Origin of the sequence: Pseudomonas nitroreducens (assembly GCF_024170165.1) — a bacterium.
GTDB classification, from domain to species: domain Bacteria; phylum Pseudomonadota; class Gammaproteobacteria; order Pseudomonadales; family Pseudomonadaceae; genus Pseudomonas; species Pseudomonas nitroreducens_C.
The window spans coordinates 57,672-114,304 of the sequence record NZ_JALJXP010000015.1; the positions used below are offsets into that span (position 1 = coordinate 57,672).

At 65.9% G+C, this 56,633-nt stretch carries 50 protein-coding genes and 1 pseudogene (2 of these 51 cut by a window edge); 22 read left to right on the top strand and 29 right to left on the bottom strand.

Annotated elements, in window-relative coordinates:
• The 6 genes from J2T47_RS24905 to J2T47_RS24930 all read right to left on the bottom strand — a co-directional run.
• Nucleotides 1-860: the 5' portion of a M14 family metallopeptidase gene (locus J2T47_RS24905; RefSeq protein WP_253452813.1), read on the bottom strand. 250 nt of this gene lie to the left of the window's left edge; 860 of the gene's 1,110 nt are visible here — the first part of the coding sequence; the start codon lies at nt 858-860; its stop codon lies beyond the left edge, outside the window.
• A gap of 57 nt (nt 861-917) precedes the next feature.
• A complete protein-coding gene (locus J2T47_RS24910) occupies nt 918-2,192 on the bottom strand; it encodes an MFS transporter (RefSeq protein WP_253452815.1) in 1,275 nt (424 codons plus the stop codon).
• On the bottom strand, nt 2,189-3,397 hold the full coding sequence (locus tag J2T47_RS24915; RefSeq protein WP_253452817.1) for a M20 aminoacylase family protein: 1,209 nt from the start codon (nt 3,395-3,397) through the stop codon (nt 2,189-2,191). Before J2T47_RS24915 ends, J2T47_RS24910 begins: the two co-directional genes overlap by 4 nt.
• 108 nt (nt 3,398-3,505) lie before the next feature.
• A complete protein-coding gene (locus J2T47_RS24920; RefSeq protein WP_253452819.1) occupies nt 3,506-4,411 on the bottom strand; it encodes a LysR family transcriptional regulator in 906 nt (301 codons plus the stop codon).
• A 783-nt stretch (nt 4,412-5,194) separates the two neighbouring features.
• Complete coding sequence (locus J2T47_RS24925) at nt 5,195-6,553, bottom strand: DUF1329 domain-containing protein (protein ID WP_253452820.1); 1,359 nt, start codon at nt 6,551-6,553, stop codon at nt 5,195-5,197.
• Between the two features lie 37 nt (nt 6,554-6,590).
• Nucleotides 6,591-8,444 (bottom strand): DUF1302 domain-containing protein, encoded by a 1,854-nt coding sequence (locus J2T47_RS24930; protein ID WP_253452822.1) that lies wholly within the window; start codon nt 8,442-8,444, stop codon nt 6,591-6,593.
• Nucleotides 8,445-8,741: 297 nt separating this feature from the next.
• On the opposite strand from J2T47_RS24930, the gene J2T47_RS24935 reads away from it, so the two are divergent.
• The 5 genes from J2T47_RS24935 (at nt 8,742) to J2T47_RS24955 (ending at nt 12,777) form a co-directional block, all read left to right on the top strand.
• Entirely contained in the window at nt 8,742-10,064 is a 1,323-nt protein-coding gene (locus tag J2T47_RS24935; protein ID WP_253452824.1) for a CapA family protein, read from the top strand.
• A 53-nt stretch (nt 10,065-10,117) separates the two neighbouring features.
• Entirely contained in the window at nt 10,118-10,804 is a 687-nt protein-coding gene (locus J2T47_RS24940; protein WP_253452826.1) for a response regulator, read from the top strand.
• Nucleotides 10,805-10,991: 187 nt separating this feature from the next.
• Nucleotides 10,992-11,666: a polysaccharide lyase family 7 protein gene (locus tag J2T47_RS24945; protein WP_253452828.1), complete on the top strand. Its 675-nt coding sequence runs from the start codon at nt 10,992-10,994 to the stop codon at nt 11,664-11,666.
• A gap of 111 nt (nt 11,667-11,777) precedes the next feature.
• Nucleotides 11,778-12,371: a GNAT family N-acetyltransferase gene (locus J2T47_RS24950; RefSeq protein ID WP_253452829.1), complete on the top strand. Its 594-nt coding sequence runs from the start codon at nt 11,778-11,780 to the stop codon at nt 12,369-12,371.
• Nucleotides 12,372-12,387: 16 nt separating this feature from the next.
• The gene (locus J2T47_RS24955; RefSeq protein WP_253452832.1) at nt 12,388-12,777 is read left to right on the top strand and encodes a VOC family protein; all 390 of its coding nucleotides are present in this window, start codon (nt 12,388-12,390) and stop codon (nt 12,775-12,777) included.
• A gap of 3 nt (nt 12,778-12,780) precedes the next feature.
• On the opposite strand, the gene J2T47_RS24960 is transcribed toward J2T47_RS24955, so the two are convergent.
• The 9 genes from J2T47_RS24960 to J2T47_RS25000 all read right to left on the bottom strand — a co-directional run bounded on the left by J2T47_RS24960 (nt 12,781) and on the right by J2T47_RS25000 (nt 21,474).
• Nucleotides 12,781-14,283: an aldehyde dehydrogenase family protein gene (locus J2T47_RS24960; RefSeq protein ID WP_253452834.1), complete on the bottom strand. Its 1,503-nt coding sequence runs from the start codon at nt 14,281-14,283 to the stop codon at nt 12,781-12,783.
• Nucleotides 14,280-15,332, bottom strand: a complete 1,053-nt coding sequence (locus tag J2T47_RS24965; protein WP_253452836.1) for an aminoglycoside phosphotransferase family protein — start codon at nt 15,330-15,332, stop codon at nt 14,280-14,282. The genes J2T47_RS24960 and J2T47_RS24965 overlap by 4 nt, the downstream gene beginning before the upstream one ends.
• 4 nt (nt 15,333-15,336) lie before the next feature.
• The gene (locus J2T47_RS24970; RefSeq protein ID WP_253452838.1) at nt 15,337-15,681 is read right to left on the bottom strand and encodes a cupin domain-containing protein; all 345 of its coding nucleotides are present in this window, start codon (nt 15,679-15,681) and stop codon (nt 15,337-15,339) included.
• A gap of 117 nt (nt 15,682-15,798) precedes the next feature.
• Nucleotides 15,799-16,179, bottom strand: coding sequence for a cupin domain-containing protein (locus J2T47_RS24975; RefSeq protein ID WP_253452840.1), 381 nt, complete (start codon nt 16,177-16,179; stop codon nt 15,799-15,801).
• A complete protein-coding gene (locus J2T47_RS24980) occupies nt 16,172-17,476 on the bottom strand; it encodes a glycosyltransferase (protein WP_253452842.1) in 1,305 nt (434 codons plus the stop codon). The genes J2T47_RS24975 and J2T47_RS24980 overlap by 8 nt, the downstream gene beginning before the upstream one ends.
• Nucleotides 17,477-17,508: 32 nt before the next feature.
• Nucleotides 17,509-18,588: an ABC transporter ATP-binding protein gene (locus J2T47_RS24985; protein WP_253452844.1), complete on the bottom strand. Its 1,080-nt coding sequence runs from the start codon at nt 18,586-18,588 to the stop codon at nt 17,509-17,511.
• Nucleotides 18,581-19,387: an ABC transporter permease gene (locus J2T47_RS24990; RefSeq protein ID WP_138216992.1), complete on the bottom strand. Its 807-nt coding sequence runs from the start codon at nt 19,385-19,387 to the stop codon at nt 18,581-18,583. The genes J2T47_RS24985 and J2T47_RS24990 overlap by 8 nt, the downstream gene beginning before the upstream one ends.
• A complete protein-coding gene (locus tag J2T47_RS24995; protein ID WP_081518266.1) occupies nt 19,380-20,252 on the bottom strand; it encodes an ABC transporter permease in 873 nt (290 codons plus the stop codon). The genes J2T47_RS24990 and J2T47_RS24995 overlap by 8 nt, the downstream gene beginning before the upstream one ends.
• Before the next feature lie 172 nt (nt 20,253-20,424).
• On the bottom strand, nt 20,425-21,474 hold the full coding sequence (locus J2T47_RS25000; RefSeq protein ID WP_253452846.1) for a polyamine ABC transporter substrate-binding protein: 1,050 nt from the start codon (nt 21,472-21,474) through the stop codon (nt 20,425-20,427).
• Between the two features lie 198 nt (nt 21,475-21,672).
• Between J2T47_RS25000 and J2T47_RS25005 the strand changes: the two genes are divergently transcribed.
• From J2T47_RS25005 to J2T47_RS25015, 3 genes are all read left to right on the top strand, one after another.
• A complete protein-coding gene (locus tag J2T47_RS25005; protein WP_253452848.1) occupies nt 21,673-22,605 on the top strand; it encodes a GntR family transcriptional regulator in 933 nt (310 codons plus the stop codon).
• Nucleotides 22,606-22,691: 86 nt separating this feature from the next.
• Complete coding sequence (locus J2T47_RS25010) at nt 22,692-23,978, top strand: glycosyltransferase (RefSeq protein ID WP_253452849.1); 1,287 nt, start codon at nt 22,692-22,694, stop codon at nt 23,976-23,978.
• Nucleotides 23,979-24,071: 93 nt separating this feature from the next.
• Complete coding sequence (locus J2T47_RS25015; RefSeq protein ID WP_253452850.1) at nt 24,072-24,614, top strand: GNAT family N-acetyltransferase; 543 nt, start codon at nt 24,072-24,074, stop codon at nt 24,612-24,614.
• 6 nt (nt 24,615-24,620) lie between these two features.
• On the opposite strand, the gene J2T47_RS25020 is transcribed toward J2T47_RS25015, so the two are convergent.
• From J2T47_RS25020 to J2T47_RS25045, 5 genes and pseudogenes are all read right to left on the bottom strand, one after another.
• A complete protein-coding gene (locus tag J2T47_RS25020) occupies nt 24,621-26,027 on the bottom strand; it encodes a DUF1254 domain-containing protein (protein ID WP_253452851.1) in 1,407 nt (468 codons plus the stop codon).
• A gap of 3 nt (nt 26,028-26,030) precedes the next feature.
• Nucleotides 26,031-27,374, bottom strand: coding sequence for a DUF1254 domain-containing protein (locus J2T47_RS25025; protein WP_253452852.1), 1,344 nt, complete (start codon nt 27,372-27,374; stop codon nt 26,031-26,033).
• A gap of 224 nt (nt 27,375-27,598) precedes the next feature.
• A pseudogene (locus tag J2T47_RS29520) lies at nt 27,599-28,985 on the bottom strand (DUF1329 domain-containing protein).
• An 11-nt stretch (nt 28,986-28,996) separates the two neighbouring features.
• Entirely contained in the window at nt 28,997-30,826 is a 1,830-nt protein-coding gene (locus J2T47_RS25040) for a DUF1302 domain-containing protein (protein ID WP_253452855.1), read from the bottom strand.
• 110 nt (nt 30,827-30,936) lie between these two features.
• Nucleotides 30,937-31,776 (bottom strand): AraC family transcriptional regulator ligand-binding domain-containing protein, encoded by an 840-nt coding sequence (locus J2T47_RS25045; protein ID WP_253452856.1) that lies wholly within the window; start codon nt 31,774-31,776, stop codon nt 30,937-30,939.
• Nucleotides 31,777-31,872: 96 nt separating this feature from the next.
• Between J2T47_RS25045 and J2T47_RS25050 the strand changes: the two genes are divergently transcribed.
• Both J2T47_RS25050 and J2T47_RS25055 read left to right on the top strand, forming a co-directional pair.
• The gene (locus tag J2T47_RS25050; RefSeq protein ID WP_253452858.1) at nt 31,873-32,811 is read left to right on the top strand and encodes a LysR family transcriptional regulator; all 939 of its coding nucleotides are present in this window, start codon (nt 31,873-31,875) and stop codon (nt 32,809-32,811) included.
• Between the two features lie 43 nt (nt 32,812-32,854).
• Complete coding sequence (locus tag J2T47_RS25055) at nt 32,855-33,895, top strand: AraC family transcriptional regulator ligand-binding domain-containing protein (RefSeq protein WP_253452860.1); 1,041 nt, start codon at nt 32,855-32,857, stop codon at nt 33,893-33,895.
• A 39-nt stretch (nt 33,896-33,934) separates the two neighbouring features.
• Here J2T47_RS25055 and J2T47_RS25060 read toward each other — a convergent pair whose 3' ends face one another.
• Nucleotides 33,935-34,861, bottom strand: coding sequence for a cation diffusion facilitator family transporter (locus tag J2T47_RS25060; protein WP_253452861.1), 927 nt, complete (start codon nt 34,859-34,861; stop codon nt 33,935-33,937).
• A gap of 313 nt (nt 34,862-35,174) precedes the next feature.
• Here J2T47_RS25060 and J2T47_RS25065 point away from each other — a divergent pair, with 313 nt between their 5' ends.
• Nucleotides 35,175-35,600 (top strand): hypothetical protein, encoded by a 426-nt coding sequence (locus J2T47_RS25065; protein WP_253452862.1) that lies wholly within the window; start codon nt 35,175-35,177, stop codon nt 35,598-35,600.
• A 17-nt stretch (nt 35,601-35,617) separates the two neighbouring features.
• Here the strand turns inward: J2T47_RS25065 and J2T47_RS25070 are convergent, their stop codons facing one another.
• Nucleotides 35,618-37,138, bottom strand: a complete 1,521-nt coding sequence (locus tag J2T47_RS25070; RefSeq protein ID WP_253452864.1) for an MDR family MFS transporter — start codon at nt 37,136-37,138, stop codon at nt 35,618-35,620.
• Nucleotides 37,139-37,177: 39 nt separating this feature from the next.
• Nucleotides 37,178-37,843, bottom strand: coding sequence for a TetR/AcrR family transcriptional regulator (locus tag J2T47_RS25075; protein WP_253452866.1), 666 nt, complete (start codon nt 37,841-37,843; stop codon nt 37,178-37,180).
• Between the two features lie 275 nt (nt 37,844-38,118).
• Here J2T47_RS25075 and J2T47_RS25080 point away from each other — a divergent pair, with 275 nt between their 5' ends.
• Nucleotides 38,119-38,649, top strand: coding sequence for a ProQ/FinO family protein (locus J2T47_RS25080; RefSeq protein WP_253452868.1), 531 nt, complete (start codon nt 38,119-38,121; stop codon nt 38,647-38,649).
• An 88-nt stretch (nt 38,650-38,737) separates the two neighbouring features.
• Here J2T47_RS25080 and J2T47_RS25085 read toward each other — a convergent pair whose 3' ends face one another.
• Nucleotides 38,738-39,742 (bottom strand): GlxA family transcriptional regulator, encoded by a 1,005-nt coding sequence (locus J2T47_RS25085; RefSeq protein WP_253452869.1) that lies wholly within the window; start codon nt 39,740-39,742, stop codon nt 38,738-38,740.
• Between the two features lie 55 nt (nt 39,743-39,797).
• On the opposite strand from J2T47_RS25085, the gene J2T47_RS25090 reads away from it, so the two are divergent.
• Nucleotides 39,798-40,616: an MBL fold metallo-hydrolase gene (locus tag J2T47_RS25090; RefSeq protein WP_253452871.1), complete on the top strand. Its 819-nt coding sequence runs from the start codon at nt 39,798-39,800 to the stop codon at nt 40,614-40,616.
• 83 nt (nt 40,617-40,699) lie between these two features.
• Here the strand turns inward: J2T47_RS25090 and J2T47_RS25095 are convergent, their stop codons facing one another.
• The 3 genes from J2T47_RS25095 to J2T47_RS25105 are packed head-to-tail and all read right to left on the bottom strand — an operon-like array spanning nt 40,700 to nt 44,321.
• Nucleotides 40,700-41,638 carry a LysR substrate-binding domain-containing protein gene (locus J2T47_RS25095; RefSeq protein WP_253452872.1) on the bottom strand — a complete coding sequence of 313 codons (939 nt, stop codon included), beginning with the start codon at nt 41,636-41,638 and terminating at the stop codon, nt 40,700-40,702.
• Between the two features lie 5 nt (nt 41,639-41,643).
• Nucleotides 41,644-43,857: a xanthine dehydrogenase family protein molybdopterin-binding subunit gene (locus tag J2T47_RS25100; protein ID WP_253452874.1), complete on the bottom strand. Its 2,214-nt coding sequence runs from the start codon at nt 43,855-43,857 to the stop codon at nt 41,644-41,646.
• Nucleotides 43,857-44,321, bottom strand: coding sequence for a (2Fe-2S)-binding protein (locus J2T47_RS25105; RefSeq protein WP_253452875.1), 465 nt, complete (start codon nt 44,319-44,321; stop codon nt 43,857-43,859). The genes J2T47_RS25100 and J2T47_RS25105 overlap by 1 nt, the downstream gene beginning before the upstream one ends.
• A gap of 118 nt (nt 44,322-44,439) precedes the next feature.
• On the opposite strand from J2T47_RS25105, the gene J2T47_RS25110 reads away from it, so the two are divergent.
• The 9 genes from J2T47_RS25110 (at nt 44,440) to J2T47_RS25150 (ending at nt 54,468) form a co-directional block, all read left to right on the top strand.
• Nucleotides 44,440-45,330, top strand: coding sequence for a LysR substrate-binding domain-containing protein (locus tag J2T47_RS25110; protein ID WP_253452876.1), 891 nt, complete (start codon nt 44,440-44,442; stop codon nt 45,328-45,330).
• 263 nt (nt 45,331-45,593) lie between these two features.
• Entirely contained in the window at nt 45,594-46,523 is a 930-nt protein-coding gene (locus J2T47_RS25115; RefSeq protein ID WP_253452877.1) for an amidohydrolase family protein, read from the top strand.
• A gap of 4 nt (nt 46,524-46,527) precedes the next feature.
• Complete coding sequence (locus tag J2T47_RS25120) at nt 46,528-47,433, top strand: amidohydrolase family protein (RefSeq protein WP_253452879.1); 906 nt, start codon at nt 46,528-46,530, stop codon at nt 47,431-47,433.
• A 116-nt stretch (nt 47,434-47,549) separates the two neighbouring features.
• Nucleotides 47,550-48,935, top strand: coding sequence for a UbiD family decarboxylase (locus tag J2T47_RS25125; protein ID WP_253452881.1), 1,386 nt, complete (start codon nt 47,550-47,552; stop codon nt 48,933-48,935).
• Nucleotides 48,932-49,543, top strand: a complete 612-nt coding sequence (locus tag J2T47_RS25130; protein ID WP_253452883.1) for a UbiX family flavin prenyltransferase — start codon at nt 48,932-48,934, stop codon at nt 49,541-49,543. Before J2T47_RS25125 ends, J2T47_RS25130 begins: the two co-directional genes overlap by 4 nt.
• On the top strand, nt 49,540-50,598 hold the full coding sequence (locus J2T47_RS25135) for a CobW family GTP-binding protein (protein ID WP_253452885.1): 1,059 nt from the start codon (nt 49,540-49,542) through the stop codon (nt 50,596-50,598). The genes J2T47_RS25130 and J2T47_RS25135 overlap by 4 nt, the downstream gene beginning before the upstream one ends.
• Before the next feature lie 91 nt (nt 50,599-50,689).
• On the top strand, nt 50,690-52,045 hold the full coding sequence (locus J2T47_RS25140) for a nucleobase:cation symporter-2 family protein (RefSeq protein WP_253452887.1): 1,356 nt from the start codon (nt 50,690-50,692) through the stop codon (nt 52,043-52,045).
• Between the two features lie 12 nt (nt 52,046-52,057).
• Complete coding sequence (locus tag J2T47_RS25145) at nt 52,058-53,446, top strand: amidohydrolase family protein (RefSeq protein WP_253452889.1); 1,389 nt, start codon at nt 52,058-52,060, stop codon at nt 53,444-53,446.
• A 164-nt stretch (nt 53,447-53,610) separates the two neighbouring features.
• Nucleotides 53,611-54,468 carry an outer membrane protein OmpK gene (locus tag J2T47_RS25150; protein ID WP_253452891.1) on the top strand — a complete coding sequence of 286 codons (858 nt, stop codon included), beginning with the start codon at nt 53,611-53,613 and terminating at the stop codon, nt 54,466-54,468.
• Nucleotides 54,469-54,894: 426 nt separating this feature from the next.
• On the opposite strand, the gene J2T47_RS25155 is transcribed toward J2T47_RS25150, so the two are convergent.
• Nucleotides 54,895-55,971, bottom strand: coding sequence for a polyamine ABC transporter substrate-binding protein (locus J2T47_RS25155; RefSeq protein WP_253452894.1), 1,077 nt, complete (start codon nt 55,969-55,971; stop codon nt 54,895-54,897).
• 376 nt (nt 55,972-56,347) lie between these two features.
• On the bottom strand, nt 56,348-56,633 hold the 3' portion of the coding sequence (locus tag J2T47_RS25160) for an AraC family transcriptional regulator (protein WP_253452897.1). It continues 539 nt past the right edge of the window; only the last 286 of its 825 coding nucleotides appear in the window; the start codon falls outside the window, past its right edge; the stop codon is at nt 56,348-56,350.

Below are 56,633 nucleotides of genomic sequence, written 5' to 3' on the forward strand. Positions count from 1 at the left end.
ATGGCGGTCAGCTCGGCCTGCGGGCACTCGCTGGCAGCGCTGAGGATCATCTGCCCCTGCAGTTGTACCGACACCGATCCCCCTTCATGCGCCGAAGTCACCTCATCGCCCCACCAGCGGCGCGTGCGCGTGAGGGTCTGCGGATCGTTTCCGCCCACGTAGATGCGCTCGCCGTGCCCCTTGGGGCCAAGGCCGGTGTGCACGTCGATCCAGCCCAGTCGTGCGCAGTCGCGGGCGTGCTGACGCAGCACCTGGCGCACGGCCTGGTTGCTCCAGGTCGGCTTGGCGCCGATGTAGAACAGGCCATTGGGATGGCTGTCCTGGCCGCTGGAAATGGCCGCCTGCAACTGTTTGCGGCCGTGACGCAGGGCGTAGCGCAGCAGGCGCAGATGGCTGGCGAAGGACGGCCAGCGCCGCGGAATCAGGATCGGGTCCAGTGCGCCGTAAGCCTGGTTGCGCTGGCGCGGCTGGGGGAAGTCGATGAAGTTGCGGTTGAGGTCGACGTTCTCATGGGTCCAGCGCCGCCACCAGGAAAAACCGTAGGGGTTGGCCGCGTGCAGGTAGAGCACTGCGCAATCGGCCTTGGCGCAGAGCTCCAGCCAGTCGGGGTCGTTGAGCAGCGCCACCTGCACCGCCGAGCCGCAGAAACCTTCCACTCCATGACAGCCGCTGCTGATGATCAGCAGGTTCTGCGCATCGCGCGGACCACTGCGCGCCACGTCCAGTGCGAGCGGTTCGCCATCGCGCCCGGTCAGCGGGTGACGGTGGGATTCGACGACCAGGCCGGCGGACAGGCACGCGGCGAGAAACTTGCCACGCGCTTCGGCGTAGCTCTGGGAGAAACAGGCAGACGGGTTCATCACCGCTCCGGATGACTGGATGTTGCAGGGCCCGCTGGGCGGGCCCTGCGGGAAATATCAGGCGTGGCCGACCGCACCGGGCAGCGGCGCTTCGCTGTGCTCGCCCTGCAGCGACTGGCGGGTGCGCTCGGGGGAGATGATCCGGCAGCCGAGGATGGCGCCGACCACGGTGAGCACGCCGAACAGGCCGAGCGCCGTCTCGAAGCCATGGGCGATGTCGCCACCGCGCAGCTCGACCAGTTGGCCGACGATCCAGGGTGCGAGCATCCCGGCGCTGGTCATGCCGCCAATGTGAATGGCCAGCATCGAGCCGCGCTGCGAACTCGGGGCGATGTAGGCGACCAGGGTGTTGCAGAAGGTCGGCAGGACGTTCACCAGGATCGCACCCACGGCGTAGAGCACCAGGATCGCCATCCGATCGCCGTGCAGCAGGGTCAGCGCGCAGAAGGCGACACCGGCGACCGCCGCGAAAGCCATCGGTGGCAGCACCATGGCGCGCTGCACCGAGACGCCACGCTTCATCGCCCGCTGCGACAGCGTGGAGAGCAGCAGGTTGGCGAGGATCACCCCGACCGTCACCACCATCACCGTGTAGCCCGACTGCATGGGCGTCATGTCCTGGCCCTTCTGCAGGTACACCGGCACCCAGCTGTACACCAGCGCGGTGGGCAGGTAGCTGAGGAAGCCCATGAGGGTGATCCAGATGAAACTGCGGTTGAGCAGCAGGCGGCTGTACGGCAGGCGCAGCGACGAGCCCGTCCCCTCCTCCTCGGTCTGCTGGCCTTCGCGGCCGAAGATCAGCCAGACCACCAGCCAGACCAGCCCGAGCAGCGCCAGCAGGAAGTACGCGGTGCGCCAGCCGAAGTGCTGGATCGCCAGCGGCAGGCTCAGCGCGCCGAGCACGGCGCCGAGCATGATCGACACCTGGATCAGCGCCGAGGGCAGCACGCGCTCCCTGGGGCCGAACCACTTGAAGCAGGCGTGCTGGGTCACCGCCGTACCCGGCCCGGTGCCGGCACCCAGCAGCAGGCGCCCGGCGACCAGCGCGGCAAAGCCGCTGGACAGCGCCACCAGCAGTTGCGAGGCCATCCAGACCACCGACATGCCGGCGAGAATCCAGCGGGTCGGGAAGCGGTTGGCGAGGAAGCCCACCAGCACACCGGAGATGGAATAGAGGAAGAAGAACGCGCTGCCGATGAAGCCGAACTCGGTCGGCGAAAGCTTCAGCTCGTCGATGATCTGCGCGCCGGCGAAGGCGAAGATGGTCTTGTCCAGCACGCTGATGACCATCACCAGCATCAGCAGGACGAGGACTACGGTGCGCTGTTTCATGCCTGCTCCCCTTTCGACAGCGAAGTCTCCACCAGCCGCACCCAGAGCGCCGCACCGAAGGGAATGGCGCCATCGTTGAAGTCGTAGCCGGGGTTATGGACCATGCAGCCGCTGGGCCCGCTGTTGCCGTTGCCCAGGGCGATGTAGCAACCGGGGCGGCGCTCGAGCATCCAGGCGAAGTCCTCGCTGCCAAGGAAGCCCGAGGGAATCTCGGAGAGCAGACGCTGCGGGCCGACCAGTTCGGTCAGCACCTGGCGTGCGAGGCGGGTTTCCTCCGGCGTGTTGACCAGCACCGGGACCAGCTCCTCGTATTCGTAGTGCAGCTCCATGCCATGCACGGCGGCCACGCCACGGGTGATCTCGCCGATGCGCCGCTTGAGCAGCTCACGCACTTCCGGCCTGGTGGCGCGCACGCTCAGGCGCAGGTCGGCGTGGTCGGGAATGACGTTGGCCGCCTCCCCCGCCTTGAGCATGCCCACGGTGACCACGGCCACCTCGGTGGACGGCACGTTGCGCGCGACGATGCTCTGCAGCGCCAGTACCAGCTCGGCGGCAGCGACTATCGGGTCTTTGGTCAGATGCGGCATGGCGCCATGGCCACCGACACCGGTCAGACGGATCGACACGCGGTCCGAGGATGCCGTCAGGGCGCCTTCGCGGGTCAGGAAGCAACCCACCGGCAGGCCCGGCGCGTTGTGCAGCGCGTACACGGCATCGCACGGGAAGCGCTCGAACAGGCCATCGTCCATCATCGCCACGGCGCCGCCCAGGGTTTCCTCGGCGGGCTGGAAGATCAGGTTGAGCGTGCCGTCGAAGTGGCGCTGTTCGGCCAGGTCCCGGGCGGCGCAGAGCAGGATGGCGGTGTGTCCGTCGTGACCACAGGCGTGCATGCGGCCGGCGTGCTGGCTGGCGTAGGGCACGCCGCTGGCTTCGTCGATGGGCAGCGCGTCCATGTCGGCGCGGATGCCGATGCTACGTGCGCTGTTGCCCTGGCGCAGCACACCGACCACGCCGGTGCCGCCGATGCCCTCGTGGACTTCATAGCCCCACTCGCGCAGGTAGCCGGCGACGATGGAAGCGGTGCGTGCCTCCTCGAAGCCCAGCTCGGGATGCTGGTGAAGGTCCCGGCGAATCCGGGCGAAGGCTTCCTGGGAAGCGGCTAGACGTTCGACTGTCTCGTGCTGGGTAAGGGGCTGCTGACTCATGCCGCATCCTGCTCATTGTTCTGATGTGGCCGGCAGGATGCCCCACGCGCGAGGCGCTGAATAATGACCTTCGCGCATGCTTATCAAGGCTGGTTATCGACGGTGCACTTAATCGGCCTTGCGCAGGTGCGGGCCCTTGAAGGCGTAGACCAGCTCGTCCACCAGGGTCTGCGCCTCGCGGGTCATCAGCTCCGGCGGGCGGCACACCAGGGAGATATCGGTGCCCGGCACGGTCTCGGCAATATCCAGCGCTTCCAGGGTGCCGGAGACCACCGGCAGGTCGAACACCCGCCGCGACCAGAAGCTCACCGCGTCGGTGTTGGCCGCCAGCTCCGCGTAGAGCACCACCGAGGCGCACTCGATGACCCGCTCGGGATGGCGCACCTGGTACTGCTCGAACATCTGCCCGGCGAGGGAGACGTCCAGCGAGTCAGGCACCAGCCATTCCTCGTCGAGCAATTCGTGCAGCGACCGCACGTTGCGCAGCGGATGGCCCTTGCGCACCGCCAGCGTGGTGGGCTGGGCGTAAAGCTCCTGCCAGTGGAAGCCGTCGACGTTGCGCGAGGACGGCTGCGAGGTCAGCACCAGGTCCAGCTGGCCTTCGCGCAGGCCTTCGAGCAGCTTGGCCGGGCGCAGTTCGCTGATCTGCAGCTGCACCTTGGGGTAGCGCTTGCGGTAACGCAGCAGGCAGCTGGCGAACTGCTGGCTGGGCGTTACCGGTGACACGCCGATCGCCACGCGACCGTCCATGGCTCCCTTCAGCGTCTCGATCTCGTCCCGCGCGCGGCGCACTTCCTCGACCACCAGCCGGGCACGGCGCACCAGCCGCTCGCCGTATTCGGTGGCGGTGATGCCACGATTGGAACGCACCAGCAACGGCACGCCCAGCTCGGCTTCCAGCTCCTTGATGCTCTTGGACAGGGCGGGCTGGGAGATGTGCAGCAGGCGCGAGGCTTCCTGGATGCTGCCGCTTTCGCAGATGGCGACGATGGCGCGGAGTTGATGCAACTTCATGGAGTGGGCGTCGGCTCGGGGATCGGTAACAGGTCGGAACATAAAGCAAAATCGAGGCCGGCGCGCGTAACGGTTGGTAAACGCGGGTGGACTGGTGGGTCGCGGGGGTGTTTTGGCCAGGGTTAGTGGGGCGCGGCTATGGATTTCAGCGACAGCATGGGTATCGCTTCGCTCCACGCCATCCTACGGCGAGGTTTTCCGGTTGCTGCTGTGCGGATGGGTGGATTCGCGGACAAGGTCCGCTCCTACGGGGAGACGCCGAGTTGGGCGGGTTCGCGAGCAAGGACTAGGCGTCCCCCTCGGTCCTACGAAGAGCACCGCCGCCTCGGCTCTGGCTCTGGCTCTGGGGACTTCCAGAGAAATGTCCGCACACTCCGAGTGCCCCGTTCAACGAGGGCATTTTTCGCCTAAGCGAAAAACCGGATGTCCGGGGCAAGCCTTTTGGTTACTTTTTGGGGGGCGGCCTTCCGTCGTTTGGAAAAGTAACTCGCCCGAGGGGGCGAAACACGAAGTCCGCGCGCGCACCGAAGCGGCGCAGAAACACGAACAACAACGCAGACAGCGCCAACGGCGGATAACGCTGGCGCGTTATGCGCCCTACGTATCTGAATGCCTCAATTACAAGCGCACGACCCGTTCCTAAGGGAGGCATCGCGTTGAACGGGTTCGCGAGCAAGCTCGCTCCTACAGGAAACCAACAGCCAATCACCAGGCGAAAAAAAAGCGGCCCGAAGGCCGCTGAAAAAACACAGGGAGCGCCGGTGAGCGCCAGTCAAGCCCGCCTCAGCGGATGCCGGTGGCGCGCAAGGCGTTGGGGGTGAAGTCGTTGCTGCTGGCCTTCACCGCAAAGTCGTAGCTGCTCTTCTCTTCGTTGCGCAGCCCGGACACTGTGTAGCGGCCGGACAGCACGTCATAGTGGGTCTCCGCCGTCAGCCAGGTGAACTGCTGGTCGTAGAACGGCCGCGCATGGCCTTCCGATACCCGCCAGAGGTTGCCACGGCCGTCGTAGGCGTCAGCCTCGGCGATCTGCCAGCTGTCCTCGTCGATGTACAGGTCACGCTTGCTGTAGATGTGTCGCTGGCCCGGCTTCAGGGTCGCCACCACGTGCCACACGCGGTGCAGTTCGTAGCGGGTGTGGTCCGGGTTGAGGTGGCCCGGCTTGACGATGTCGTCGTACTTCAGCGCCGGCGAGTCGAGCGCAAAGCTGTTGTAGGGAATGTACAGCTCCTGCTTGCCCACCAGTTTCCAGTCGTAGCGGTCCGGCGCACCGTTGAACATGTCGAAGTCGTCGTAGGTGCGCATGCCTTCCGCACCGGGGCTGTCATAGCCCACTTGCGGGGCGCGGCGCACGCGGCGCTGGCCGGCGTTGTACATCCAGGCCATGCGCGGTTCCTTGACCTGGTCGATGGTCTCCAGCACCAGCATCACACTGCCGGCGCGACGCGGCGGCGAAAGGATTTCCTGGCGGAAGTAGTAGAGGATGTTGTCCATCTTCGCCGGGTCGTAGTCCTTGAGCCCGAACGGGAAGGCGAACTGCTCCTTCATGTAGCTGATGGTGTAGGCGCCGTTGGTCTGCGGGTTCATCTGCGCGGTGGTGCGCAGCATCGCATTGCCCCGGTAGCGGGTGACGTGGTTCCAGATCACTTCCAGGCCGTTCTGCGGGATCGGGAACGGGATGGTCATGCTGAAGTTGGTCAGCCCGTTGCCGCCCTCGGCCAGCGAGGTGGCGGTGGCGTTCTTCTTCGCCGCGTCGATCACCGCCTGCGGGTAGCTGGCGCTGCGGTGGCTGGGGTAGACCGGGATGCGGTAGGTGTCGGGGAAGCGCTGGAACATCGCCAGCTGCCCCGGGGTGAGCTTGTCCTTGTACTGCTGGGCGGTCTGCGCGGTGATGGTGAACAGCGGCTTGTCCGCGGCGTACGGGTCGGCGAGGAAGCCGCCGGCGTCGGCCTTGCCGGCACCCGTTGCCAGGCCACCGGTCCAGGCCGGGATGCTGCCGTCGGCGTTGCCCGCCTTTTCCGCGCCAATCGGGGTGAGCTCATTGCCCAGGCGCGCGGCCTGGTCGGCACCGACCGCAGCCATGACCTGCCCGGCGAGCAGGCTCAGCGTCAGGCAGCCGGCCTGCAACCATTGCTTGTTGTTCATGCTTTTACCTCTGTTCCAGGACTGGAGCTGGCGGGCATCAGAAGCTGACGCCCATGCTGACGGCGAGGAAGTCGCGGTCGGTGTTGACGTTGTAATCGCCGCCGAAGTAGTCGGTGTAACTGATGCTGGCGGTGTAGCGACTCAGGTATTCGGCATCGACGCCGACGCTGATCGACTTGTCGCCCTCGTTGAAGGTCGGGCCGTAGCCCTGCACGTCGTGGGAGAACGCCAGGTTCGGGCGCAGCGAAACGCCACCGAGCAGGTCGTTGTATTCCAGGCCCGCGCGCACGCGGTAACCCCAGGAGTTCTGGGTGTAGAAGCCCTTGTCATCGCACTGGCCGGGGTTGGCGGTGTTCACCACTTTCTGGCAGATCGCGTTGCCCGACAGCCCCAGCAGCGCCGAGGTGCCGGCACTGGCCAGCTCACCGTTGCCGTATACGCTGCTGCGGCCGAAGCGCAGGTCGGAGCCGTCGGTGGAGCCCAGGTCGGCGATGTGGCTGAAGCCGATCTCGCCCACCAGGGTCAGGCGCTCGGCGCCGATCAGTTCGATCTGGTCGAAGGTGTTGGTGAAGGTCATCTGCGCCTGGGTGAACGGCTTGCGCTCGTAACCCTGGATCAGCGAACCGTAGGCCGAGTCGGCCCAGCCGCTGGAGAAGATCGGCAGGCCACCGTTGACCAGCGGGCTGGTCGCCGCCGAGCCGAGGGTGGCGGCGCCGGAAACGTCGCTGGAGTTGATGCCCAGCGGCATGTTCGGCCGGTAGCTGATTTCGCCCTGCACCGCCGTGCTGCCCCAGGTGGTGTTGAAGCCCAGGCCGTAGAGGCGGATGTCCTCGGGGTAGTCCAGGTACCAGCGCGCGGTGCTCACACCGCCCTGCCCGATCAGCCCGCCGACCGGGTCGGCCAGCGCACCCTTGCCGACTACCCAGTTACTGGTGGGGACGCGGCTGTGGTAGTTCATCGCATAGGCGGAGAACTCGGTATCGTTAACCATCCAGCGAAGCGCCACGCCGAACTGGCCGCCATCGCGGGCGTCGTGGTCCTTGCCGCGCGGCACGTAGCCATAGCCGCCCTTGATGCCGGTGCCGTCGATGTCGCGGTCGAAGTCGCTGCCGTTCACCGCCATGTTGATGTCGCAGCCCTTGGCCGCCACATCGCTGCCGAAGAAGGTGCCGCAGTTGTCCGGCACGGTCTTCTCCCACTCCAGTTGGTAGAAGGCCTCCATGGACAGGGTGTCGGTGAGCCCCTGGTTGAAATACAGCATGCTCACCGGGATCAGTGCTTCCTTCACCTCGGAGCCGGGGCGACGCAGCGCGGCGACATCCGCCGGGTTGATCGAGTTGATGCCGTTCTGGATGAAGGTGCTCTCGCCCCAGCTCACCACCTGGCGGCCCACGCGCACGGTGCCCGGCCGGTCCTGCAGTTCGTAGTTGTGGTAGAGGAAGGCGTCCAGCAGCTCGGCGCCGGAGGACTGCGCGGCAGTGTCGCGGCCGCTGTCGTCGATGTCATAGAGCGGACGGTGTTCGTCCTTGAGTTCGAAGTCGTACCAGTACTTGCCACGCAGGAACAGGCCACTGTCGCCGTACTTCAGCTCCAGGTCGTGCAGGCCCTTGAAGATCTTGGAGAAGGTCTCGCCGCGCTTGAAGTTCAGCCGGCCGTCATCGGAGGTCTGGCTGGACGCCGTGCCGCCGTTGCGGGTGCCGATGAATTTCTTGTCCGGGCTGTCCATCGCCCAGCTCGCGCCGATGGACAGGGTCGAGTCGAAACGACCCTCGATTTCCCCCACGTTGAAGCTCACTGCCTGAGCCGAAGATGCCCCGCCAAGGGCCATGCTGGTAGCCAGCGCCAGCGCGTGCGGCTTGAAGCCCGCGGCGCCGGTTATTGTTTTTTTCATGCTGCTCTCCGCCTGGATCGTGCTGGTCACGGCAAGCCGTGCCACCCCTGCTCCGCGGCGCTTGGGCCGGGAGGCGGTCGCATGGTAAGAGCGCTGTCACAACGCTGACTTCTGAAAAAAAGTGATGCCCATAGCCAGAATGAAAACGCCGGCATCTCGCAGCGCGCGAGGCTTTGCGGGTGCGGCTCTGCGGGTGATAACCGACGGCTATCGCGATACCCAGGATTCAGCCGACCCGGGCCGCGCATTGCCCTAAAGTCCGCCGCCATCAGCGATTCCCCGACCCTGAGGTGGACCATGAAGATTGCGTTGACCGGCGACAGCATCCTGCAGCGCCGCCTGAACAGCCGCGAAGACCAAACCCTGCGCCCGCTGTTCGACCTGCTGCGCGGCGCGGACGTCAGCTTCACCAACCTGGAGGTGCTGCCCAACGACTTCCAGGGCGACGCCGTGCTGGAAAGCGGCGGCTCGCACTTCGGCGCGCCGGCATGGATTCTCGATGAGCTGGTGGACGGCGGCTTCGACCTGTTCTCCACCGCCAACAACCACAGCCTGGACTACGGCATTGCCGGCCTGCAGGCCGCCCACGCCCAGCTGCAGAAGCGCGAACTGCTGTACGCCGGCACCGGCCGCAACCTCGAAGAGGCGCGCCGCCCGGTGTACTGCACCAAACCGGCCGGCACCGTCTCGCTGCTGGCCTGCACCTCCACCTTCGGCAAGGGCCAGGAAGCCAGCGAGCAGACCCGCGACATGCCCGGCCGCCCCGGCTTGAGCCCCTTGCGCTACGACACCGTGCACCAGCTCGACGGCGCGCAGATGGAAGCCATGCGCGGCATCATCGCCAGCCTCGGCCTGGACCGCCTCTACCAGGGCGCGGTGGACCTGGGCTTCGCCCACCCGATTCCCGATCCGGCGCTGGCGGTGTTCGGCCCCTTCACCCCGCTGCTGTTCCGCCAGGGCGAGAGCGCGCGCCTGCGCACGCTGCCGCGCAAGAAGGACATGGACGACATCCTGCGCTGGGTCGAGGAAGCGCGGACGCTGTCCGACGTGGTGGTGCTGAGCATCCACGCCCACGAACTGGGCCACGACGCGACCGGGGAATGGAACCTGGAAGCGGCCGCCGAATTCATCCAGCCGGTGGCGCGGCGCATGATCGATGCCGGTGTCGACATCGTGGTCGGCCACGGCCCGCACCTGCTGCGCGGCATGGAGATCTACAACGGCAAGCCGATCTTCTACAGCCTGGGCAACTTCATCGGCCAGAACGAGCTGGTGGAACGCCTGCCGGCGGACAGCTACGAGCAGTTCCGCGTGGACCGCAACCAGACGCCGTCGAAGGTGTTCCTGCAGCGCACCCAGAACGACACCCGCAGCTTCCCCTCCGATGCGCGCTTCTGGGAAAGCCTGGTGCCGGTCTGCCTGTTCGACGGCCGCCGCCTCACCGGCATCGAACTGCACCCGGTAAGCCTGGGCCTGGGCGAAGCGGTACATCGCCGCGGCCGCCCGCGCCTGGCCCAAGGCGAACACGCACAAGCGATCCTGCAGCGCTTCGCCGCGCTGTCGGAGCCCTACGGTACTCGGCTGTCGGTGGACGGCTCGATTGCGCGCATCCAACTCTGATGCCGCAGCGCCGGGCAGCCACAAGCTGCCCGGCGCCCTTCTTACCTTCCGCGATGCCCATGACCAGCCCACGCATTCTCATCGTCGAGGACGACCTGCGCCTCGCCGCTCTCACCCGCGACTTCCTCGAACACCACGGCCTCTGCGCCGGCATCGAGCCTGACGGCGCGCGCGCCGCCGAGCGAGTGCTGGACGAGCGCCCGGACCTGGTGATCCTCGACCGCATGCTGCCTGGCGACGACGGCCTGTCCATCTGCCGGCGCATCCGCCCGCGCTACCAGGGTGCGATTCTCATGCTCAGCGCGCGCTCCGAAGACACCGAGCAGATCGACGGCCTGGAGAACGGCGCCGACGACTACGTCTGCAAACCGGTGCGCCCCAGCCTGCTGCTGGCCCGCGTGCGCACCCTGCTGCGCCGCCCGCGGGCAGCCGCCGAAGCGACGGAACGCCTGGAGCGCTCAGGTCTGGTGCTCGACGCCCGCCAGCGCGAAGTGCAGCGCAACGGCGAACGCATCGACCTGACCGGTGCCGAGTTCGACCTGCTCTGGCAACTCGTCAGCCACGCTGGCCAGACCCTCAGCCGCGATGAGTTGCTGCTGGCCCTGCGCGGTATCGCCTGGGATGGCATGGACCGCTCGGTGGACGTGCGCATCGCCCACCTGCGCGCCAAGCTGGGCGACGACCTGCTACCGCCGCTGATCGTCACCGTGCGTGGCAAGGGCTACCGCTTCACCGGTTAGCAGGAACTCTACCTGTAGGAGCGAGCTTGCTCGCGAACCCGCCCAGCACCGGCGCCGCCAGGGAGCTCTGTTCGCGAGCAAGCTCGCTCCTACAAAGCTGCCAGCATGACCGCCCGGCCGAAAGTTCGTCGCGCGGGGAACTCCGCCCAGTCAAACCAGCACCCTCACTGCGGCAGGAGTGCCCGGCATGACAGTCAACATCGACAACCTCAATATCGCCCTGCCCGTGGGCAGGACAGCAACCGATACCGTCTCGATCGAAATCCCCGGCCCGCAGGCGCTGGCGCAATATCCCGAACTGGTCACCCGCCTGCCGGACGGCAGCCTGCAGCTCACCGCACCGACCAAGGGGGTGGCGAGCAAGAGCGTCCACCGCACCCGCTGCGAATGGAAGGAGCCCATCTACTGGGCCCTGAGCAGCGCCACCGAGCACGTGAACCACCAGCTGATGAAAGTCACCCAGGTGAACTCGGCACAGAAGGTGGTGGTGGCGCAGATGCACGTGAAGGACGACGACAGCCCTCTGCTCAAGGTGTTCTGGCAGAAGGGCAAGCTGACCATGGGCTTTCGCCAGAATTTCAACCAGACCACCCCGGTGAACAGCACGGTGCTGGACAATGTGCCGCTGGGAGCGGATTTCGACATCCTGATCCTCGCCACCTCCAGCCTGATGCTGACCGTGCAGGCCAGTTGCAACGGGCGCAATTCGGCGGTGCCGTCGATGCCCCTGGACGCCAGCTGGGCGGCACGGGTGTTCGATTTCCATGGCGGCGTCTACAACCAGATCGACTTCAGCGACACGACCCTGGCGAGCGATGCGTCGGTGTGCGTCATCAAGGACCTGCAGATCAGGCATGCGTGAGTGCGGGGAAAGCGGCGCCTTACAGACGCTGTTCGCGGGCATGGCCCGCTCCTACAGAAAAGCGTCGGCATCCGGTAGGCTGTGGGAGCAATCCTTCCAGAGCCCATTCGCATGTCCGCCCTCACCTGCCCTCACCTGACCGGCCAGCACGTCGAACTCCTGCCCCTGCGCGCGGAACACGCGCAAGCCCTGCTGGATGCAGCCAGCGATGGCGAGCTGTGGAACCTGAAAGTCACGGTGGTACCCGGCCCGGACACCGTAGCGGGCTATATCGCCAAGGCCGAAAAAGGCCTGGAGGAAGGCAGCGTCCTGCCCTTCGCCATCCTCGACCGGCGCACCGGCAGGATCGTCGGCAGCACCCGCTTCTGGAAGGTCGACCGCGCCAACCGCAAACTGGAAATCGGCCACACCTGGCTGGCCCTCTCGGCCCAGCGCACGCCGATCAACAGCGAGGCCAAGCTCCTGCTGCTGACCTACGCCTTCGAGGAGCTCGACTGCGTACGCGTGCAGTTCACCACCGACGAGCTGAACGAAAAATCCCGCGCCGCCATCCTGCGCCTGGGCGCGGTGCAGGAAGGCATCGCCCGCCACGAGCGCATCATGCCCGACGGGCGCAAGCGCAACTCGGTGCGCTTCAGCATCATCGACAGCGAGTGGCCCGAGGTGAAGGCGCGGCTGCTGCAACGCCTCACCCCGGCCGCCTGACCTGGAGGGCATCACCATGCTGTCCCACGTGTTCCTCGGCACCGCGGATTTCGAGCGCGCCTTGGCGTTCTATCAGCCATTCATGCAGGCGCTCGGCTACCCGCTGAAGTTCATCGAACGCGCACGCCCCTGGGCCGCCTGGATGCCGGCCGCTGCGCCGCGCCCGCTGTTCATCGTCGGCGCGCCCTTTGAAGGCGATGCAAACCCCGGCAACGGCCAGATGCTTGCGCTGCAGGCCAGTTCCCGCGCCGAGGTGGACCAGGCCTATGCGACAGCCCTGGCCAACGGCGGCACCTGCGCCGGAGCTCCGGGCTTGCGTCCGGAGTACCACCGGCATTACTACGGCGCCTACCTGCGCGACCCGGACGGCAACAAGCTCTGCTGCGTCTGCCACGAGCCGGAGTAGAGATCAGCCCTGGTAGAACACCTCGTCGCCGTAGGGGTACCACCAGGAGTGGATCTGCGGCTGGTGGTCGATGATCACCATCTTCGAGCGGCGGAACGCATCCAGTCCCTGACGACCCAGTTCGCGGCCCATGCCGGACATCTTCCAGCCACCGAACGGCAACGCATCGTTGTCGATCAACGGGTTGTTCACCCAGACCATTCCCGCTTCCAGGCGGTCCGCCGCTTCCATGGCTTCGGCCAGGTCGGTGGAGAACAGCGAGGCACCCAGGCCGAAGGGCGAATCGTTGGCCAGCCGTACCGCCTCGTCGAAGTCCTTCACCTTGCAGATCGCCGCCACCGGGCCGAAGCACTCTTCGTGGAAGATCGCCATGGCCGGGGTAACGTCGGTGAGGATGGTCGGCTCGTAGTACCAGCCCACCGGGAACTCCTCGGGAATGCGCCCGCCGCAGACCAGCGTGGCACCCTTGGCGATGGCGTCGTCGACCAGGCGGATCACCTTGGCGCGGGCCGCCTCGCTGACCATCGGGCCGATCTCGGAACGCTCCAGCCCATGGCCAATGCGCAGCGCGCGGGTGCGCTCGGCGAAGCGCGCGACGAACTCGTCGTGCACCTCATCGACCACGTAGAAGCGCTCCGCCGAGGTGCAGATCTGTCCACTGAGGTGGAAGGCTGCGGTCACCGCGCCGGCCGCCGCGACTTCCAGCGGCGCATGGCGGGAGATGATCATCGGGTCGCTGCCGCCGGCTTCGATCACCGCCGGTTTCATCCGCTCGGCGCAGGCCACCGCCACTGCCTTGCCGGCGGCGACGCTGCCGGTGAAGGCCACGGCGTGCGTGCGCTCGGACTGCACCAGGCGCTGCGCGGTGCTGGCATCGCCCGGCACGCAGCTGACCATACCCGCCGGCAGCACCTTGAAGTGCTGCATGAACTTCAGCGTGCACAGCGTGGTGCTTTCCGCCGGCTTGACGATGCAGGCGTTGCCTGCCGCCAGCGAGGCAGCCAGGGTCCAGCACATCAGCAGGATGGGGAAGTTGAACGGCATGATGTGCACGCTGACGCCGTAGGGCTCGTAGCGCACATGCTGGAACGAGCCGAGCTGCGTGGTGCCGGCGACCTTGCCGGCCTCGTCGCGGGCCATCTCGGCGTAGTAGCGGAAGATCGGCGCGCAGTTGGCCAGCTCGCCCATGGCTTCGGGGAACGGCTTGCCCATTTCCAGGGTCATCAGCCGCGCCACTTCGCGCTGGGTGGCCTGGTCGCTTTCGATGGCGTTGGCCAGCTGGTGGAGGATCGCCGCGCGGGACTTCGCGTCCACCCGCTTCCACTCGCGCTGGGCCGCGTTGGCCGCCTCGATGGCGGCGTCGACGTCCTCCGCGTCGCACAGGGCGATGCGCCCGACCTGGGTCAGGTCGGCGGGGTTGATGATGTCGCGCCGGCGCTGGGTCGCCACGCCCTGGTAATCCGGGCCGATGAAACGCAGGGGCAGATCAACGTGAAAGTCGGTCATGGAATGCTCCGCAGGGATTCGGATGAGGCCAGGCGCTGGGCGATCACGTCGCTCTCCAGCGGTTGGCGCCAGTTCGGCAGATGGGTGTCGAGCAGCGCGGCCAGCGGGCGCAGCTGTTCGCTGTCGAGCGCGCGCTGGAACAGCCGCAGCACGCGCGGCAGATGCCTGAGATAGCCGTGCTTGCCGTCGCGTCTGGCCAGGCGCACGAAGATGCCCAGCACCTTGGCGTGGCGTTGTGCGGCGAGCACCTGGAAATCGGCCATGAAACGCCGGCCGTCCACCTCCGGGCGCTGGCTGAGGTAATGGGTAAGCAGGGTTACGCGCAGGGTTTCGGGAATGTCGCGGCGCGCGTCTTCGAGCAGGGACATGAGGTCGTACGCCGGCGCGCCGAACAGCGCGTCCTGGAAGTCCAGCAGCCCGCAAGCGGCCACGCCCGCCCTGCCCTCCAGCAGCATCAGGTTGTCGACGTGGTAGTCACGCAGCACCAGCACTTCGCGGCGCAGGGAAACGTCACGCAGCAGCGCGGCGAATTCCGCCAGGTAGCGTTCGCGCAGCTGCGCGGCGGCCTGCTCGCCCACCAGCAAGGGTGCGTACCAGTCGATGAACAGCGCCGCTTCGTCTGCAAGCTTCTGCCCGTCGTAGGCCGGCACGCCTTCGGCAGCCTGCGGCCCGGCGCGGTGCAGGCGCACCAGCGCGTCCACGGCGAGGCGATACAGCGCCACCTCGTCATGGCCGTCGGCGAGCAGGCGGGTGTAGGTGGCCTGACCGAAGTCCTCCACCAGCGCCAGGCCCAGCTCGCGGTCGGCGCCCAGCACATTGGGCGCCGACAGCCCGCAATCGCGCAGCAGCTGCGCCACCCGCAGGTAAGGCGCCAGCGGCTCGGCGCCGGGTGGCGAATCCATCAGCAGCAGTCCCTTGCCGTCGAGGCGGAAGTAGCGCCGCATCGAGGCGTCCGCCGGCAGCGCGGTGATCGCCGCGCCGGCCAGGCCGCTGCCGGCGAGGAAGGTCTCGCGGGCGGCGGCACGGGTGGTTTCGCAGGGCAGGTTCATGGCATCACCGGATCATGTAGACCTTCTTGATGGTCTCGTGCACGGTGCACACGCCCTTCCAGTCCCTGGGGAAGAAGGCCGCGGTGTCCGGCTCGATCTCGATCACCTCGCCGGACTCGTGCACGTAGGTGCAGCGGCCTTCGAGGAAGTGGCAGAACTCGTCGCTGGTCACGTGGCAGAACCACTTGCCCGGCGTGCAGTGCCAGATGCCGCATTCGGACTGGCCTTCGGGCCCCTTGTGCAGGACCACACCGCTGACATGGGACTCGCCCTCCAGCATGGTCGGGATCACGCCCCAGTCCTTGAGTTCGGTGACTTGCAGCGGGCGGTAGATAACGGGGGTCTTCATCGTTCACTCCTGATGAGTCGAATCATGTAGGGCGGATGACCGCTCGCGGTTATCCGCCGGTGTCTCGGCGCGAGGTTAAGGGCGGATAACCCGTTCCGGGTTATCCGCCCTACGGGTTCAGGCCAGCATGTAGAGATTGCGCAGGGTGCTGTGCACGGTGCATTCGCCGGTCCAGCCGGCCGGGAACAGCACCAGGGTGTCGGGTTCGACCTCGATCACCTCGCCCTCGTCCGAGCGATAGGTCGCGCGGCCGGCAACGAAATGGCAGAGCTCGTCGCGCGGGATCGACAGCCGCCAGCGGCCGGGGGTGCAAACCCACAGTCCGGTTTCCGGGCTGTTGCTCGGGCCCTTGAACAGCAGGCGGCCGCTGGAGTGCGAGACGCCCTCCAGCGCGTCGGACTGCACGCCCCAGTCCACCAGGTCGTCGTAGTCGCGGGCGCCGCGGATGTGCGGCGCGGTGCTCTCTCCATTGAAGGAAGCGGCCTTGAACTCAGGCATGCTTCACCGCCTTGCCCTGGGCGAGCTGGTCGAGGATGCGCGCGGCATCTTCCGGGCCCTTGCGCGAGCGCATGTAGTCGCTGGTGCGCGCCAGGCGTTGCTGCATCAGGCCGTCGCCCAGCAGCTGGGCGATGTTGCGTGCCAGGTCTTCCTCGCTCCAGTCGTAGCGGTCCATGCGCAGGCCGTGGCCGCTTTCCTGGGCGCGCATGGCGTTGTCGTGGCCGTCCCAGACGTAGGGCATGACGATGGCCGGCTTACCGAAGAACAGGCACTCGGTGAAGCTGTTGTTGCCGCCGTGGTGGATCACCCCGTCGACCTGGGCGATCACCGAGGGCTGCGGGTACCAGTTGGAGACGATGACGTTGTCCGGCAGGTCGGTGTACTTCTCCACGTGCTCGCCGACGTTGAACAGCGCGCGGTACGGCAGCTTGCCGATGGTGGTGACCAGGCGCTTGAGCAGCTCGACGTCGCCCGAGCCCAGGCTGCCGAAACTGACGTACAGCAGCGGCTTGTCGTTGTGCGCCTTGAACTGCGGAATCTCGTAGGGCTTGTCGCTGCGCACGCAGCCCTGCAGGTAGTGGAACTGCCGCGCCGGCAGCGGGTGGCGACGTTCGAATTTAACCGGGTCCGGGTAGAGCAGCAGGTTCATGTAGGGCGACTCTTCGAAGAAGGTGCCCAGCGGATACGGCCGCTCGCCGCACTCGGCGAGGAAGTCGTTGAAGTCGGCGTGGATCGGCGCGATCACTTCCTCGAAGCGCTTCTGGAAGCGCGCGTGGCCGTCCTTGTCGTCGACGCTCATGCCCGACAGGTACGGCGGGATATCCGGGTCGTGCACTTCGTTTTCCGAGCAGGAGATGATCCGCACCCAGGGCTTGCCGTAGTGCTTGATGGCCGGGAAGAGGATCACGTTGTCCACGCAGATCAGGTCCGGCTTGATCCGGTCGAGGATCGCCGGCAGCTCCTTCTGTGCCCACTTGGAGGTGGAGACGATGGCCTCCCAGCACTCCTTCACGTAGTTGTCGAGCTGGTCGATCGGCGCCTTGCGGAAGTTGGGGATGTGGCCGTTGATGAAGTCGGTCCAGTAGCGCGCCATCTCCTCGGCCGGCATCGGCTCGGACATGTTCACGTAGTGCTCCTCGAAGCCGTAGGCCGAGTACACCCCGGTCATCCCCGGATCGGTGAGGAACACCGCCTTGTGCCCCAGCGCTTCGCAGGCCTGGGCGATGCCTACCGAGTTCAGGGCCGGGCCGTAGGCGGCCTCGGGGAAGAATGCGATGACCTTGCGTTCACTACTCATGGTGCTCTCCAGTCAGTCTTGTTCTCAGGCGATCAGTGAGTCAGCACGCGGCCGTGCCGCGCATCCCAGCCCAGGCGCACCGGCATGCCGGCGGCGAGGCGCAAGAAGTCGTAGTCCGAGGACGGCACGCGAACGATCAGCGGCTTGCTGGAGAGCGCCGTGTTCACGTGCAGGTTGGTATCCAGGCCGTGGTAGGCCACTTCGGCCACTTCGCCATGGATCTGGTTGTCCGTAGCCGGCGTGGCATCGGTGAGCACGCGCAGACGTTCCGGGCGCAACGCCAGGGTCACGCTCTCCGGGCTGGACTCGGCGGTGGTCTCGATGTTCAGCACCTGGTCGCCGGCCTGCAGGCGGTTGGTGCCCACGCGGCGGCCTTCGATCAGGTTGCTGACGCCGATGAAGTCGGCGACGAAGCGGCTGCCCGGGTTCTCGTACAGCTCGCTGGGGCTGCCGCACTGGCAGACCTTGCCGTCGCGCAGCACGGCCATGCGGTCGGACATGACCAGGGCTTCTTCCTGGTCGTGGGTAACCATGATGAAAGTGATGCCGCTCTCGTGCTGCAGGCGCTTGAGCTCCAGCTGCATCTTCTCGCGCAGCTTCTTGTCCAGCGCGCCGAGCGGTTCGTCCAGCAGCAGTACGCGCGGGCGCTTGACCAGCGCACGGGCCAGGGCGACGCGCTGGCGCTGGCCGCCGGAGAGCTGGTCCGGCCGGCGGTTGGCCAGCGGGCCGAGCTGCGCGGTTTCCAGCACCGCATCGACGCGCTGGCGGATTTCAGCGGCCGGCAGCTTCTCCATCTCCAGACCGTAGGCAATGTTGCCGCGCACGGTCATGTTGGGAAACAGCGCATAGGACTGGAACATCAGGTTCAGCGGACGCTTGTTCGGCGGCAGCGGCGAGATGTCCTGGCCACCCAGATAGATGGCGCCGGAGCTGGGCGTCTCGAAGCCGGCGATCATGCGCATCAGGGTGGTCTTGCCGCAACCCGACGGGCCGAGCAGCGCGAAGAACTCGTTCTCGCGGATGCTCAGCGATACCTGGTCCACCGCCGTCAGGCCCTCGCCATAGGATTTGCTCACCTGCTCCAGCACGAGCAGGTCGGGTGACTTAGTCATGGGCTTTGGGCACCTTGTTCAGACGTTGGGAGGCGAACAGCGCGGTGAAGCTGACCAGCATCACCAGGGTGGCGAGGGCGTTGATTTCCGGGGTCACGCCGAAGCGGATCATCGAGTAGATCTGCATCGGCAGCGTGGTGGAGGCGCTGCCGGAGCCGGAGTTGAAGAAGGCGATGATGAATTCGTCCACCGACAGGGTGAACGCCAGCAGCCCGCCAGCCATCACGCCGGGGAAGATCGCCGGCAGCAGCACGCGGCGCGCAGTGGTGAACCAGCCGGCCCCCAGGTCGATGCTGGCCTCGAGGATCGAGTAGTCGAAGTGCTTGAGCCGCGTGCGCACCACCGCGCAGACGAAGGCGATGTTGAACACCACGTGGCTGAGGATGATCGAGTGCAACCCCAGGCTCATTTTCAGCAGGTTGAAGAAGCTCAGCAGCGCGATGGCGAGGACGATGTCAGGGATGATCATCGGCGCCATCAGCAGCGTGTCGGCGAGGTTCGCGCCTTTCTTGCCGGGGTTGTTGCGGGCGCGCATCTCCACGCCGAGGGCGAGCAGCGTGCCGAGCAGGCAGGCGATGAAGGTGGAGGTCAGCGCAACGATCAGGGTGTTCAGCGCTGCGTGCTGGATCGAGGCATTGGCCAGCAGCTTGGCGTACCACTTCAGCGAGGCGCCGCCCCAGGCGGTGGGCAGGCCGCTGGCGTTGAACGAGAGCAGGATCAGCACCAGGATCGGCACATAGAGGAAGGCGTACACCAGCCACAAGTGCGCGCCGAGCGCGATGCCGGATGAATTACGCATGGCGTTCGCCCTCCGCGCCCTGGGCCCGGCGCGAAACCATGGCCTGGATGAACAGCAGCAGCATCATGATGCCGATCAGGAAGAAGCTCAGCGCCGCGCCGAACGGCCAGTCGCGGGCGGTGAGGAACTGCGCGTAGATCAGGTTGCCGACCATCTGCACCTGCTTGCCGCCCAACAGGTCGGCGGTGATGAAGTTGCCGATGGAGAGCACGAAGACGAACACCGCGCCAGCGGCCACACCCGGCACCGACAGCGGCAGGATCACCCGGCGGAAAGTGGTCCAGCCGGAGGCACCGAGGTCCCGCGAGGCTTCCCAGAGTTCGTTGTCGATGCGCGACAGCGAGCTGTAGATGGCGAGGATGACGAAGGGGATGTAGTTGTAGACCAGCCCGAGCACCACGGTGGCGTCGGTGTACAGCAGGCTGATCGGCTCGCCGCTGTAGCCGAGCAGATTGAACAGCCGGTTGAGCAGGCCTTCGCGGTTGAGCAGCACGATCCAGGCGTAGGTGCGGATCAGGTAGTTGCTCCAGAACGGCAGCATCACCAGGAACAGGAACACCGCCTGCCGGCGCGGCGTGCTGCGGGTAATGGCGTAGGCCGCCGGGTAGCCGATGAGCACCGCGAACAGCGTGGCGAGGCCGGCGATCTTCGCCGAGCGCAGGAGAATATCGAGGTACAGCGGGTCCACCGCGCGGCGGTAGTTTTCCCAGGTGAACACGTAGTCGATGCCGCCATAGGCACCGCGCTCGAGGAAGCTGTAGACCAGCACCAGCAGGCACGGCAGCAGCAGGAACAGGGCCAGCCAGCCAAGGCCGGGCGCGAGCAGCCAGGCCGAGAGTTTCCGGTCGGCGGACAAAGCGGTCATGCGTAGTTCCCCCAACCCCACGCCAGGCGGGGTGCTTCAGGGTTATTGAATGCAGTGAACTTGTGGGGCGAGCGAGCTAGAGCGAGGCAAGGCGAGAACAAGCGTGGGTGCGGATGTAAATAAGCAAGCCCGCGCTTGTTCTCAACGCAGCATCGCCGACGCGCAGCCGGCCCTACTGTGCAGCCATGATTTCGGTCACGGCGCGGGTATAGGCCTTCTGCGTCGACCCACCCACGTCACGCAACTGCTGCTGCTTGACCAGTTCGGCCGGCGTGGTCGTGAGGTTGGGGTACTTGGCCAGCAGGTCCGGCTTCAGCGTCGCCATCGCCGCCTGGTTGGGCACCTTGTAGAGGATGTTCTCGGCGACCCACGCGTGGTTCGCCGGCTCCAGCATGTAGTTGATGAAGCGGTAGGCGGCGTCGGGGTTCTTCGAGCTCTTCAGCACGACCATGGTGTCCACCCAGAGGTCGGAGCCTTCCTTGGGCACGACGAACTTGATCGACTCGTTGGCCTGGGTGCCGTAGTTGCACCAGCCGTCCCAGGCGTGGGCCATCAGCGCCTCGCCGGAGGCCAGCTTGGAGTAGAAGGTGGTGTCGTCGAAGGACAGCAGGCGCTTCTTGGTGGCGATCAGCTGGTCGCGCACCGCGTTGATCTGGTCCGGATTGCCGTCGTTCACCGACCAGCCGTTGGCGAGGAAGCCTGCGCCCAGCAGCCAGCGGTCGGTGGCGAGCATGGTGGTCTTGCCCTTAAGGGCATCGGAAGGCTTGAGCAGGTCGCTCCAGCTGGACGGTGCGGGGCTGACCTTGTCCGAGCGATAGCAGATGCCGGTGGTGCCCCAGGTGTAAGGCACGGAGAAGTGGTTGCCGACGTCGTACTCGAGCTTCTGCGCTTCGGGGTAGAGGTTCTTCAGGTTCGGCACCTTGGCCGGGTCGATCTCGGCGAGCAGGCCCTGCTTGTGCAGGATCTCGGCAAAGGGCGAGGACACGAACACCACGTCATAGCCCTCGCCGCCGGCAGCCATGAGCTTGCCCATGATTTCTTCGTTGGTGGCGTGGAGGGATTTGTCGGCTTCGAGGCCAGTGGCCTTCTGGAACTTCTCCAGGTTGTCCGGGGCCATGTAGCCGTCCCAGATGGAGATCACCAGATCCTTGGCACTGGCCGTGGTGGCGGACAGCGTGAGCGCGAGGGTTGCCCCTGCGTAGAGCATGGTCTTCAGCTTCATCTTGCGCACCTGACGATGGTTGTTGTTGTGTCGACGGCAGCGGAACGAAAAGCGTACTACATGTCTTTTTTTCAAAATAAAAACCGAACCACTGGCGAAGTCAACCATTTCTTGCATTCTTGTTGGACCACCCACGCTGTGGCATAAGGGGTCGCCCCGCGCCCACCCGCCTGCCGGGGCCTGCTGGAGAGAAGCCGCTTGAGCAAGGACACCGAGAAAAGACCGCGCACCAACCACCTGGAACTGGCCCGGCGGATCATCGAGCACGCCCAGGACACAGGATTGAGCGATGGCGACGGGCTGTCCGAGCAGCAGCTGGCGCGCACCTTCGGCGTGTCGCGCACGCTGATCCGCGCCGGGCTGGACCTGCTGTTGGAGCAGCAACTGGTGGCCCACGAGCCGGGCAAGGGCTATCGCCTCGCCGCCGATCCTTCCGCCCAGGTGCTCGGCCCCGCCCTGCCCCAGGCCGAGGAGCAGGCTTTGGCCGCCTCGGTGCTGCGCGACCGCATGGCCGGGCGACTCGGCAACAGCCTCAGCGCCAGCGAGCTGATGCGCCGTTACGACATCGGCCGCGCCGCCGCGCAGAAGGTGCTCGCGCAACTCAGCGAAGACCAGGTGCTGGAGCGTGGCGCCGGGCAGAGCTGGTCGTTCCGCCCGCTGCTGAACAACCTCGCGGCGCTGGAAGACAGCCTGCGCTACCGGCTGATCCTCGAGCCCGAAGCACTGCTGGCGCCCGGTTTCGACCCTGATCTGGCGCGCCTCGCCCTGCTGCGTGGCGCCATGGAAGACCTGCTCGGCGCGCCCATCGAACGCTTCGACGTGGCGCAGTTCCGCGAGCTGGACATCGGCTTCCACGAACTGATCGCCCAGGGCTGCGGCAACCGCTTCGTTGGCGACGCCCTGCTGCAGCACCAGCGCCTGCGCCGCCTGCCCAACCTGCTGCCGATGGTCAGCGTGCACCGCCTGCAGGAGGCCCTGCGCGAGCACCTGCGGATCATCGAGCAGATCGAGCGCGGCCAGCTGGAAGTCGCCGCCGACCTGATGCGCCTGCACCTGCGACTGTCCTTCGCGCAGCGTCCGCAGACCGCCAACCGCGGGATTCCGCAGTCGTTCGCCATGGGCCGTCGCTGATTATTTTTCTCTCACGGTGTTTTTTTTAACGAAAAAATGCAGTATCAGTTTCACGCAGTGCCCGTGAGCAACGCCCGGATGTGCCCATGACGCAAAGAACAAGAACCATCGCCTTCTTCCCCGAGGCCAGCTTCGGCGCCGCGCTGAACTGCATCGGCATCGCCCAGGCCCTGCGCGAGCTCGGCGCCCGCCCGGTGTTCATCTGCCATGCGCACTTCCAGGGCATCTTCGCCGAGTACGGTTTCGCCGAGTACCCGCTGCAACTGGACTCGCCGCTCTCCGCCGCCGACCACCAGCACTACTGGGAGCGCTTCATCGAGCGCAACGTGCCCTACTTCGACCAGCCGCCCCTGGCGCAGATCGACAGCTACGTAGCGCCGGCCTGGGAAGCCATCATCGACACCGCCATCGAGTCGGAGAAGCCGCTGCAGCAGTTGCTCGCCCGGCTCAAGCCCGACGCCATCGTGCTGGACAACGTGGTCAGCTTCCCGGCCATCGCCGCCGCCGGCTGCCCCTGGGTGCGCATGGTCTCCTGCGCGGAAACCGAACTGCCCGATGCCGCCGTACCGCCCTACCTGTCCGGCGCCAGCAGCAGCGATGGGCAGGCCTGTACGAGCTACCGTGAGCACTACCTGCAGGCGACGAAACCGGCGCACGAGCGCTTCGCCCGCTTCCTCGCCGAGTGCGGCCACCCCGCCCTGCCCGCCGGCCAGTTCCTCGAGGATTCGCCCTGGCTCAACCTGCTGCTGTCGCCGACACCGGTGCGCTACGAGCGCAAGAAGCCGCTGCCGGCCGAGCGCTACCTGTACCTCGACGGCTGCGTGCGCAGCGAGGCGCCGTATATCCCGCCGCAATTCCCCCGGCATGACGACGCACCGCTGATCTACGTGAGCTTCGGCAGCCTCGGCGCCGCCGACGTGGCGATGATGCGCCGGCTGATCGAAGCCGTGGCGCAGTTGCCCTACCGCTTCCTGATCAACGTCGGCGCCTACCGCGAGCACTACGACACGGTGCCGGACAACGTCTACCTCGATAGCTGGTACCCGCAGCCGGCGGTGCTGCGCGAATGCCAGCTATTCATCCATCACGGAGGCAACAACAGCTTCTGCGAGGCGCTGTACTTCGGCCTGCCGTCGGTGATCATCCCCTACTGCTGGGACGGCCACGACAATGCCCGGCGCGCCGAGGAAGTGGGCGTGGCGCGCTACCTGCCGCGCTTCGGCAATCCGCTGGCGGCGCTGCCCGCAGCCCTCGCCGAGCTGCTCGCCGACAAGGCCATGGCGCAACGCCTGAGCGCCGTGCGCGAACAGATGCAGGCGTCGCGCGGCACCGAGGCGGCGGCGCGGGCGATCCTCGGCATCTGTGCCGACTGAAGGCTGATTGGCTCTGTCGAAGTACCGGCGATTGGCTCTCGGCGACGGACCATTTCACCCGTAAGCTGGGCTCCAGCCACCCTGGAGCCCGGCATGACCGCCTTCGATGACCAGCCGACCCTGCTCGGCGACGCTCTGCAACTGCGCCCGCTGCGCGCCGATGACTTCGACGCGCTGTACGCCGCCGCCAACTCCCCCGAAACCTGGGCCGGCCACCCGGCCACCGAGCGCTATCGCCGTGAGGTCTTCGAGCCCTACTTCCAGTTCCTGGTGCAGGCCGGCGGCTGCCTGCTGATCCTCGACCGACACAGCGGCGAGGCCATCGGCTGCTCGCGCTACTACCCGGTGCCGGACCAGCCGGCCGACGTCGGCATCGGCTTCACCTTCATCAACCACCGCTACTGGGGCGGCGCGACCAACCGTGAGCTGAAGACGCTGATGCTCGGCCACGCCTTCCAGCATTTCGAGCGCGTGTGGTTCCACATCGCGCCGAGCAATATCCGCTCGCAGAAAGGCACGGCAAAGCTGGGCGCGACGCTGGCGTACCAGGCAGAACTGGACCTCTCCGGCACGCCAGCGCCATGGCTCTGCTATGAGCTGCCGCGCGAACGCTGGGCAAGCGTCGCGGGCAGCTAGCCGAGGTCAGACCCGCTCGATGCCCGGCAGGGTCCACTGCCCGGCCACTACCGGCTGCTCCGGCCCGTAGATGCGCAGGATCAGGTTGAACGGCCCCTGCCGGGTCGACGGCAGCCAGTTCGCCTGATGATCCTGGCCGGGCGAATCGGCCTGGATGTACAGCGTCACCCCGCCATCGGCGTCGCGCACCAGCGGATCGCGGCTGCTCAGGCAATAGCGCTGGATCGGATTATCGACCAGCTGGCGGTCCGGAAGATCGTAGAGCGTCAGCGACCAGAACTCCCTGGCCGGCGGCAACTGCCCGGGGGCAAAGCGCAGACGGTAGCGCTGTCCGCCTTGTAGCGGCTGCTGCGTGCTGTCCTTGCGACTGCCCAGGTAGATCGCCTCCTCCACGCTGTTGCCATAGATACCGCTGGCCGCCGCCGCCGCGCGGCTCAGGTAGTCGTTGTGCATCGCGGCACGGGTGCCGAACAGGCCGGCGGATGAGCGCAACGTGGCGCCCTTGGCTTTCAGTTCCTCGACACCCTGCTGGATGCCGGCGGCCAGCGCCTGACGCTGGGCAGGACTGAGCGCGGCCGGGTTGAACGGCAGCCCCGTTCCGATGCCGGCACGGACGAAACGCTGACGCAGCTCCCTCTCACTCGGGTCCACCGGGCAGAAGGCGAGTATCTGGTTCAGGTGCGGGATGAACCCCGCACCAAGGTCCCGCGGCAACTCCCAGGGCAGCCACTGCACGGCGGGTGCGGCAGCGGGCGCGGGTTTGCCGGCGAAGTCATGCAGCGGACGCAGCCGATACTGGCGCTGCAGATCGCGCACTGCCGGCAGGTCATCGGCGCTGCGCAGACCGGTACGACCCAGGACCATGGCGATCTGCGTCTCGCTGCGCAGCACCTGGCGGATACCGGCCGGCGTCTCGCCCTTCCAGTCGGGCCCGGCAACCAGGTAATCGCCGGCCTCGCGGCCGGTGCTGAGCACGCCGACATAACCGAAGTTGAAGGTGTACTGGTCCACCAGCTGGTGCACGTAGTAGCGGTCATCCGCCACGGCCGGCACGCTGAGCACCCAGGGCTCGGCGCGCAGGTCGAGCCAGGCCCAGGAGTACGGCGTGTCGTTGTTGGGGGTCACCACGTCGCGGTTCTTCGGGGTGAAGAGTTCGCTGTAATGGCGGAACACGCCGAAGCCACCGACATACTCGGGCGATGCCGGGTTCAGCGCCTGCTTCTGCATCGTCTGATAGTGCATCAGCATCGGGTAGGCGTAGATCCACGCCTGGCGGACGATGTCCTGGAACACGGCCGGGTCGCTTTCCAGCTCAGCGGGGGCAGCCAGCAGCCAGTTCGGCAGGCAGCCCAGGCCGAAGCCGAGCGCACCGCTGGCGCCGAGGAAACGGCGACGGGTCAGAATCGGGTTCATGGCCTACTCCTGGCTGTTGACGGGCTGCACGGCCGGCGGCTGGTAATCGCCCTTGAGCGCTTTCTGCTGCGGCAGGTACATGCGCAGGATCAGGTTGAACGGCCCCTGCGGCGCGGGCAGCCAGTTGTCGCTGCTGGCCGGCTGATCGTGCTGGATGCTCAGGGTCAGGCCGCCATCGGCATCCTTCTTCAGCCCGCCTTCGCTGTTGAGCGTGTAGCGGTTGAGCGGATTGGCCGAGAGCATCTGGGTCTTGCCGTCGTACAGGGTGACCGACCAGAAGGCGTCCACCGGCGGCAGTTGGCCGGGGGCAAAATGCAGGCGGTAGCTGCGCTTGCCGTCCAGCGGCTGGCCATCGGCGTCGACCTGGGTAACCGGGTACATCGCCTCGACCGCGTCGTTGGCGTAGAGGTACTTCCAGGCCACCGCCGCTCGGGTCAGGTCATCACTGCCGTAATGGCCGACATTGGCCGGGAATTTCTGCCAGCCATTGCTCGGCCTGGAGAAGTCTTCGGTGGCGGCGAGCACCTTGTTGCGGCCGTCCTCCGCACCCTGAGCGACGGCCTGGGCGATATCCGCCGGCAGTTGCGCGGGATCGAACGGCTTGCCGGTGCCCACGCCGATCTGCGCGAACTGCGCCAGTCGCTCCTGTTCCTGCGCGTTCCAGGCATGCCAGGAGGACAGTGCGTTGAAGTCGACGAAGACATTCTGCGCCGGGCCGGCCTTGGTCGGCTGGTACGGCGGTACGTCCATCTTGTGCGGCAGCAGGGTCGGCTGGGTGCTGCGCAGCTTGTAGCCATCCAGTACCGCCTTGGCGGCGGTGATGTCCGTCTCGCCGGCGACGGCAGTGCGGCCGAGAAGGAAGACGATGCGGCTGGACGAGCGGATCACCTTGCCGTGGAAGTCGTCAGGGGTCTTGCCGTCCCAGTCGGGGCCAGCGATCAGGAAGCTGCCGGCCTCGCGGCCGGTGGCGCGGGTACCGATGTACTCGAGGTTGTCGGTGCGCATGTCGATCAGCTGGAAACTGTAGTAGCGCTGCGGCACCGCCGGTACGTCGAGGACTACCGGGTGCTCGCGCAGGTCAAGCAGCGCATAGGAGTAGAGCGTGTCGTTGTTCGGCGAGACCACGGTGCGGTCTTCCGGGCCGAGCAGCGTGGTGCGGTTGTACAGGTAGTTGACCGGCAGCTTGGCGGCGATGGCCTGCAGGGTCTTGCCGTGTTCGGCGGTGGCGAAGCTGAACAGGTAGGCCTGCTCGGCCAGGGCGCGGGCCTGTTGCGCAGTGGGCGCGGCAGCCCAGGCGTGGCCGGCGAACAGGGGCAGGATGGCGAGTGCGGGCAGCCAGTGGCGCATGGGGGTTCCTCGTTCTTCTTGTTGGACCGCCCGGCCATGCGGCGCCGACGGCGGGTGTCAGGCCAGAGTGCGGCATCCGGCGCGGGCAGCGGTCAGCACCAGCGGACAAAAAGCGATCATGACGGGGCGTCGCCTGCTGCGCGCCGAAACAACAACGCCATCCCCACACCGCCGGGATGGCGCAAGAACCCCGGCCGCGCCCGGCCGGGGGAAGGAGCGCCGCGCTACTTCGCCCAGCGGCGCAGGTCGGACGGAGTGTAGTCGCTCATCTTCGCGTGCTGGCCGGTCTTCAGGCCGCTGTTCTCTTCATTCATCAGGCCGTTGACGAAGTAGCGCCCACTGATCAGGTCATAGGACGCCGCCAGTGCCTCGAAGGTGAACTGCTTGTCGTAGTACGGCATGGCGTGGGACTGATAGTTGCGCCACAGCTCGCCACGGCTGTCGTAGAGCTCGCCGAGGAGGATGTTCCAGCTGTCCTCGTCGAGGTAGTAGCGACGCTTGCTGTAGACGTGGCGCGCGCCCGGCTTGAGGGTCGCCTCGACGACCCATACGCGGTGTTTCTCGAAGCGCGCCAGGTCCGGGTTCAGGTGGCCGGTCTTGAGGATGTCGGCATACTTCACCGAGCGGTCATAGAGTCGGAAGCTGTTGTAGGGCACGAACAGTTCCTGCTTGCCCACCAGCTTCCAGTCGTAGCGGTCCGGCGCGCCGTTGAAGCCGTCGAGACTGTCGGCGGTGACCATGCCGTCGCTGTAGCGCGCACTGTTGTCATAGGCGATCAGCGGGGCGCGGCGCACCCGGCGCTGGCCGGGGATGTACTGCCAGGCCGCTCGGGGCGCGGCGCACCCGGCGCTGGCCGGGGATGTACTGCCAGGCCGCTCGCGGCTCGGCGACCTGGTCCATCGGCTCGTGAGTCAGCACCGCCTCTCCGGACAGCCGCGCCGGCTCCAGCACGCGGGTCTTGAACAGGTAAAGCAGGTTGGCGCCTTGCGGCAGGTCGTCGACGGTCTCGGCATAGTTCATGTCGGTCTGCGAGCGAACCAGGCTGTAGACGCCGTTCTCCTTCACGTTGGCGGAGCTGAAGGTGCGCTCGATGCTGCCGCCACGGTAGCGGGTGATGTGGTTCCAGATCGCCTCGACGCCTTCTTTGGGCAGCGGGAAAGGCACGCCTCGCTGGTAATTCAGCACCCCGTTGCCGCCGTCGGCGAGCTTGGCATTGCTGGCGTTGTCGCGGGTCGCTGTGTTGATCTCGGCGGGCAGCCGCGCGCTGCGGTGGCTGGGGTAGACCTCGATCTTGTAGGTCGCCGGATAGCGCTTGAGCATTGCCTGCTCGCCGGGGCTGAGCCACTGGCTGTACTGCCCGGCGTTGGCCGGGGTGATGGTGAACAGGGGCTTCTCGGCGGCGTAAGGGTTGGCGTAGCCGCCCTTGGCGTCGACCTGACCGGCGTCGGGTTTCAGGCCGCCGTCCCAGGCGGGAATGCTGCCGTCGGCATTGCCGGCCTTTTCGGCGCCGACCGGGGTCAGGCTGTTGCCCAGGTCGCCGGGAGTGGAAGCATGGGCGCAGAACGCCAGGCCCATGGCCAGTGCCAGGGCGGAGATTTTTCTAAGGTGCATGGGGCGGTTCCTCAAAAGTCGACCTTGGCGCTGACGCTGTAGAAGTCGCGGTCGTCGAGCGTGCTGTACTTGTTGGAGCCGAAGAAGCTGTTGTAGCCGAACTCCAGGCTGTAATCGTTCAGGTAGCTGAAGGCCAGCGACAGGCCGGCGGCCATCTGCCCTTCCTGGAACGGGCCGCCCGGATCGTAGGAGTAGCCCTCGACGTCGTGGCGGAAATTCAGGCTGGGCAGCATGTTCACCCCCGGCAGCACGTCGCTGTACTCCAGGCCGGCGCGCAGGCGGTAGCCCCAGGACCAGGGCGTGGTGAAGCCGCCATCGGTGCAGTAGCGGTTGGTCACGCCACTGGCCGCGGTGTTGCACTGGCTGCCGTTGAGCGGCGCGCTGCGCCCGAAGGCGGAGTTGCGCCCCAGGCGCTCGTCGCCGACATCGCCCACGTGCACCACGCCGGCCTCGCCGAGCAGGGTCAGGCGGGTGGCGCCGAGCACATGGTCGATGATCTGGGTGGCCGAGGCGGTCATCTGCCACACCGGCTTGCGTTCCCAGCCTTCCAGGGTCTGGCCGGTGGTGGAGGCGTTGGCCGGCACGTCGCTGATCGCCGAACTGCCGCCGGGGCCGGAGATCATCGCCACGTTCATGTCCGGGCCGTTGAGCGCCACCGGCATGTTCGGCCGGTAGCTCAGTTCCGCCGCCAGCGAGGTGCCCCAGCCGGGCAGCGCGCCGTTGATGCTCAGGCCGTAGAGGTGGATGTTCTCCGGGAAGGCGGCGGCGTACACCGGGCCCTGCACGCGACCGATCGGGAAGCTGCCAGGCTTGCTGACGTCCCGCGCGGTGAGTTCCAGGTACGGCAGGCGCGCGTGGTAGTTCACGTAGTAGAAGGCCGCCTCGGCGTCGTTCAGCGAGCTGATCAGGGTGCGCAGGGCAACGCCCCACTGGCCCTGGTCGGACGGGTCCTGGTCGTCGCCGTGGGAGGCGTACAGGCCGCTGGCCTGCATCTGCGTGTCGGTCAGCGTCTGGCTCAGGTACAGCGGGCCGCAGCCGGGCTGGATGGCATCGCTGGTGGCGAAGAAGGTGCCGCAGCCGTCGAGCACGCTGGGCCGCCAGTTGTACTGGTAGAAGCCTTCCAGGTTCACCTTGTCGGTCAGGCCGAGGTTGAACGAGAGCATCTCCACCGGCAGCTGGCCTTCCTTGATGTCCACGCCGGGTTTGTTGAAGGCGCTGTAGTCCAGCGGGTTGATCACGTTGATGCCGTTCTGGATCAGCACCGCCTCGCCCCAGGACAGTACCTGCTTGCCGAACTTGAGGTTCAGCGGGTGCTCGGCGACATCGAAGTCCTTCCACACATAGGCGTCGAGGGTGTCGAAGCCGTGGAAGCGCGCCAGGGTGGGCCAGCCGCTGTCGTCGAAGTCCTTGAAGCGGCCGTCGCCGGTCTCGTAGGCGTGGTCGTACCAGTACTTGAAGCGGATGAAGGCGCCCTGCCCCTGGCCGTCCAGGCTGAAGTCGGTGAGGCCCTTGAACATCTGCGAGATCGGGTCGCCCTTCTTGAAGTTCAGCCGGTTGTCGTCGGCGCTGACGCTGGTGCCATCGGCGTTGCCGATGTGCTGGGCCTGCAGCGCGTTGGCGTGGGTCATCAGGTGGCGGTCGGGGTCCTGCGCCGACCAGCTGGCTCCCAGACTCAGGGTGGTCTTGGTCGAGAGGTCCCAGTCATCGTTCAGCTCGAAGGTGGTGCCGTACGCCGAAAGGGGGCTGGCAACCGCGAGGGCGAGCAGCAGTGGATGGGCTGGAAGAAGCGGGCGCCGCCCGGGAGAGACAGGGAGGACGGCGACCGGATGGATTCTTGTCATTATTGGCTCCGGATAGGTTGTGCAGCGGAACCAACATGACCGGGGGCGGAGAAGTGTTCCCAAGCCCAGACCGACAAAATCCGATCATCTCCCTGACCGGATACGGAAAATCAGAAATGTCCGAGACGGAACTGCTTGGGCGTGACGCCGAAGCGCTTGCGGAAGGCACGGATGAAATTGCCGCTCTGCCGGTAGCCGATGCGTTCGGCGATCCGCTCGATGGGCTGGTCGGAGGAACGCAGCCAGATGCGCGCCAGGCTCAGGCCGTCGCCTTCCCCGTCCTTGCGCGCATCGCCCCATTGGCGTCGCAGGCTCTGGTAGAGGAACTCGTTGGCGCCCGCCAGCGGCGTGGTCAGCAACGCCGTGGGCAGCAGCAGGAACGGAGCAGGCGCCACCCGGCAGGGCACGCCCCATTCGTCGAGCGTCGCGGCGCAGCGCTGTTGCACAGCGATGCCTGCCTCCCGGCACGCCTGCGCCGCTGGCAGTCCGACGCGCCGGGCAATGTTGCGGATCAGGGTCAGCACCGCGGCGTCCAGGCCGAAGTGGTGCAGGTCGTCATGCACCAGCTCCAGGGTCAGGCGGGTGACCTCGCCCTCCTCTTCCAGGCGCGCCTGCACGCAGTTGGTCACCGACGGCAGGTACTGGCAGAAGGCGGCCAGACTGGTGCCCAGGTCCGGGGCGGAGTCCAGCAGGATGTTCAGCCCCTGCAGGCAGTGGGTGGACATGCTGTTGAGCAGTTCGCAACCGAACTGCGGGTTGCCACTGGCACGCTCGCACTCGCTCCACAGGCGCTCCACCTGGTCTGCCGGGATGCGCGCGCGATGATCCGCCAGCTGCGCCTCGGCGATTCCAGCGCGCAGGCGCAACTCTGCCGCGCACAATCCCAGGCGGGCGGCATGCAGGAGGATGGTGCTGGCGAAGGCGCTGGAGGCGAACAGCAAAGGCGACATGGGGCGGGTCCGGTTCGGCAGGCGGTTTACTAGACCAGCTGAGTCTGCTATCCATCAAATTCATTCGACTCAACGCTTCTATGCGCAGGACGCATGATGGAACTCAGACAGCTCCGCCACCTGGCTGCCCTCGCCGACTTCCAGAACTACCAGCGCGCCGCCGATGCCATCGGCCTCAGCCAGTCGGCGTTGAGCCGCAGCATCCAGTCCCTGGAGCGCGACCTCGACTGCTTGCTGGTGGACCGCCAGAGCCGCGACTTCCGCCTGACCGGCCAGGGCGAGCTGGTGCTGCAGCACGCGCGGCGCCTGCTGGCCGGCACCCGTTCGCTGCGCAACGAATTGCAGCAGTACAACGGCCTCGACGCCGGCGAGCTGCGTTTCGGCTGCGGCCCCTACCCGGCGCAGCTGCTGGTGCCCGAGGCGATGGCCGATTTCATCCGCGCCCACCCGGCGATCGATGTCGGCTTCCTGATGGGCGACTGGGAGCAGATGGCGCAGTTGCTCAGGGAGGAACAGGTGGAATTCTTCGTCGGCGACGCCCGCGGGTTCGCCGACGATCCCGAGTACCAGGTGCGCTGGATGGAGTTCCGCCCTGGCCGCTTCTTCTGCCGTCCCGGCCATCCGCTGGCCCGTACGGAGCAACTCAGGCTGGCCGACCTGCTCGACTTCCCGCGCGTCGGCACGCGTATTCCGCCGCCGCTGCGCAAGGTGCTGGCCGAGGTGATCGGCGAACGCGACTTCCACATGAACATCGAGTGCGCGCAGTTCGCGGCGATCCTGCACATCGTCGCGCGCTCCGACGCGGTCGGCCTGGCGGCGGTGGAAGCGCTGCACGACCCGGTGCAGCGCGGCGAAGTGGCTCTGCTGCAGATGACCGACATCCCCCAGGACCGTCCCGAACTGCGTCTGCAGTACGGCATCGTCAGCCGCGCCGGCTTCAGTCTGTCACCGGCTGCACAGGCGATGGTCGAGGCGATCTTCGCGGCGGACGAGCGCCTGCCGCGTGGGCTTGTCGGTGCCAGGCGCAATGCGTAAGGTCGTCCCGCCCGTCCCCATCGGTTCGTCGAGTCAGCACCCCATGAGCCCGGATTCCGCCCATCCGTCCAACGCCTTCTACGCGCCGACGCTGCTGCCGGCCATGGAAGAGTTGCTCGCCCGCGGTGTTGCCGCCGTCGAGCTGGAGGCCTGCATGCGCCGGACGCTGCTGGAGCTGCGCACGCCGCTGGTGCGCGTGCCGCTGTTCCTCTCCCGGCGTTTCTGGGACCTGGCCGAGCGTGCCAGCGGCGATGCCGCCATCGGCCTGCTGGCGGGCAAGCGCTTCGTGTCGACCCTGACCAATGGCCTGACCTACCTGTTCGATGTGGCGCCGACCCTGGAGGCGGCCTGCACCTACTTCGCCCGGTACTTCCCCTACTTCAACGGATCGCTGCGTGTGGAATTGCGCGTGGAAGGTGACAGCATCGCCCTGGTGCTCTCCGAGTGCGGCGCGCTGCTGTCAGGCCGGCAGAGCCGCGAGTACACCCTGGTCGGCATCTGCAGCCTGCTGCGGCGCAAGCTGCTGGCCAGCGGCCTGGCCCAGGACCCGTTGCTCGGCATCCAGTTGCCCGGCCACGCGCCAGCGGACACCGAACTCTACGAGCAGACGCTGCGCGCGCCTTTGCACTGGCGCAGCGATACGCCGGAGATGGTGTTGCACCTGCAGCCCGCACTGTTCCGCCATCCGCTCTCCCCGGCCAACCCCGAGCTGGAAGCCACCCTCGTTGGCATCGTCGAGCAGGCGCGAGGGCAGACTCAGAGGACGCTGCTGGACGAAGCTGCCGACCATATCGCCAGCGCCCTGGCTGAAGGCGCGAACTTCCAGTCGTTCTGCAGGACCCGCCATCTCACCGAGCGCACCGCCGCAAGGCGCCTGCTCAGCCAGGGTTGGCGCTACAGCGAGCTGCTCGACGAGCAGCGCCGCTACAAGGCGCTCGATCTGCTGGACGATGCGGCGCTGTCGCTCGCGCAGATCACCGACCTGCTCGGTTACGGTGACCTGCAGAGCTTCTCCCGGGCATTCAGCCGCTGGTACGACAGCAGCCCGGGAGCGTGGCGCGAAGCGCGGTTGCGCAAGGGATGAGCATGGCGCTCCCTGCCATGATTGCCGGGGGGAATACGCCTAGCGGGTCCAGAGCGGATCAGTGGTGAAGGCGATGGTCAGCCAGCGGTTGGGACCTTCGCCGCCGATGGCCTCGCCGATCTCGTCGCGCAGCCTGTCCCACTCGGCGAGCGTCTGCGCCGGCCAGTCCGGCGGGACGATGAAATACAGCTCGATCTGCTGCGCGCGCCCGACCTTGGCGACGTAGGCCTGAAACCCCAGGAAGCCATGCTGCGCGACGACGGTCGCGGCGACCTCGTCGACGTGCTCCTTCAGCTCTGGTGGGGTAACCAGGAGGATGTCCTTGAAGGCCTGGCGGATGGTCAGGAAGGGAATCGGCAGGATCACCAGGCAGATCAGTGCCAGCACCGCCGGGTCGACATACGGGCCGATGTGCGCGTAGCCGCTCACGGTGGCCACATCACCGACCAGGAAGGCGATCAGCAAGGCCAGGGAAATGCTGCCGGACATCACCCAGGACTTCGCGTCGAGGGCGACGAAGTCCGAGCCGATGCGTTTGTTGGCGCGGAACTGCACCGCCGCCAGGGCGAAACACACCAGCGTGGCAACCGCCGCGTAGAGGATGGCGAAGCCGAACTCCAGCGCATGGCCGCCCGTCAGCAGCCGGCCGATGGCGTTGATCAGCGCATACAGCGTGACGCCCGACAGCAGCGTGCCGTTGAGCGCCAGCACCATGGGTTCCAGGTGCCAGAAACCCATGTTGAAGCGTTCGGCCAGGCGCCGGCTGGCGTCGCCTTCGGTGGTGTGGCGGCGGATCAGGGTCGCCACCATCAGCGCCAGGCCGCTCATGCTGGCATCGGCCAGCGAATAGACACCGTCGAAGACGATGGAAAAGGATCCCGAAAGCAGGCCGACGATGATCCCGAAACCGGCCAGCAGGACGGTGACGATGATGGAAAGCCGCAGGATGCCCTGTTCTGTTTTCATGGCTGGCGTGCTCCTCGCGCCTTGAGTGGTTGCGTTGCCGGAAACAGGCCCTGAGGGCACTGGCGGCTTCGCTGGGGGGCGCGACTATATGCCAGCGCCGGCACCAAGGCTATTGGCGCCCGGGCAAAGTCGCCATGCGCTTTCGCAAGGACGCCGGCGGAGGGACTGGGCCCTGGCCGGCGGAGCCCCCGGCGGCCCGGCCAATGCCCGGGCGGCCCATGACTGCATATGCTGCGCGCCACTGGCCGCTGTCCTGATGCATCGGCAAGCGCCAGCGAGGGTTGCTCCAGCAACTGCCGAACAAGGAAGTGTCATGCGTACCGTGAATCTCGTGGTCATGCTTGCAGTGGCGGTCATCGGTGCGCTGCTCGGCGCGACCAACCTGCTCCTCGGGGAGCATCCCAGGCACCTGCCGTTGATGGCATCGCTACTGGGCCTGATCCTGATATCCCTCGCCTATGCCCTGCTCCTGGCGAACCACGCGGCAAAGGGCCTGGGCGGGCAGTTGCTGGTCCTTCTGCTGTACATGGTCAGCATCGCCGCCGGATTCGTCACTTGTGGCAGTCTCGGCCTGGTCCCCTACACCATGGCGAGCGAGAGGGTTGGATTCCTGCCGGCGCTGAACCATGTCTGGCGCACCGTGCTGACCTTTGGGGTACCCGCCGTAGGCGCCTATGCGCTGGCCGTCTTCCACTTGCGGCGGCGGAGCGCCGCCCTCCGCCACCTCTCTGACCAGTAGCCAGCAGCGCGGCCTGGTCAGGCCCTGCGCAGCGGCACCTCTTGCAGCAGCCACGACAGCGCGAAGGCCGCGCCGCTGACCAGGCACGCCACCAGGAACACCCAGTGCATCGACCCGGAGAAGGCCTCCAGGTAGGCCTGCTGCAGCGCCGCCGGCAAGGCATGCACATCGGCCGGCGACAGGTTGGCCGCGGAGGCCGCGCTTGCAGGGAAGCTGCTGGTGAGACGGCTCATCAGCTCGTGGGAGAACAGCGCGCCGAACACCGAAACGCCAATGGAGCCGCCGATGGAGCGGAACAGGGTCGCGCCGGAAGTGGCGACACCCATGTGACGGAATTCGACGCTGTTCTGCACCGCCAGGATCAGCACCTGCATCACCATGCCCAGCCCGGCGCCGAGCAGGGCCATGTAGAGGTTCATCTGCAGCATCGACGATTGCAGGTCGAGCCGGCTGAGCAGCGCCAGGGCGATCGCCTGCAGCAAGGTGCCGACGATCGGGAAGACCCGGTAGCGTCCCCAGCGGCTGATCAGCCGCCCGGTGATCGCCGAGACCACCAGCATCGCGCCCATCAGCGGCAGCATCTGCAGGCCCGCGCTGGTCGGCGTGGCATCCTTGACCACCTGCATGTACAGCGGCAGAAAGGTCACCGAGCCGAACAGCGAAACACCGACGGTGAAGCCGATCAACCCCGCCAGCACGAAGGTGCGGTGGCGGAACAGGTGCAGCGGCATGATCGGTTCCGCGGCGATGCGCTGCTCGTGGACGAAGCCGATGATCCCGACGACGGCGAACAGCGCCAGGCAGAACATGTCGACCGAAACCCACTTCACGGTGCTGCCGCCCAGGCTGGTGATCAGCACCAGCGAGGCCAGCGCCAGGGTCAGGAAGAAGGCGCCGAAATAGTCGATGACGTGTTTCACCCGCGCCACGTGGGGGCGGAAGGCGCTGCCGATCACCGCCAGGGCGAGGATACCCAGCGGCAGGTTGATGTAGAAGATCCAGCGCCAGGACAACTGCTCGACCAGGAAGCCGCCCACCAGCGGGCCGACCACGGTAGCGAGGCCGAACACGCCGCCGAACAGCCCCTGGTAGCGGCCGCGCTCGGCCGGCGGGATCACATCGCCGATGGCCGCCATGGCCACCACCATCAGGCCGCCCCCACCCAGGCCCTGAAGCGCGCGCAGGAGAATCAGCTGGGTCATGTTCTGCGCCAGCCCGCAAAGCGCCGAGCCCGCCAGGAACAACACGATGGCGATCTGCAGCACCAGCTTGCGGCCATACAGGTCGCCGAATTTGCCGTACAGCGGCACCACCACGGTGGACGCCAGCAGGTAGGCGGTCACCACCCAGGACAGCAGGTGCAGGCCGCCCAGGTCACCGACGATGGTGGGCAAGGCAGTGGACACGATGGTCTGGTCCAGCGCCGCGAGGAACATCACCAGCAGCAGTGCCGCCAGCAGGAGTGGAATGGAAGGCTGGGTCGCGCGGGCGTCGGGCGTGGCGTCCGCGCCCAGGGCTTGTTCGGAAACCGATGACATGGGGCTGACCTGTGGTAATGAGGCGTCGTGGGCGCGAACTCAGGCGTCGGCGCCGGGGATGCGTTGCTGGTACTGCCGGCCCACTTCCCTGAGGCCGGCCAGGGTGAAGCTGTAGAGTTGCGCGGCGACCACTTCACCGGGCATGTCGAGGATGTCGCGCAGGGCGCCGTGACCGCCGCGCGGGCCGATCAGCAGCATCGCCCAGGGCGCGGTCACGCTGAGGATGCAGGGCACCAGCGAGGGATCGTCCGGCGGTATCCCGGTGATCTCGCTGAACAGTTGCTTGAGCAGCGTCAGCTTCAGCGCCTTCTGCGGATGCAGTACCTCCTGACCGTGGCTGCTCGGCGCCAGGGCTTCAGCGGCGAGCACCCGCAGGTGCCAGCTCTCGCGTCCGCGCGAGGCCTTGCGCACCACCAGTTCGGTCAGCGCGAGCAGCTTGTCCGGCGCCGGCTGCGCGGCCTGGATGATCCGCTGCAGGTCGGCGATGTCGAGAAAGCGCTTGCGCGCTTCCCCCAGCACCGCCTGGTAAAGGCCGCTGCGGCTGCCGAAGTGGTAATTGATCGAGGCCAGGTCCACTTCCGCCTTCGCCGCCACCGCCTTGTTGCTGGTCTCGGCGAATCCGAGGGTCGCAAACAGCTCACCGGCGGCTTCGAGGATGCGGATACGGGTCGCTTCGCCGTCTTTACGGGATTCGCGGGAGGCCATGGCTATTCCTGGGCGCAAGAACGATGTCGACCAGCCTGCCGCAGGCTAAACCTAAATTCAATTTAAATTTAGATTTAACGACGAACTGCGCCCCGTCGACGGCCCCGGGATCAGCTGCCGCGGCTCTGGGAAACGCTTTGCGCAGGGCATCCAGCGCCTGCCGGTTTACCCTTTGCCGACGAAACAGCGACGATTTGTGCTGATACAGGTGATCCCGAGAGCTGTATGGAATAACCTTGCACCACGCAATCAACCTCGAAGCTGTGAATTGAACGATGGGTTTTGAACAACTAGCTGGGCTACGTGACCGCCTGCGGGCTGAAAAAGAGCAGGCCAAGGCCGCTAACGAGAAACGCCGCAAGCCAAAGGCCGCACCGCAGGAGAAACCTCGCGAGCAGGATCCGGCGCTGGAAGCGATCTGGCGCTTGCAGCGGCATTTTCCATTGGCCTTCCCGGTGAATCCGGCGCCCAAGGTTCCGCTCAAGGAGGGGATTCTCAAGGATGCCGAGCAACACCTGGCGCAACTCGGGATTACCAGCGAGCAGCTCAAACTGGGCGTCGCGGCCTGGTGCAAGGGAGCCCGCTACTGGGCCAGCATGCTGGAGAACGCGCCGCGCCTGGACTTGAACGGCCAGCCCGTCGGCACCGTGACCGCCGCTCAGGCGCTGCACGCGAAGCAGCAGGCTTCCCGGCAACGCAGCCAGGAGCGCCGCAATCGCGAGAAGCTGAAAAACCGCGCTGCTGCCGCCGATACCGCTGAGACCACCGCGGCCACTGCTGCCACCGAAGCTCAACCTTCCGACTGAATCGGGCCGCGTGCTGCATCGCATCGGCATCACCCGGCTGGGTGACTGTCCGATGCGGCAGCCCGCTTCCGGTCGGATGCCTGCGCCATCAGAAGCGCGCAAATCGCTGCCGATACTCAGTCGGAGTAAGCCCGGTCAATTCCCGGAACATGCGCCGGAGATTGGAGTCGCTGCTGAACCCCAGTTCTTCGCAGATGGATTTGATCGACGCCGACGTCAGCGCCAGTCGCTCGCCCACCTGAGCGAGTTTGATGCGGCGCACGTATGTTGCTGCAGCCAGCCCCGTTTCAGCCCTCACCTTCCGCGCCAGCGTCCGTTGCGACATGCGCAGCGCGTCCGCCAGTTTCTGCAGCGTTATCTGTTCGGCCGGTAGCGAATGCACAAGCGTATGCACCCGCCGCAGGAACTCGCCGGGCTGCTCGATCAGGCTCACCGACTGGAACACATCGTGGCTCTGCGTGGGGCGCGGTAGCACCATCAGTCGAATCAGGTCGTGCAATGCCGACTGGCTGACATGCGCCTCCAGTAATGCCTGGGCGATCGGCAGGTAACCATTGACGCCGCTGGCCGTCGCGGTGCGTTCGTTGAAGACGCAGTGCCTTTCAATCTGCCAGCACGTGTCCGAGTAGCGCTGGATCAGCGTGTCGGCCAGCCACCAGGTGGCCGTTGCCTCTTCGCCTGCCAAACGCCCTGACGCAGCGGCAAGGATCACGCCCGTGCAGTAACTCCAGACGCTGCAGCGCCTGCCAATCCGAGCGAGGGCGCCGATCAGCTCGGCATTGGCGGCCACAGCGGCCTCAGCCTGACTGACAGACTCGGCCCAGAAACCGGGGACCAGGACCGCGTCGAGAGTCAGCCCGGAAATGGCGTGGCCAGCGGTGAGCTGCAAGCCGTGAGCGCACTCGACTACCCCCGCTCGACTGCCGACGTATTGCGTCTCGAACAGCGCCGCCCCTGAACGCCGGTTGGCAGCGTGAAGCAGGTCATTGAAAGCCAGAAGGCCTGCGGGCATGCAGTTGGGAAACAGGACAAGACCGATCCGAAGCGTGCTGGGCATGGCAGGAAATGAATGAATTGTGGCTGAAGCTGCCATTATGAACGCTTCAGCAGGCGGGCACCATGAACCCATTACTTGGAAGAGGTGCACGATGAAGATTCGGCAGATCCGCAACGCAACCATCATTCTGGAACTGGACGACAAGCGAATCCTGGTCGATCCGATGCTCGCCGGCAAAGGTACCCTCCCTTCGCTGCGGCTGTTTTCCTCTCGGCAGCGGAACCCGACCGTCGAGTTGCCAGACTCGGCACAGCAGGCCCTGAATGCGGTCACACACTGCCTGATCACGCACTGCCAGAAAGGTCATTTCGACCACCTTGACCGGGCAGCCATCGCCTGGCTGGCTTCCCGCAATATCCCGGTCATCTGCACGCCACATGACGCCGCCTACCTGGCCAGGCGAAAACTCAACGTTCAGCCGCTGGCGGAGGGACACCGTGATCCGGTCGGGTTTCTCGGCGGCCTGATCCGCACCGTGCGGTGCACCCATGGCGGCGGCCTGGTCGGACGCATGATGGAGCACGGGGTTGGCTATCTGATCGAATACCCGGGCGAGCCCAGCATCTATCTGGCCGGGGATACCGTACTGACGCAAACCGTCCGGGAATTCGTAACTCGGCACCAACCGCAGGTCAGTGTCATACCCGCCGGAGGTGCGCGTTTCGATGTGGGTGGCGACATCATCATGGGGGTGGCCGATGCCCTGGAATTCGCCAGCCTCAGCGCAGGCACCGTCGTTGCAAACCACCTGGAAGCTATCAACCATTGCCCTGTCACCCGACAGGAACTCAGGCAGGCAGCCATCGAGAGGGGGGTTGCGCACAAGTTGCTCATTCCCGCCGATGGCCAGTGCCTGGAGATCGGGCTGCACGGGGAACGTCCGCTTCCGGCTGTTGCGTCTGCCGGTTGACTCCACGGTCCCAGCGGCCGATGAGCAAGGCGGTGAACCGCGTGACAGCAAGCCTGCAATGGTTGCTGAAGCTCGCGAGCCAGTCAGCCAGTCGTACCCTGCGGCAACTCGTGCGGGTGTGAGCCTTCGAGCTTGCCGTCATCCTCGCTGACCAACTCGCGCAACGTATCGAGGAACAGCTTGATCACCGGCGAGTTGTCGTCCGCGCGGTAGGTGGCGTAGAGCGGCACCTCCGGCAGAGCGGGTGTCAGCCGCCGGAAGACCAGCCCGGCCGGCGCCATCGGCTCGATGGACGCCGGCAACAGCGCCACGCCGAAACCGGCGCGTACCAGGCTGAGCAGGGTCTGCACCTCGATCACCTGCTGGCGGATCTGCGGGGTGAACCCGGCCTTGATGCAGCACTGGTAGAGGAAGTCGGCAAAGCGCGACTGCTTGAGCTCCAGCGCCACGAAAGGCTCCTGCGCCAGGTCCAGCGGTGCGAGGCTGTCGCGCCGGGCCAGCGGATGATCGGCCGGCATGACCACGCGGATCGGCTCGTAGAGCAGCAGTTCATTGCGCAACTGCGGATCGTCGTAGCCGACCCGGAACACGCAGGCATCGATGCGTTTTTCCTTCAACGCCTTGACCTGTGCCGCCGGGGTCATTTCATGCAGGCGCCAGGACACCTGCGGGTAGCGCTCGCGGAACAGGTGCAGGGCCCGCGGCAGCACGCCGATCATCACCGAGCTGATCATGCCGATCTCCAGCTCACCCACCTGGCCGCGCCCGGTCTGACGGGTCAGAGCCAGCGCGCGCTCCAGTTGTTCGAACACCAGCGGCACCTGCTCCTTGAGCATCTGTCCGGCCGCGGTCAACTCGACCCGATGGTGGCTGCGCTCGAACAGCGGCGTCCCGAGTTCCTCTTCCAGCAGACGAATCTGCTGGCTCAGTGGCGGCTGGCAGATGTGCAGGCGCTCGGCGGCCCGGCCGAAGTGCAACTCGTCAGCCAGGGCCATGAAGTACCGCAACAGGCGCAGGTCCATGAAGGTTACCCCAGGGTCAGTGGTGTCGAGCGCTGGCGCACGCCGGTCAGGCTGAACAGAGCATTGGCGATGGCCGGAGCCACCGACGGGCTGCCCAGCTCACCGACGCCACCGGGTTTGCCCGGCTCGCCGTCGAGCACCAGGATGTCCACGGCCGGCATGTCCGACATGCGGGTCACCCGGTAGTCGTGGAAGTTGCTCTGCACCACCCGCCCCTGCCTGATGTCCAGGCGGTCGAACAGCGCGTGGCCGAGCCCCCACATCAGGCCGCCGTAGATCTGCTCTTCGACACCCCCTGGCGACACCGCCAGCCCGCAATCGACCACGCAGGTGAGCTGGTCGACGCTGATGGCTCCGTCCTTTCTGGACAGCCTGGCGATCACCGCAATGAAGCTGGTGTAGCCCTGGTTGGTGGCAATGCCCAACGCCGTTCCCTCCGGCAATGGCTGGCCCCAGCCGGCACGCTCGGCAGCGCGCTTGAGCACCGCGACGTGACGGGGCCGTTCGTGCATGTTGGCCAGGCGAAACGCCAGCGGGTCCTGCCCCGCCCCATGGGCCAGTTCGTCCATGAAGCTTTCCACGGCGAACACGTTGGGGATGAAGCTCACCGAGCGATACCAGCCGCTGGGCACGCCGCTCTCATGCCGGACCCAGGCCAGGTCCAGATTTGCCGGGCGATAGGCGAAATCCCACGCGGTAATGGCTTCGGTGGTGCTGTAGTCCATGTGGTCCGGGCGCTCGAAATAGCCCGGTTCCCATTGCTCCGGCGAGGCCGGCGATACCGCGTCGAGTTGCAGGGCGGTCAGGCGCCCTTCAGCGTCCAACGCGCCCTTGGCCCGGTGCAGGGTAGCCGGGTGCATGAACAGTGCACGCATTTCGTCTTCGCGGCTGTTCATCAACTTGACCGGCACCCCGGCCTGCTGCGCCAGATAGGCCACTTCGAACAGCCAGTACTTGGACTCGCGCGCGCCGAAACTGCCACCGGACACCAGCTCGTGGATAGTGACCTTGCCCTTGGCGATCCCGCACACCGTTGCAGCGGCCTCCAGTGCCCCCGACGGCACCTGCACACCGCCCCAGTAGGTGATGGCGCCGTTGGCTACCTGAGCGGTGATACACACCGGTTCCAGGGGGTTCTGCACCTTGTACGGCATGCGATAGTCGGCTTCGAGCAGCTTCGCGGCTTTCGGCCACTGCTCCGTGACATCCCCCGCCGCCAGTGCGGTCACCCGCAGCGCGGTCTTGTCGTCAATAGCCTCCGCCTGCACGGCCGCCAGCTGATCGCTGTCGAACCCGCCCAGGGGCGAATCGCTCCACTGCACCTGCAACAACTCGCGCCCCTGGCGGGCAGCCCAGTAGTTGTCGGCAAGGACAGCGACGCTCTCCTGATTGCCGCCCAGTACATCGGGCCTGCCGGGAATCGCGATGACCTTGCGCACGCCCGGCACCTGCAGCGCCGCGCTGGAGTCCAGCTTCAGCACTTTCGCGCCGATCACCGGCGCACGCTGAACCACCGCCACCAGCATCTGCGGCAGCGTCACGTCGATGCTGTAGGTGAAGCGCCCGCAGACCTTGGCCGCCGCATCCCGCTTGTGACGCAACTTGCCGATGTACTTGAACTGCCGCGGGTCCTTCAGCGTGACCTTGTCCGGCGCCGGCAATTGCGCGGCGAGCCCGGCCAGCTCACCGTACCCGCAGCTGCGCTGCGTGGCCGCATGCAGCACCCGCCCTTCCTCGGTGGTGCAGCTCTCGGGGGTGACTTTCCACTGCCGCGCGGCTGCCGCGATCAGCAGTGCGCGGGCCGTCGCGCCGGCCATGCGCAGGCGCTCGTATTCCAGCGAAACGCTGGTGCTGCCGCCCGTGGAGTAGACCTTCCAGATCGGGTGGATGTAGGCCTCGAAGAACGGGTCTTCCGGTGTGATCACCTGCACGGTCATCGGGTTGACGTCCAGCTCCTCCGCCACGCACGCGGCCAGCGCAGTCTGGGTGCCGGTGCCGGAGTCGTGCTTGTGCACCACCAGTTTCACCGTGCCGTCGGGCAGTACCCGCACCCAGGCATTGGGTTCGAATTCAGCGTTTGCAGCCGTGGCCTTGGAGCCCGCCGCCATCGCGTCGGTGGGCAGATAGAGGGCAATCGCCAGGCCGGAAGCGACAGTGGCCGCCTGCTTGAGGAAACGCCGACGCGAGGGTTCGACAGGCATGTCATCGACGAATCGCATCACGCCTCCTTCGGCGCGGACGCCGCACGTTTGATGGCCTTGTTGATCCGCCCGTAGGTGCCACAACGGCACAGGTTGCCGGACATGGCATTGCGGATCGAGTCATCGGTCACCGCCGCTCCCGTGCCGAGCAGTGCGGCGGCGGACATGATCTGGCCGGATTGACAGTAACCGCATTGCGGGACATCTTCGGCAACCCAGGCCAGCTGCAGCGGATGCTCACCAGAAGGCGACAGGCCTTCGATGGTGGTGATGCGATGCCCCGCGACGGCGGCTACCGGCAGCTGGCAGGAACGCACCGCGACACCATCCAGATGCACGGTACAGGCGCCGCACAGGCCCATGCCGCAACCGAACTTGGTGCCGGTCAGTTTCAGGTGGTCTCGCAACACCCACAACAGCGGCATGGACGGTGACGCCTCTGCCAGCTCGTGTCGTTCGCCGTTTACCGTTAACTCGATCATTGTCAGGCTCCAGGAGAGCGGCCCGTCTTTGCGCGGGCCTGGTGACCGAATAGTGGTAACCCGGGAAAATTCGGGCCAGCAACGATTTCTGCCATCGTGTGTAAGCAGGACTAACAGCATGTACAAGCGATACCCGTCGGTGCAGTCCATGAGTGCTTTCATCCAGGCCGCGCGCAGCGGCAGTTTCTCCAGCGCTGCGCGCAAGCTCGACCTGACCCACAGCGCGATCAGCCAGCAGATTCGATCCCTTGAAGACTTCGTCGGCCAGGCGCTGTTCGTGCGCGAGGGCGGCGGCAGCAAGCTGACCGATGCCGGGCAGCTGTTCGCCAGCGTCCTGACCGATGGGCTGGCGCAGATCGACCGGGCGCTGTCCTCGGTGAAGAACCGCCGGGTGGCGCAACGACTGACGCTGGACGTGGACAGCGAACTGGCCCAGAGCTGGCTCAATCCACGGCTGCCTGAACTGCTCGATGCGCTGCCCGAGCATGAGGTGGCGCTGCTGTCGATGCCGCGTGCCGAGCGCGTTTCCTTCGAGCGGGTGGACCTGGCGCTGCGCTACGGCTATGGCGACTGGGAGGACTGCGAGATGACGCAGATCTGCGGCGACCGGGTGATGGCGGTGGCCTCCCCGGCGTTGCTGGCGCGCCATGGTTTGCAGGTCCCGCTCACCCCCGAGCAGATACTCGAACTGCCGCTGCTGGGGTACACGCGGCGCTCGTGGATTCCGTGGCTGGACTCGGTCGGGATGGCGCCGATCGAGCCGGGCGCACGGATGGTCTTCGACAATGCGGCGAACCTGATCGCCGCGGCTGAAGCCGGAGTCGGTGCGGGGCTGGTGCGCGGCCTGCTGGCGGCGGACGCGCTGAGCGCAGGACGCCTGGTGGAGCTCAACGAGGCGGCGATTCCGGCGCACTACAACCTGTACGCGGTGTGGCCGCCTGGTCAGGCTGAACGGGTGGCGCCCGTGGTGGAGATGATCAAGCGGATGGCTTCGCGAACCCAGGGCTGAGCGCGCCGCACTCGCCGGTGGCAGGCGCAACGCCACACCGGCAAGGGCCCATATCGAGCAGGTATCAACCCCTCGCCCAATTAATATTGTACGAACCTTCCTACCCCTTCCAATACTGCCCCCCAAGCAGCCAGCGTCCCACAGCGGATGCGACCAGGCGAGGGAATGCGCGAGTCTGTCGCGCATAGAAACGGCCGATTATCCGGGACGTGGTTGCTGCGAACCGCAAGGTTCCCTTCCCCGCTATCAGGAGATCGACTTCAATGATCATCGATATCAGCTGCTATCCGACGGACCAGGTTGACCTGGCCTGGAGGCATGACGGCGACCCGTTCACCGGCGAGCGTCTGCTGGAGATGATGGATGGCCCGTACATGGTCAACGGCAAACCTCGCCGCATCGACAAAGCCTTCATCCAGCCGCCGCAGGGCAACACCATCTACACCTGGACCGACGGCGAACTCAGCGGCCGCGAATCCATCGACGCCTACATGGCCTACACCCTGAAGATGGTCCAGACCTACCCGGACCGCTTCATCGGCTGCTTCGTCTACAACCCGCGCTGCGGCGTGGAGAACGGCGTCGAAGCGATCGAGCGCTATGTCACCGAACATGGCTTCAAGATGGTCCAGATGCAGGCCAACATGCACGCCTATCGCCCGGACCGGGCGCTGGACTGGGTCCGCCCGGCCTTCGAGAAGTGCGCCGAGCTGGGCATCCCGGTGAAGCTGCACACCGGCGACGGGCCCTACAGCATCCCATCGGAATGGGTGCCGATGATCAAGGAGTTCCCCAACGTCAATTTCATCATGGCCCACTTCGGTGTGCAGACCGGCGGGGTCTACGTGTTCGAGCCGATGCAATGGGCGATGGAACTGCCCAACGTCTACTGCGAGTCGGGCTGGTGCCTGCAATCGCGGATCGTCGAGTTCGCCAAGGTGCTGCCGACGCACAAGATCCTCTTCGGCACCGACACCCCGCCGAACGAGCCGGGCATGTGGCTGCGCCTGCTCGAAGTGCTCTGCCACGAGCCGCCCCAGGGCCTCAACCTCGACGAGGACACCCTCGAGGAATACCTGGGCAACAACACCGCACGCATGATCGGGCTCGAACCGACTCCACCGCCGCGTTCCGTTTCCGAAGCCGAGGCGCAACTCAAGCGCCCCGTCACGACTCAACTGGCCAGGAGCTGAACCCATGATCATCGATACCCATCTGCACCCCACCAACCTGGTCGACGAGGCCTGGCGTCACACCGGCGAGCCCTTCACCGGCGAGCGCATGCTCAAGCTGATGGACGGCCCGTACATGATCAACGGCAAGCCGCGCCGCATCGACATGGGCTTCATCCAGCCGCCGCCGGGCAATACCGGCTACCGCGACGGCAACCGCCGGGGCCGTGAGGGCGTGCGGGACTACATGTCCTATGTCGCCGAACTCTGCGTGACCTACCCGGACCGTTTCATCGGCAACTTCACCTTCAACCCGCGCTGGGGCCCGGAAAATGGCGCGGCGGAGCTGGAATTCCACGTCAAGGAATACGGCTTCAAGATGCTCAAGCTGCACGCCAACATGCACGGCTACCGCCCGGACCGCGCACTCGACTGGCTGCGCCCGGCGATGAAGGTCTGCGCCAAGTACAACATCGTGGTGCTGATCCACACCGGCGACGGGCCCTACACCATCCCGACGATGTTCTACCCGATCATCCGCGAGTTCCCGATGGTCAACTTCATCATCGGCCACTTCGGCATCCAGACCGGGGGCAACTACTCGTTCGAGGCCTTCTGGATGGCCATGGACACGCCCAACGTGTACTGCGAATCCGGCTGGTGCTTCCAGTCGCGGATCGTCGAGTTCGCCAAGGACCTGCCGCGCCACAAGATCGTGTTCGGCACCGACTCGCCGCCGAACGAGCCGGGCATGTGGCTGCGGGAACTGGAGGTGCTGTGCTCGCCGGCACCCCAGGGCCTGGGCATCGACGAGGACCACCTCGAGGACTACCTGGGCAACAACATCGCCCGGCTGTGCGGCATCGAGCCGACACCGCCACCCAGGAACCTGGCCGAGGCGGACCTCCGTCTGAGCAAGACCTACCTGTAACACAGCGGGACTTCCAGGCGCACAGATGAACCGGTGTTCGATCGGGCAGGCCGCTGGCCTCTCGATCGAACGTCGCCCTCGGCCCTGCGCGCCTGTTTTTTTCAGGAGGTGAAAGCATGCCCCTTTCCACGCTCGGCGATACCCAGGATTTCCACGATTTCATCGACAGCTATCGCCGGCAGTATCCGGACGATGTGCTCAGCATCGAGTCTCCCCTCTCCGCCGACCAGGACGTCACCGCGCTGGTCGATGCCCTGGCCGCGCAGGGCCGCGATCCCCTGTTGATCTGCGAGAAGGTCGGCTCGCTCGGCGTGCCGGTGGTCACCAACCTGTTTGCCTCCCGGACCCGCATTGCGCGGATCTTCGGCGTTACCCCGGCGCAGCTGCACGAGACCTTCCAGAGCCGCGCCAACCAGCCGATCCCGCCGCGCCACGTGGAAAGCGGCCCGGTGCTCGACGAGATATTCGAAGGCGAGGCGCTGGACCTGGCGCTGCTGCCGATGCTCAAGCATTTCGACAGCGACCGCGGGCCGTACATCACCAACGCGATCATCATCGCCGAGGACCCGGTCACCGGCATCGCCAACATGAGCTACCACCGCTCGATGCGCCACGCCCGGCAGACCCTCGCCACCAGCCTGCACTCCCGTGGCCACCTGTGGCGCATGCTGCAGAGCGCCCGCGAGCGCGGCGAGGAGCTGCACGTGGCCATGGTGGTCGGCGCACACCCGCTGTTCATGCTGGCCGCCGCCGCCCGGCTGCCGTTTGGCAGTGACGAGCGCGCCGTGGCCGGCGGACTGTTCGGCGCACCGCTGGAACTGGTCAGGACCCCGCGCTACGGCATCGGCGTGCCGGCCTACGCCGAGTTCGTCCTGGAAGGTGCGATAGACCCGGCCGGGTACGCCGAGGAAGGCCCGTTCGGCGAGTTCAGCGGCTACTCCTCGGACCGCTCGACCAACAACGTCCTGCGCGTCGACACCCTGATGCGCCGCAAGGATGCCTGGCTGGTGGACGTGGTCGGCGGACGCTATGCCGAGCACCTGACCCTGGCGCGCCTGCCGCGGGAAGCGGAGATGAGCGAGAAGCTCAAGGCGCGCTTCCCCTCCGTCACCGCCGTGCACTACCCCAACTCCGGCACCCACTTCCATTGCTACGTGGCACTGGACCAGAGCCGCGACGGCGAGGCGCGGCAGATCATGCTCGCCCTGCTCGGCTGGGACCCGTACCTGAAAACCGTGATCGCGGTGGACGGCGACATCGACATCACCGACGACAGCCAGGTGCTCTGGGCGCTGGCCACGCACTTCCAGCCGCACCAGGACATCTTCGTCGTCGACGGCCTGCCGGGCAGCCCGCTGGACCCCTCCTCCTCGGTCAACGGCACCACCTCGCGGATGGGCCTGGATGCCACCCGGGGTTCGGGATTCGACGGCATCAAGGCGCAACTGGACCAGGACGTGGTCGAACGCGCCCGTGAACTGCTCAGGAGCCTTCAGTCATGAGTCGCCAGCGCATGGTGGTCGGCATCAGCGGGGCGTCGGGCTTCATCTACGGCGTGCGCCTGCTGCAATTGCTCGCCGAGCTGGACATCGAAAGCCACCTGGTCATCAGCCGTGCCGCGCTGCTGACCATGGCCCATGAAACCGACTACAGGCTGGCGGACGTCACCGCACTGGCCAGCCACTACCACCGCGCCGATGACGTCGCCGCCGGCATTGCCAGCGGCTCGTTCCGCTGCCTGGGCATGGTGGTCGCGCCGTGTTCCATGCGCACCCTGGCGGAGATCGCCAGCGGCACCTCCAGCGGCCTGATCGGCCGCGCCGCCGACGTCACTCTCAAGGAGCGCCGGACGTTGGTGCTGATGGCGCGGGAGACGCCGCTGACCCTGGCGCACCTGCGCAACATGACTGCCGTTACCGAGATGGGCGGCATCATCGCCCCGCCGGTACCGGCCTTCTACGCCCGCCCGCAATCCCTTTCGCAAATGGTCGATCACAGCCTTGGCCGTGTCCTCGACCTGTTCGGCCTCGACGCCGGTACCGCGCTGCGCTGGGGTGAACCCGGCCCGGCGTGCACCGGCCATTTCCCTGTCTCGAAGGAGCTCGCATGAACAGCCCACTCCAGCACCCGACCCCGAACCGCAAGATTCCCGTGACCATCCTCACCGGCTTCCTCGGCGCCGGCAAAACCACGCTGCTCAACTACATCCTCAAGGAAAACCACGGTCGCAGGATTGCCGTGATCGAAAACGAGTTCGGCGAAGTCGGCATCGACGGCGACCTGGTGCTCAGCTCCGAGACCGAGGAAATCTACGAAATGGTCAACGGCTGCGTGTGCTGCACCGCGGAAGTTCGCGAGGACCTGGTGCGCATCGTCCGCGAGCTGGTGGCGCGCCCGGTGCGGCTCGATCACATCCTCATCGAAACCAGCGGCCTGGCCGACCCGTACCCGGTGGCACAGAGCTTCTTCATCAACGATCCGATTTCCGAGGAAGTGGAGCTGGACGCCATCGTGGCCATGGTCGACGCCAAGCACATCACCCAGCACCTGGAGGACCTGCAGCTCGACGGCGCGGACAACCAGGCGGTGGACCAGATCGTCTGTGCCGACCGGATCGTCATCAACAAGATCGATCTGGTCAGCGCTGTCGAGGTGGAGAGCCTGAGCGAAAAGATTCGCGGCCTGAATGCCACGGCGGACCTGGTGACCTCCAGCTACGCCGCCATCGACCTGACGAAGATCCTCGGCGTCGGTGCATTCGAGTCAACCCAGAAGTTGATGGAGATCGGCGCGGACCACGCTCACCACGCCGATGAGCACCACCACGACCACGCGCACGACCACGACGATCTGGAGCACGCCCACGACCCCAGCGTGTCCTCCGTCGGCATCGCCGTGGATGGCGCGGTGAACCTTGGCGCCTTCCACCGCTGGATCAGCGAGCTGCGCGTCGAGCAGGCCGACAACCTGTACCGCATGAAGGGCGTGCTGGCGGTCAAGGATCAGGACCAGCGCTACGTGCTGCAGGGCGTGCACAGCCTCGTCGAGTTCCGCGCCTCCACCTCATGGGGCACGGAACCACGCTCCAGCAAGATCGTGTTCATCGGCCGCGACCTCGACCGTGCGGCCTTGAACCAGGGATTTGCGGCCTGTCTGGCCGGCTGAGAAACAGCATCGGCGCCGGTGGATGGCGGCTCCGGGCACGCAGAACGAATACCCCTCTCTACCCAATAAAAACAGCAAGAGGTGATTCCCCATGTCGTCAGCCAGTACCGTCTCCACCGTCCACCCAGTCGACCAGGTACTACCGGTCCGGCAAATGCTTACCCTCGGCCTGCAGCACATGGCCGTCTCGTACATCGGCGCCATTGCCGTGCCCCTGATCGTCGCCAGCGCCCTGAAGATGTCCGAAGCCGATACCGTGGTGCTGATCAGCACCACGCTGTTCTGCTCCGGCATCGCCACCCTGCTGCAGTGCGTCGGCTTCTGGAAGTTCGGCGTGCGCCTGCCGATCCTCCAGGGCGTGGCGTTCAGCAGCGTCGGCCCGGTCATCGCCATCGGCAGCGACCCGCAGGTGGGTTTCGCCGGGGTTTGCGGAGCGGTGATCGGCGCAGGGATCTTCACCCTGCTCGCCGCGCCGCTCGTGGGTCGATTGCGCCGGTACTTTCCACCGGTGGTCACCGGCTGCATCGTCACGGTGATCGGCCTGCAACTGTTCCCGATCGCCTATGAATGGATCGGCGGCGGCCGCCACGCCAGCGATTTCGGCGCGCCAACCTACCTGGCCGTCTCCGTGGTGGTGCTGGCGACCATCCTGCTGGTCAACCGCTACGGCACGCCGATGCTGCGCAACATGGCGGTACTGCTGGGCATGCTGGTGGGTGCGGGGCTGGCCTACGGCCTGGGCATGGGCAGTTTCCACAGCGTACAGGAAGCCCCCTGGCTGACCGTGCCCTACCCCTTCCACTTCGGCCTGCCGACCTTCAGCCTGATCCCGATCGCGACCATGGTGGTGGTGATGATCGTGCAGATGGTCGAGTCCATGGGGCTGTTCGTCGCCATCGGCGACATCGTCGATAAACCGGTGAGCGAGAAACAGGTGATCGGCGGCCTGCGCGCCAACGGGCTGGCGAGCACCATCGCCGGGATGTTCGCAGCGTTCCCGTTCATTGCCTTCATGGAGAACGTCGGGCTGGTGATCCTCACCGGCGTGCGCAGCCGCTGGGTGGTGGCGATCAGCGGGCTGCTGATGTGCTCGGTGGCGCTGGTGCCCAAGGCCGGGGCGATCATCGCCTCGATGCCCACCGCGGCTCTTGGCGGGGCCGGTGTCGCCATGTTCGGCGTGGTCGCGGCGGCCGGCATCCAGACCCTGGCCAAGGTCGATTACGAGCGCAACCGCTACAACGTGCTGATCGTCGGCTTCACCATCGTCGCCGCCCTGGTGCCGGTGATGGCGCCGACCCTGTTCAAGCAGTTGCCCGAGTGGGCTCAGCCGTTCCTGCACAGCAGCGTGGTGATCGCCTGCCTGGTGTCGGTGCTGCTCAACGCGGCGCTCAACGGCGTCAGCGCTCCCGATAGCCCGGCCAGCAAGTCCGCCTCCCACACCCTCTGACAGGAGAAGCCCATGACGCAACTGCAGAACACCCTGATCAAGAACCCGCAGGCGGTGATGACCGGCTTGCGCGGCCCCCTTGCCCGCGCCGGCAACGTCGACATACGCATCATCGACGGGCGCATAGCCGAAATGGCCCAGGGCCTGACGGCGCAACCTGGTGAGCGGGTCATCGACGCCCGTGGCGCGGTGGTGTACCCGGGCTGGATCAACACCCACCACCACCTGTTCCAGAACCTGCTCAAGGCAGTGCCGGCGGGCATGAACCAGGACCTGCAAGGCTGGCTGGCCAGCGTGCCCTATCCGCGCCTCAACCTCTTCACCCCGAAGCTGGCGCGGATCGCCGCGCGCCTGGGCATGGCCGAGCTGCTGCTGTCCGGGGTGACCACCTGCGCCGATCACCATTACCTCTACCACGCCCACGGCACCACCGAGACCGGCGACCTGCTGTTCGACATGGCCGAGGCCTTCGGCATGCGTTTCGTCCTGTGCCGGGGCGGTGCGCTGGAGTCGGCCAGCGCCCATCCGGGCTTCTCGAAAACGGCGCTGCAACCGGAGTCGCTGGAGCAGATGGTCGGCGACCTCGAGCGCCTCAAGTCGCGGTATCACCAGGACACCGCGGATGCGATGCGCCGGGTGGTGGTGGCGCCGACCACGCCGACCTTCTCGTTGCCGCCAACCCTGCTGCGCGAACTGGCGCACTGCGCACGCGGCCTGGGCCTGCGGCTGCACACCCACCTTTCGGAGACGCAGAACTACGTCAACTTCTGCCGCGAGAAATACAACTGCCTGCCGGTGGAATTCGTCGCCGAACACGAATGGCTCGGCCCCGACGTCTGGTTCGCCCACGCCGTGCACATGCAGCCGGGTGAGATCCGCATGCTGGCGCAGACCGGCACCGGCATCTCCCACTGCCCGGTGAGCAACGCACGGCTGGGCAGCGGCATCGCACCCGTGCCACAGATGTACGAGGCCGGTGTGCCGATCTCCCTCGGGGTCGACGGTGTGGCCTCCAACGAGTCCGGCAGCATGGTCGCTGAAGCGCATGCCGCCTGGCTGATCCATCGCGCGGAGCAAGGCGCGTCGGCCACCACGGCGGAAGACGTGATCCATTGGGGAACGGCCGGCGGCGCCAGGGTACTGGGGCTCGACGCGGTCGGCACACTGGCCGTCGGCCAGGCCGCCGACCTGGTGATCTACAGCCTGGATCATCCGCGCTTCTTCGGCTTCCACGATATCGCGCTGGCACCGGTGGCCGCCGGTGAGCCGATTGCGGTGCGCTACAGCATGGTCGGGGGACGGCTGGTGGTCGACGACGGGGTGATTCCGGGGCTGGACCTGGAACGCATGCGCGCCGAAGCCTGGGACGGCGTGCAGCAGCTGATGCAGATCGACGACTGATCCACCGGCTGCCCTCAGGCCGGCCCCCACTTCCCCACGGGACAACCCGAACGGCGCGGTTCACCGCGCCGTGCCGGCGGCCGCATGCCCTGCGCAAAGTCCCAGCGGGAAAAGAACCAGGAATCCCCCGTGCGAACGGGGTGATGACTCACGGGAAACAGAAGATGCAGAAATCTACCTTGCCTGCCTGCCAGGCGCTCGCCCTCGGCGTACTGTCGTTGACTGCGGTCACTTCGGCCCAGGCGGCCGAGTGGAGCGACAGCTCTTTCAGCTACCTGTACGGCACCCGTTTTGCCGAGCCCGGCATCGATGATTCGATCACCAAGAACATCGTCGAATTCACCTATGTCGACGGCTACCAGTACGGCGGCAACTTCCTCGACGTCCAGGCGCTGTTTTCCGACAGCAAGGACCCCGCTGAAGACAGCAACGACGGCGCCACGGAGTTCTATCTGGTGTACCGCCATCAACTGTCGCTCAACAAGGTTTCCGGCCGGGACTTCAAGTGGGGGCCGGTCCGCGACTGGTCACTGTCGGCCGGCCTCGACTGGAACACCAAGAACACCGCCTTCGCACCGGAAAAGCGCATGTTCGTCGTCGGCCCGACGCTCAACTTCAATGTGCCGGGCTTCTGGGACCTGAGCCTGATGTACCGCACCGAGAAGAACCACAATGGGCTGTCCTTCGCCCGCGAGCACGACATCCGCTTCGACGATACCTACTACGTGGAAACCGCCTGGGACACGCCTTTCCAGCTCGGCTCGGTATCGCTGAAGTTCAAGGGTTTCGCCAACTTCGTTCCGCCCAAGGGCAAGGACAGTTTCGGTAACGACACCGTCAGCGAAACACTGGTACACGCTGCCGTGCTGGTGGACGTCGGCGCGCTGACGTTCGGCAGGAAGAACACCCTCTTCGCCGGGGTCGGTTACGAGTACTGGAAGAACAAGTTCGGCAACAACTCCGCCAACACACCCGGCACCGAGGCCAATACGCCGTTCCTGAACCTGGAATGGCATCTGTAACTCGTCATGGAGCATAGAGGGGCCATGCTGCTTCGCCTCCCTCGCCCCTCGTGCGCCTTGAACCGACTGCGCACTTGCCAATCACTTTGGTCCCGGAGAGACCTTGAACAACTGACAAGCTGACTGAAACCCCGCCACAAAGATCGGGGCCGTTGACCTACAACATCCCCTGGGCTCCTAGGCCACCCTCAGCTATCGAAGACAACTCAATAACCCCAGAACTCAGGAAATGGCCCGCCGCTCAGCCACATTCAAGAACAAAAATACTTCCAGGAGCACAGCCAGGCGTTCAGATTAAAACAATCAATCAACTTTTATCGAGCAACCCGAACAGCGGGCAGCAGCCACTTTCCAACAACTGCTCAATTTTCGCACAAAGACCAATGAAGTCCTGCTCAACAAGGAATTTCGTCAGGCCGACCTCGATCACTTTCCAGATATGACACTATTCCAGATACGGGTACGCACCCGATCAATACTTGGCGGCACGGCCTCCAGCGGGTAGAGCGTTCCGATTATCTGCGGCGACGGATATACCTTGATGTCTGCCCTGAGGGATGGATCAACCAGTGCATCGGCGGCCTTGTTTGCGTTGGCATACTTGATTGCATTGGTGACCGAAGCCATCACTTCCGGCTGCAACAGGAAATTCATGAAGGCGTAGCCCGCCGCTTCATTCGGGGCGTCTGCCGGCATGGTTACCATGTCGAACCAGGTAGGTGCTCCCTCTTTCGGAACCACATAGTTGATCTGGATGCCGTTCTTTGCCTCAGCAGCGCTGGTGGCGGCCTCGAGGACATCACCCGAGAAGCCGACGACCACACAGATATCTCCATTCGCCAAGTCAGCCACATACTTCGACGAGTGGAAGTAGGTGACATTTCTGCGCATTTGCTTGAGCAGGACTTCTGCCTTCTTGTAGTCGTTCACGTTGGTGCTGTGGTGCGGAAGGCCCAGATAATGCAGAGCGATCGGCAGCATTTCCGGCGCGTTGTCAACCACCGCCACCCCACATCTGGACAACTTCTCCAGCAGTTCAGGCTTGAAGATCAGATCCCAGCTGTCCAGCGCCTGTTCAGGACCGAGGACCGCTCGTACCTTGTCCACGTTGTAGCCAATCCCGGTTGTTCCCCAGACATAAGGGAATCCATATTGATTACCCGGATCGTTGACTGCCGCCGCCTGAAGCAGTTCGGGGTCCAGGTTCTTCCAATTGGGCAATTTTGACTTATCCAGTTTTTTCAATGCACCACTCTTGATTTGCCGGGGCATGAAATGATTGGACGGAAACACTACATCATAACCTGAGTGACCGGTCATCAATTTGGCGTCCAATATTTCATTGCTGTCGTAAACATCATAGTGCGCATCAAGGGAAGTTTGTGCCTTGAAGTTGGCCATGGTGTCATCCGCAACGTAGCCACTCCAGTTGTAGATACGAACCTCGTCGGCGGCATGACTCATCGATGCCACCAGCATGAGAGGGAGAACTTTCTTCAGCATGGTATTACCTCTTTGTTTTTGTTTTAGGCAGCTACTGAATAACAGCACACGCAAGAACGCATGAAGGCCAATAATCATGCGCCCCACTACTTGCCACACGCATAGATTGGGCTGATGTCACTACCGGCCTATCGCCGATTACCGTTCGACAGCCCCACCATTAATCTGAATAAAGGCATCTGATCCGCCATTACCTGACGGTCAGCCATCGCCGACTGTTCAGTGCAACTATCGCCTCGCGAGCAGCAGGCAATGAGAGACCGATACCCCCGAAAGTGTGCACACTTCGCCAATTCCGCTTCGGACGCCCGTCGGTACGCACCAGAATCATCGACGTGTCTGCCAGAAGTGGCTGGACGAAGGCTAGTGAAATGCCTCAGCACCTGTCTTGTGCGCGGACCCGCATAGAAATTTGCTTCAGGTATTCCTTGGGCGTCAGCTGCATACGCTCGCGAAAACACTTGTAGAAAGCGGAAAGTGAGTTGAATCCAGCAGCGAAGGCCAACTCGTCCACTCGTTTCGGATTGCTGGTTTCCTCCAGACTATCGAGCAAATGCTGAAGCCGCGCCTGATTGACGTAACGATAGAAACTCTGGCCCAGTACTTGATTGAGAAGATGAGAAATCTGATTACGTGTGTAGCCGGTTGCGTCAGCCACCTGC

Bases quoted from the DNA above. Each gene is read 5' to 3' on its own strand.
- J2T47_RS25155 (WP_253452894.1), bottom strand. From the start codon at position 55,971: ATGCTGAAGAAAGTTCTCCCTCTCATGCTGGTGGCATCGATGAGTCAT.
- J2T47_RS25100 (WP_253452874.1), bottom strand. From the start codon at position 43,857: ATGCGATTCGTCGATGACATGCCTGTCGAACCCTCGCGTCGGCGTTTC.
- J2T47_RS25000 (WP_253452846.1), bottom strand. From the start codon at position 21,474: ATGAAGCTGAAGACCATGCTCTACGCAGGGGCAACCCTCGCGCTCACG.
- J2T47_RS24940 (WP_253452826.1), top strand. From the start codon at position 10,118: ATGCCCATGACCAGCCCACGCATTCTCATCGTCGAGGACGACCTGCGC.
- J2T47_RS25090 (WP_253452871.1), top strand. From the start codon at position 39,798: ATGAAGATTCGGCAGATCCGCAACGCAACCATCATTCTGGAACTGGAC.
- J2T47_RS24990 (WP_138216992.1), bottom strand. From the start codon at position 19,387: ATGCGTAATTCATCCGGCATCGCGCTCGGCGCGCACTTGTGGCTGGTG.
- J2T47_RS25145 (WP_253452889.1), top strand. From the start codon at position 52,058: ATGACGCAACTGCAGAACACCCTGATCAAGAACCCGCAGGCGGTGATG.
- J2T47_RS24950 (WP_253452829.1), top strand. From the start codon at position 11,778: ATGTCCGCCCTCACCTGCCCTCACCTGACCGGCCAGCACGTCGAACTC.
- J2T47_RS24955 (WP_253452832.1), top strand. From the start codon at position 12,388: ATGCTGTCCCACGTGTTCCTCGGCACCGCGGATTTCGAGCGCGCCTTG.
- J2T47_RS24970 (WP_253452838.1), bottom strand. From the start codon at position 15,681: ATGAAGACCCCCGTTATCTACCGCCCGCTGCAAGTCACCGAACTCAAG.
- J2T47_RS24985 (WP_253452844.1), bottom strand. From the start codon at position 18,588: ATGACTAAGTCACCCGACCTGCTCGTGCTGGAGCAGGTGAGCAAATCC.
- J2T47_RS24915 (WP_253452817.1), bottom strand. From the start codon at position 3,397: ATGAGTCAGCAGCCCCTTACCCAGCACGAGACAGTCGAACGTCTAGCC.
- J2T47_RS25125 (WP_253452881.1), top strand. From the start codon at position 47,550: ATGCCCCTTTCCACGCTCGGCGATACCCAGGATTTCCACGATTTCATC.
- J2T47_RS25010 (WP_253452849.1), top strand. From the start codon at position 22,692: ATGACGCAAAGAACAAGAACCATCGCCTTCTTCCCCGAGGCCAGCTTC.
- J2T47_RS25025 (WP_253452852.1), bottom strand. From the start codon at position 27,374: ATGCGCCACTGGCTGCCCGCACTCGCCATCCTGCCCCTGTTCGCCGGC.
- J2T47_RS25015 (WP_253452850.1), top strand. From the start codon at position 24,072: ATGACCGCCTTCGATGACCAGCCGACCCTGCTCGGCGACGCTCTGCAA.
- J2T47_RS25060 (WP_253452861.1), bottom strand. From the start codon at position 34,861: ATGAAAACAGAACAGGGCATCCTGCGGCTTTCCATCATCGTCACCGTC.
- J2T47_RS24995 (WP_081518266.1), bottom strand. From the start codon at position 20,252: ATGACCGCTTTGTCCGCCGACCGGAAACTCTCGGCCTGGCTGCTCGCG.
- J2T47_RS25150 (WP_253452891.1), top strand. From the start codon at position 53,611: ATGCAGAAATCTACCTTGCCTGCCTGCCAGGCGCTCGCCCTCGGCGTA.
- J2T47_RS25085 (WP_253452869.1), bottom strand. From the start codon at position 39,742: ATGGCAGCTTCAGCCACAATTCATTCATTTCCTGCCATGCCCAGCACG.
- J2T47_RS25065 (WP_253452862.1), top strand. From the start codon at position 35,175: ATGCGTACCGTGAATCTCGTGGTCATGCTTGCAGTGGCGGTCATCGGT.
- J2T47_RS25020 (WP_253452851.1), bottom strand. From the start codon at position 26,027: ATGAACCCGATTCTGACCCGTCGCCGTTTCCTCGGCGCCAGCGGTGCG.
- J2T47_RS25130 (WP_253452883.1), top strand. From the start codon at position 48,932: ATGAGTCGCCAGCGCATGGTGGTCGGCATCAGCGGGGCGTCGGGCTTC.
- J2T47_RS24960 (WP_253452834.1), bottom strand. From the start codon at position 14,283: ATGACCGACTTTCACGTTGATCTGCCCCTGCGTTTCATCGGCCCGGAT.
- J2T47_RS25105 (WP_253452875.1), bottom strand. From the start codon at position 44,321: ATGATCGAGTTAACGGTAAACGGCGAACGACACGAGCTGGCAGAGGCG.
- J2T47_RS24945 (WP_253452828.1), top strand. From the start codon at position 10,992: ATGACAGTCAACATCGACAACCTCAATATCGCCCTGCCCGTGGGCAGG.
- J2T47_RS24930 (WP_253452822.1), bottom strand. From the start codon at position 8,444: ATGAAAAAAACAATAACCGGCGCCGCGGGCTTCAAGCCGCACGCGCTG.
- J2T47_RS24965 (WP_253452836.1), bottom strand. From the start codon at position 15,332: ATGAACCTGCCCTGCGAAACCACCCGTGCCGCCGCCCGCGAGACCTTC.
- J2T47_RS24980 (WP_253452842.1), bottom strand. From the start codon at position 17,476: ATGAGTAGTGAACGCAAGGTCATCGCATTCTTCCCCGAGGCCGCCTAC.
- J2T47_RS24925 (WP_253452820.1), bottom strand. From the start codon at position 6,553: ATGAACAACAAGCAATGGTTGCAGGCCGGCTGCCTGACGCTGAGCCTG.
- J2T47_RS25075 (WP_253452866.1), bottom strand. From the start codon at position 37,843: ATGGCCTCCCGCGAATCCCGTAAAGACGGCGAAGCGACCCGTATCCGC.
- J2T47_RS25115 (WP_253452877.1), top strand. From the start codon at position 45,594: ATGATCATCGATATCAGCTGCTATCCGACGGACCAGGTTGACCTGGCC.
- J2T47_RS24910 (WP_253452815.1), bottom strand. From the start codon at position 2,192: ATGAAACAGCGCACCGTAGTCCTCGTCCTGCTGATGCTGGTGATGGTC.
- J2T47_RS25050 (WP_253452858.1), top strand. From the start codon at position 31,873: ATGGAACTCAGACAGCTCCGCCACCTGGCTGCCCTCGCCGACTTCCAG.
- J2T47_RS25055 (WP_253452860.1), top strand. From the start codon at position 32,855: ATGAGCCCGGATTCCGCCCATCCGTCCAACGCCTTCTACGCGCCGACG.
- J2T47_RS25135 (WP_253452885.1), top strand. From the start codon at position 49,540: ATGAACAGCCCACTCCAGCACCCGACCCCGAACCGCAAGATTCCCGTG.
- J2T47_RS25140 (WP_253452887.1), top strand. From the start codon at position 50,690: ATGTCGTCAGCCAGTACCGTCTCCACCGTCCACCCAGTCGACCAGGTA.
- J2T47_RS24975 (WP_253452840.1), bottom strand. From the start codon at position 16,179: ATGCCTGAGTTCAAGGCCGCTTCCTTCAATGGAGAGAGCACCGCGCCG.
- J2T47_RS25110 (WP_253452876.1), top strand. From the start codon at position 44,440: ATGTACAAGCGATACCCGTCGGTGCAGTCCATGAGTGCTTTCATCCAG.
- J2T47_RS25095 (WP_253452872.1), bottom strand. From the start codon at position 41,638: ATGGACCTGCGCCTGTTGCGGTACTTCATGGCCCTGGCTGACGAGTTG.
- J2T47_RS24935 (WP_253452824.1), top strand. From the start codon at position 8,742: ATGAAGATTGCGTTGACCGGCGACAGCATCCTGCAGCGCCGCCTGAAC.
- J2T47_RS25045 (WP_253452856.1), bottom strand. From the start codon at position 31,776: ATGTCGCCTTTGCTGTTCGCCTCCAGCGCCTTCGCCAGCACCATCCTC.
- J2T47_RS25080 (WP_253452868.1), top strand. From the start codon at position 38,119: ATGGGTTTTGAACAACTAGCTGGGCTACGTGACCGCCTGCGGGCTGAA.
- J2T47_RS25040 (WP_253452855.1), bottom strand. From the start codon at position 30,826: ATGACAAGAATCCATCCGGTCGCCGTCCTCCCTGTCTCTCCCGGGCGG.
- J2T47_RS25120 (WP_253452879.1), top strand. From the start codon at position 46,528: ATGATCATCGATACCCATCTGCACCCCACCAACCTGGTCGACGAGGCC.
- J2T47_RS25070 (WP_253452864.1), bottom strand. From the start codon at position 37,138: ATGTCATCGGTTTCCGAACAAGCCCTGGGCGCGGACGCCACGCCCGAC.
- J2T47_RS24920 (WP_253452819.1), bottom strand. From the start codon at position 4,411: ATGAAGTTGCATCAACTCCGCGCCATCGTCGCCATCTGCGAAAGCGGC.